Annotated in this window: 37 protein-coding genes (1 of these 37 running past the window's edge); 17 read left to right on the top strand and 20 right to left on the bottom strand. The window is 62.5% G+C overall.

Translation table 11 applies throughout. The annotated features are described in order from the left end of the window. From WMW70_RS15890 to WMW70_RS15905, 4 genes are all read right to left on the bottom strand, one after another. Window positions 1–1,243: the 5' portion of a polynucleotide adenylyltransferase PcnB gene (locus WMW70_RS15890; RefSeq protein WP_341438432.1), read on the bottom strand. Its footprint begins 164 nt before the window's first position; 1,243 of the gene's 1,407 nt are visible here — the first part of the coding sequence; it begins with the start codon at window positions 1,241–1,243; its stop codon lies off the left edge, out of view. A 713-nt stretch (window positions 1,244–1,956) separates the two neighbouring features. Next, on the bottom strand, window positions 1,957–3,384 hold the full coding sequence (locus tag WMW70_RS15895; RefSeq protein WP_341438433.1) for a sigma-54-dependent transcriptional regulator: 1,428 nt from the start codon (window positions 3,382–3,384) through the stop codon (window positions 1,957–1,959). A 76-nt stretch (window positions 3,385–3,460) separates the two neighbouring features. Continuing rightward, window positions 3,461–6,415: a sensor histidine kinase gene (locus WMW70_RS15900; RefSeq protein ID WP_341438434.1), complete on the bottom strand. Its 2,955-nt coding sequence runs from the start codon at window positions 6,413–6,415 to the stop codon at window positions 3,461–3,463. A gap of 48 nt (window positions 6,416–6,463) precedes the next feature. Next, window positions 6,464–6,640 (bottom strand): hypothetical protein, encoded by a 177-nt coding sequence (locus WMW70_RS15905; protein WP_003244646.1) that lies wholly within the window; start codon window positions 6,638–6,640, stop codon window positions 6,464–6,466. Between the two features lie 502 nt (window positions 6,641–7,142). Between WMW70_RS15905 and WMW70_RS15910 the strand changes: the two genes are divergently transcribed. The 3 genes from WMW70_RS15910 to WMW70_RS15920 all read left to right on the top strand — a co-directional run bounded on the left by WMW70_RS15910 (window position 7,143) and on the right by WMW70_RS15920 (window position 13,896). Further along, complete coding sequence (locus tag WMW70_RS15910) at window positions 7,143–10,433, top strand: transglutaminase family protein (protein WP_341438435.1); 3,291 nt, start codon at window positions 7,143–7,145, stop codon at window positions 10,431–10,433. A gap of 74 nt (window positions 10,434–10,507) precedes the next feature. Continuing rightward, on the top strand, window positions 10,508–13,003 hold the full coding sequence (locus tag WMW70_RS15915; protein WP_341438436.1) for a circularly permuted type 2 ATP-grasp protein: 2,496 nt from the start codon (window positions 10,508–10,510) through the stop codon (window positions 13,001–13,003). Then, entirely contained in the window at window positions 13,000–13,896 is an 897-nt protein-coding gene (locus tag WMW70_RS15920) for a transglutaminase family protein (RefSeq protein WP_341438437.1), read from the top strand. Before WMW70_RS15915 ends, WMW70_RS15920 begins: the two co-directional genes overlap by 4 nt. A gap of 89 nt (window positions 13,897–13,985) precedes the next feature. On the opposite strand, the gene WMW70_RS15925 is transcribed toward WMW70_RS15920, so the two are convergent. The 7 genes from WMW70_RS15925 to WMW70_RS15955 all read right to left on the bottom strand — a co-directional run bounded on the left by WMW70_RS15925 (window position 13,986) and on the right by WMW70_RS15955 (window position 20,030). Then, entirely contained in the window at window positions 13,986–14,927 is a 942-nt protein-coding gene (locus WMW70_RS15925; RefSeq protein ID WP_341438438.1) for a DUF808 domain-containing protein, read from the bottom strand. A gap of 826 nt (window positions 14,928–15,753) precedes the next feature. Then, on the bottom strand, window positions 15,754–16,665 hold the full coding sequence (locus WMW70_RS15930; protein WP_341438439.1) for a glycerophosphodiester phosphodiesterase: 912 nt from the start codon (window positions 16,663–16,665) through the stop codon (window positions 15,754–15,756). A gap of 186 nt (window positions 16,666–16,851) precedes the next feature. Further along, window positions 16,852–17,424 carry a HupE/UreJ family protein gene (locus WMW70_RS15935; protein ID WP_341438440.1) on the bottom strand — a complete coding sequence of 191 codons (573 nt, stop codon included), beginning with the start codon at window positions 17,422–17,424 and terminating at the stop codon, window positions 16,852–16,854. A 32-nt stretch (window positions 17,425–17,456) separates the two neighbouring features. After that, window positions 17,457–18,071, bottom strand: a complete 615-nt coding sequence (gene ureG / locus WMW70_RS15940) for an urease accessory protein UreG (RefSeq protein ID WP_296222197.1) — start codon at window positions 18,069–18,071, stop codon at window positions 17,457–17,459. Window positions 18,072–18,090: 19 nt separating this feature from the next. Next, window positions 18,091–18,765, bottom strand: a complete 675-nt coding sequence (locus WMW70_RS15945) for an urease accessory protein UreF (RefSeq protein WP_341438441.1) — start codon at window positions 18,763–18,765, stop codon at window positions 18,091–18,093. Next, complete coding sequence (gene ureE, locus WMW70_RS15950) at window positions 18,762–19,262, bottom strand: urease accessory protein UreE (protein WP_341438442.1); 501 nt, start codon at window positions 19,260–19,262, stop codon at window positions 18,762–18,764. The genes WMW70_RS15945 and ureE overlap by 4 nt, the downstream gene beginning before the upstream one ends. Before the next feature lie 177 nt (window positions 19,263–19,439). Beyond that, window positions 19,440–20,030: a TetR family transcriptional regulator gene (locus WMW70_RS15955; RefSeq protein ID WP_341438476.1), complete on the bottom strand. Its 591-nt coding sequence runs from the start codon at window positions 20,028–20,030 to the stop codon at window positions 19,440–19,442. Window positions 20,031–20,242: 212 nt separating this feature from the next. Here WMW70_RS15955 and WMW70_RS15960 point away from each other — a divergent pair, with 212 nt between their 5' ends. Both WMW70_RS15960 and WMW70_RS15965 read left to right on the top strand, forming a co-directional pair. Continuing rightward, window positions 20,243–21,358, top strand: coding sequence for a ferredoxin reductase (locus WMW70_RS15960; protein WP_341438443.1), 1,116 nt, complete (start codon window positions 20,243–20,245; stop codon window positions 21,356–21,358). A 16-nt stretch (window positions 21,359–21,374) separates the two neighbouring features. Beyond that, window positions 21,375–22,463 (top strand): fatty acid desaturase family protein, encoded by a 1,089-nt coding sequence (locus WMW70_RS15965; RefSeq protein ID WP_341438444.1) that lies wholly within the window; start codon window positions 21,375–21,377, stop codon window positions 22,461–22,463. Here the strand turns inward: WMW70_RS15965 and WMW70_RS15970 are convergent. Next, on the bottom strand, window positions 22,444–23,181 hold the full coding sequence (locus tag WMW70_RS15970; RefSeq protein WP_341438445.1) for a class I SAM-dependent methyltransferase: 738 nt from the start codon (window positions 23,179–23,181) through the stop codon (window positions 22,444–22,446). The two genes, WMW70_RS15965 and WMW70_RS15970, sit on opposite strands and share 20 nt — an antisense overlap. Before the next feature lie 121 nt (window positions 23,182–23,302). Between WMW70_RS15970 and WMW70_RS15975 the strand changes: the two genes are divergently transcribed. Beyond that, window positions 23,303–24,193 carry an esterase/lipase family protein gene (locus WMW70_RS15975; protein ID WP_341438446.1) on the top strand — a complete coding sequence of 297 codons (891 nt, stop codon included), beginning with the start codon at window positions 23,303–23,305 and terminating at the stop codon, window positions 24,191–24,193. Between the two features lie 139 nt (window positions 24,194–24,332). Here WMW70_RS15975 and WMW70_RS15980 read toward each other — a convergent pair whose 3' ends face one another. Then, window positions 24,333–24,659, bottom strand: coding sequence for a Rieske (2Fe-2S) protein (locus WMW70_RS15980; protein WP_341438447.1), 327 nt, complete (start codon window positions 24,657–24,659; stop codon window positions 24,333–24,335). 197 nt (window positions 24,660–24,856) lie between these two features. Between WMW70_RS15980 and WMW70_RS15985 the strand changes: the two genes are divergently transcribed. From WMW70_RS15985 to WMW70_RS16000, 4 genes are all read left to right on the top strand, one after another. Then, the gene (locus WMW70_RS15985; RefSeq protein WP_341438448.1) at window positions 24,857–25,894 is read left to right on the top strand and encodes a FecCD family ABC transporter permease; all 1,038 of its coding nucleotides are present in this window, start codon (window positions 24,857–24,859) and stop codon (window positions 25,892–25,894) included. Beyond that, window positions 25,894–26,661: a heme ABC transporter ATP-binding protein gene (locus WMW70_RS15990; RefSeq protein ID WP_341438449.1), complete on the top strand. Its 768-nt coding sequence runs from the start codon at window positions 25,894–25,896 to the stop codon at window positions 26,659–26,661. The genes WMW70_RS15985 and WMW70_RS15990 overlap by 1 nt, the downstream gene beginning before the upstream one ends. Window positions 26,662–26,671: 10 nt before the next feature. Further along, complete coding sequence (locus WMW70_RS15995) at window positions 26,672–27,553, top strand: ChaN family lipoprotein (protein WP_341438450.1); 882 nt, start codon at window positions 26,672–26,674, stop codon at window positions 27,551–27,553. A 150-nt stretch (window positions 27,554–27,703) separates the two neighbouring features. Continuing rightward, entirely contained in the window at window positions 27,704–28,018 is a 315-nt protein-coding gene (locus WMW70_RS16000; protein ID WP_341438451.1) for a cytosolic protein, read from the top strand. A gap of 278 nt (window positions 28,019–28,296) precedes the next feature. Here the strand turns inward: WMW70_RS16000 and WMW70_RS16005 are convergent, their stop codons facing one another. The 5 genes from WMW70_RS16005 to WMW70_RS16025 all read right to left on the bottom strand — a co-directional run bounded on the left by WMW70_RS16005 (window position 28,297) and on the right by WMW70_RS16025 (window position 32,262). Further along, a complete protein-coding gene (locus WMW70_RS16005; protein ID WP_341438452.1) occupies window positions 28,297–29,097 on the bottom strand; it encodes a cyclic nucleotide-binding domain-containing protein in 801 nt (266 codons plus the stop codon). A gap of 106 nt (window positions 29,098–29,203) precedes the next feature. Then, a complete protein-coding gene (locus tag WMW70_RS16010) occupies window positions 29,204–29,476 on the bottom strand; it encodes a TfoX/Sxy family protein (RefSeq protein ID WP_341438453.1) in 273 nt (90 codons plus the stop codon). Between the two features lie 37 nt (window positions 29,477–29,513). After that, window positions 29,514–30,263, bottom strand: coding sequence for a class I SAM-dependent methyltransferase (locus tag WMW70_RS16015; RefSeq protein ID WP_341438454.1), 750 nt, complete (start codon window positions 30,261–30,263; stop codon window positions 29,514–29,516). Continuing rightward, the gene (locus tag WMW70_RS16020) at window positions 30,260–30,610 is read right to left on the bottom strand and encodes a pentapeptide repeat-containing protein (RefSeq protein WP_341438455.1); all 351 of its coding nucleotides are present in this window, start codon (window positions 30,608–30,610) and stop codon (window positions 30,260–30,262) included. The genes WMW70_RS16015 and WMW70_RS16020 overlap by 4 nt, the downstream gene beginning before the upstream one ends. Window positions 30,611–30,699: 89 nt before the next feature. Beyond that, entirely contained in the window at window positions 30,700–32,262 is a 1,563-nt protein-coding gene (locus tag WMW70_RS16025) for a bifunctional aminoglycoside phosphotransferase/ATP-binding protein (RefSeq protein ID WP_341438456.1), read from the bottom strand. Window positions 32,263–32,379: 117 nt separating this feature from the next. Between WMW70_RS16025 and mrcB the strand changes: the two genes are divergently transcribed. From mrcB to WMW70_RS16040, 3 genes are read left to right on the top strand one after another with little or no spacing between them, the layout of a single operon-like run. Then, the gene (gene mrcB, locus WMW70_RS16030) at window positions 32,380–34,698 is read left to right on the top strand and encodes a penicillin-binding protein 1B (RefSeq protein ID WP_341438457.1); all 2,319 of its coding nucleotides are present in this window, start codon (window positions 32,380–32,382) and stop codon (window positions 34,696–34,698) included. Window positions 34,699–34,713: 15 nt separating this feature from the next. Then, entirely contained in the window at window positions 34,714–35,406 is a 693-nt protein-coding gene (locus tag WMW70_RS16035; protein WP_341438458.1) for a tetratricopeptide repeat protein, read from the top strand. Beyond that, complete coding sequence (locus WMW70_RS16040) at window positions 35,406–35,738, top strand: YqcC family protein (protein WP_341438459.1); 333 nt, start codon at window positions 35,406–35,408, stop codon at window positions 35,736–35,738. Before WMW70_RS16035 ends, WMW70_RS16040 begins: the two co-directional genes overlap by 1 nt. Before the next feature lie 17 nt (window positions 35,739–35,755). Here WMW70_RS16040 and WMW70_RS16045 read toward each other — a convergent pair whose 3' ends face one another. After that, a complete protein-coding gene (locus WMW70_RS16045) occupies window positions 35,756–36,202 on the bottom strand; it encodes a DUF4124 domain-containing protein (protein ID WP_341438460.1) in 447 nt (148 codons plus the stop codon). Window positions 36,203–36,624: 422 nt separating this feature from the next. Here WMW70_RS16045 and WMW70_RS16050 point away from each other — a divergent pair, with 422 nt between their 5' ends. Together WMW70_RS16050 and ilvN are read left to right on the top strand one after the other, a co-directional pair. Next, window positions 36,625–38,349, top strand: a complete 1,725-nt coding sequence (locus WMW70_RS16050; protein ID WP_341438461.1) for an acetolactate synthase 3 large subunit — start codon at window positions 36,625–36,627, stop codon at window positions 38,347–38,349. A gap of 2 nt (window positions 38,350–38,351) precedes the next feature. Next, window positions 38,352–38,843, top strand: a complete 492-nt coding sequence (gene ilvN / locus WMW70_RS16055; protein ID WP_298116935.1) for an acetolactate synthase small subunit — start codon at window positions 38,352–38,354, stop codon at window positions 38,841–38,843. A gap of 107 nt (window positions 38,844–38,950) precedes the next feature. On the opposite strand, the gene ilvY is transcribed toward ilvN, so the two are convergent. Next, the gene (ilvY, locus tag WMW70_RS16060; RefSeq protein WP_341438462.1) at window positions 38,951–39,832 is read right to left on the bottom strand and encodes an HTH-type transcriptional activator IlvY; all 882 of its coding nucleotides are present in this window, start codon (window positions 39,830–39,832) and stop codon (window positions 38,951–38,953) included. A gap of 125 nt (window positions 39,833–39,957) precedes the next feature. Between ilvY and ilvC the strand changes: the two genes are divergently transcribed. Together ilvC and pssA are read left to right on the top strand one after the other, a co-directional pair. Further along, the gene (gene ilvC, locus WMW70_RS16065) at window positions 39,958–40,974 is read left to right on the top strand and encodes a ketol-acid reductoisomerase (protein WP_325508644.1); all 1,017 of its coding nucleotides are present in this window, start codon (window positions 39,958–39,960) and stop codon (window positions 40,972–40,974) included. Between the two features lie 154 nt (window positions 40,975–41,128). Further along, the gene (gene pssA / locus WMW70_RS16070) at window positions 41,129–41,944 is read left to right on the top strand and encodes a CDP-diacylglycerol--serine O-phosphatidyltransferase (protein ID WP_341438463.1); all 816 of its coding nucleotides are present in this window, start codon (window positions 41,129–41,131) and stop codon (window positions 41,942–41,944) included. Window positions 41,945–42,603: the final 659 nt, after the last annotated feature.

A 42,603-nucleotide genomic window follows, 5' to 3' on the forward strand; every position in this document is an offset into this window, starting at 1 on the left:
ACCAGTCACCGAGGCCATCGGTTTCTTCGCCGGCGCTTTCGCGCAGCAGGAGGAAATCGTAGCCGGCGCGGAAGCGCGGGTTTTCCAGGAGCATATCGGCGCGTTTGCCGCTGCGCCGTGGCAGGCGCTCCTGCATATCCCAGATCTCGCGGATCGGCAGGGTGAAACGTTTGGGCACAGCGATGCGCAGGCACTGTTCGCTGATCAGCTCATGGGCGGCTTCCTGCATCGCCGGGATCGGCGGCATGCCGCGATCCTGCAGTTTGATCACCCGGGCCGGCAGCGCAGGCCAGAGCAGGGCGGCAAAGAGGAAGGCCGGGGTAACGGTCTTGCCTTGCTGAATGCGCAGGTCGGTGTTGCTCAGGGCGTTGCGGATCAGCTGGTCGGTGTAATCCGGGTTGTGCTTGAGGGCCGCGGCGCTGGCCGGGAACAGCTCGCCAAACAGGCCGTAGTCCACCAGCAGTTCATAGGTGTAGACCGCGTAACCGGCGAGGAACAGCTTGAGCACTTCCTCGAACAGGCGTGCGGCGGGAATTTCCCGCAGCATGGGAGCCAGCTTGTAGATGGGCGCGGCGCTGTGTTTCTCGATGTCGAAATCCAGCTTGGCGGCGAAACGCACCGCCCGCAGCATGCGCACCGGGTCTTCCTGGTAGCGCTTGGTTGGATCGCCGATCAGGCGGATCAGGTGGTTGCGGATGTCGTGCACGCCATTGGCGTAATCGAGAATGCGCTCGGTGCTGGGATCGTAATACAGCGCATTGATGGTGAAGTCGCGGCGCTGGGCGTCGTCTTCCAGGCTGCCGTAAATGTTGTCGCGCAGGATGCGGCCGCTTTCGTTGCGCGAGGACAGGTTGCTGTTCTCTTCTTCATCGCCTTCGGGGTGATTGGCGCGGAAGGTGGCGACTTCGATGATCTCGCGGCCGAAGTGCACGTGCACCAGCTTGAAACGGCGGCCGATTACCCGCGCGTTACGGAACTCGGCGCGTACCTGTTCGGGCGTGGCGCTGGTGGCGACGTCGAAATCCTTGGGATCGATATCCAGCAGCAGGTCGCGCACGCAGCCACCGACCAGATAGGCCTGATAGCCGGCCTGTTGCAGACGTTCGACCACGCTGGTGGCATAGCGACTGATTTCCCTGCGCTCGATAGGGTGCTGGCTGCTGCTTAGCACTTCAGGGGTGCTATGCGAGTGTTTGCCGCGGCGCAGAGGTGAACGAAAGGACTTGAACAGCTTTTTCAGCATGGGAGGCACTGTTTGACTAAATGACTGGCCAGAGTATATGCCGGCCGCAGGAATGGCGCGGATTCTAGCATTGAGTCGGGGGAGGGTGTAGGAGAGTCGAGGGATTGCTGCAGGAAAGGCGGTGAGCTTGGCAAAATGCGGAAGCTACTGGGGGAGCCGAAGCTCCCCCCCAAATTGGTGCGTGCTCTGTTTTTATTATTATGGCGGGCTAGTTGTTTTTGTTGGTTTACCCGTTCCATCCAGTCAGTGACTTTTGGAAAACCTCCCAGGCTGGGGGTCAAGAGCAAACGGATTTCTTTGGATGCTGACGCTACCCTGATCACATCGTGACCTAACCAGTTCAGGCACTGCCTTATGACAGTTTTATTGTTCTCGGCCTGGTTATGGGGCAAGCCCCAAAGGCAATTCCTTTCCAAAAGAATCAGTTAGCTGCGCCTCCGCGTTGTTGTTCTTATTGTGCTGGAGTCGGTATGTCTTATTTTTATTAGGGTGGTGCGTGCTTGTTATTGTTCTTGTACCAGCAATAAAGCAGAACCCGTGCCAGTTTTTGAAATCCCTTTAAAAACAAGGAGTTGCGATTTTTGTGTGTGATTGGTGGGGCTAAAAAAGCCGGGTTCTCGTTACCGTAAGACCCGGCTTTTGTTACTAGGTGTTGAGGAGGTAACAGGCTGGGGAACCTCGCGCACAGTGATTTGTCACCCTGCGCGAGCGGTTTAGCCTGCGGCGGCCCCCGAGGCTTTACGCCGGGGGATGCCCAGGCGCTGGCGGCGTTCCCACAGGCACTTGCGGCTGATGCCGAGCTTGCGCGCCAGTTCGGTCTCGGTCATATGGTCCTGGTGTTCGAGGACGAAGTGCTGGAAGTAGTCCTCCAGGGACAGGTCTTCGGTCGGCTCGCTGGGTTCGTGACCCAGGCCGCTGGCCTGGACGGGCAGGCCGGTGAAGTCGTCTTCCAGATCGTCCAGCTCGATATCGATGCCCAGCAGTTCGGCCGAAATGCTGCTGCCCTCGCAGAGAATCACCGCGCGCTCGATGGCATTTTCCAGTTCGCGCACGTTACCCGGCCAGGGGTAGTGACGGATCGCCTGTTCGGCATCGATGGCAAAGCTCAGGTCGTTGCGGCCCTGACGGTTGCACTGACGGATCAGGAAGGCGCGGGCGATCTCGATCACGTCGGCCCCGCGTTCGCGCAGGGGTGGCAGCTTGAGGGCGATCACGTGCAGGCGGTAGTACAGGTCTTCGCGGAACTGGCCGATCTTGGCCAGACTCTTGAGGTCGCGGTGGGTGGCGGCGATCAGGCGCACATCGACCTTCTGCGACTGCACCGAGCCGACCCGGCGAATCTCACCTTCCTGCAGTACGCGCAACAGTCGGGCCTGGGCTTCCAGAGGCAGCTCGCCGATTTCATCGAGGAACAATGTACCGCCGTCGGCAGCTTCCACCAGACCGGCACGGCCGGCGCTGGCCCCGGTAAAGGCTCCTTTCTCATGGCCGAACAGTTCCGACTCGATCAGGGTTTCCGGGATGGCGGCGCAGTTCACCGAGATCAGCGGGGCCTTGGCGCGCCGCGAGAGGTTGTGCAGGGCGCGGGCCACCAGCTCCTTGCCGGTGCCGGACTCGCCCTGGATCAGCACGTTGGAGTCGGTCGGCGCGACCTTGCGGATCTTGCTGTACATCTCCTGCATGGCCGGGCAGGAGCCGATAATGCCGATCTCGCCGTTGCTGTTGTCCACCGCCTTGTCGGCGCTGGCCCGTGGGCTGGCAGCAGGGGCGCTGGGGGCGTTCTTGGCCTGCTGGTGATCGCGCAGGATACGCGCCACGGCCTGGAGCATTTCGTCGTGGTCGAAGGGCTTGGCGATATAGTCCACCGCGCCCATCTTCATCGAGTCGACCGCCGAGCGCAGGCTGGCGTAGCTGGTCATGATCAGTACCGGGGTGCCCTGGCTGAGCTTGATCAGCTCGGTGCCGGGCGCGCCGGGCAGGCGCAGGTCGCTGACGATCAGGTCGAAGCCGGGAATGCTGAAGCGTTCCTGCGCCTCCTGCACCGAACCGGCTTCGCTGACCTGGTATTGGTTTCGTTCCAGCAGGCGACGCAAGGCAGAGCGGATAATGGTTTCGTCTTCGACGATCAAAATATGAGGCATCAATTCGGTCTCTCGACGGTCTCGGAAACCCTCACGGGGTCTTTCGACCTCGCCGGGGGGTTCTCTAGTAGCTGGTTTAGGTCGCTATGGACGTCGTCTCGACATGCCGCGGCAGGCTGACCCGGATACGGGTGCCACGTTGTCGCTCGGGGTCGGCCGGGCTGTCGATTGTTATTTGTCCATAATGCTCTTCCACGATCGAATAGACCAGTGCAAGGCCCAGGCCCGTACCTTCGCCCGGGTCCTTGGTGGTGAAGAAGGGCTCGAACAGACGGTCCATGATGGCCTTGGGAATGCCGCTGCCTTCGTCCTCGACGATCAGGTCGACGGTGTGCTCGAACGCTTCGCTCCTGACCCGGATCGCGCTGCCGGGTGGCGAGGCGTCGCGGGCGTTGGACAGCAGGTTGATCAGCACCTGAGCCAGGCGCTGGGAATCGCCGCAGGCCCAGTGCTCGGGATCGCAGAGATTGAAGAACTGCACCTCGATGCTGCGCTTGTTCAGCGACAGCAGGGCGATGGCGTCGCGCGCCACTTCGGCCAGGCACACTGGCTCTTCACTGTTCTGGTGGCTGCCGGAGTGGGCGAAGCTCATCAGCGACTGGACGATGCGCGACACGCGCTTGGTCTGTTCGATGATCTGCTGGCTGATCTCGGTCAGTTCGCCGTCGCCCTCGCGCTCCTCGCGCAGGTTCTGCGCCAGGCAGGCGATGCCGGTGATCGGGTTGCCGATTTCGTGGGCCACCCCGGCGGCCAGGCGACCGATGCTGGCCAGGCGCTCGGAGTGCACCAGCTTGTCTTCCAGCAGCTGGGTTTCGGTGAGGTCCTCGACCAGCAGCACCAGGCCGCTGTTGCCCTGCGCCAGGGGTTCGGCGATGGCCGCCTTGTGCAGGTTGAGCCAGCGGGTCTGGCCGTCGAGGGCCAGGCGCTGTTTGTGCAGGTGCTCGTCCGGCAGTTCGATAAAGCTCTGCAGCAGCTCGCGCCAGGGCTCGCCCAGGGTGCTCAGGCGCGAGCCGACCACGCGCTGGGCGGGGATTTCGGTGAGTTCTTCCATGGCCTTGTTCCACATCAGGATCTCCTGGTCCTTGGCCAGGGAGCAGACGCCCATGGGCAGTTCCTGCAGGGTCTGACGGTGGTAGCGGCGCAGGGTGTCGAGTTCGGCGGCCAGGCCCGTGAGGCGTGAGTGGTAATCCTCCAGGCGGCTCTCGATAAAGTGGATGTCTTCGGTGACATAGGTTTCGCTGCCGGCCTTATAAGGCAGAAAGGTTTCCACTATGTCCTGGGCCACGCTGGGGCCCATCAGTCCGGACAGGTTGGCCTCGAGGCGGTCGCGCAGGCGGCGCAGGGCATAGGGGCGGCCCTCATCGAAGGGCAGGTGCAAATCGCGCAGGGCCTGTTCCACTTCCCGCTGGGCGGTCTTCGCGCCCAGGGGCTTGGCCAGCTGGGCGGCGAATTCCTGCGGCGAGGCGGCCAGCAGCTCGCGCCGTTGCGGGCGGCGCACGTTGTCCACCGCGCAGGCTTCGGCGGCGCTCTTTTCTTCGTCGCTGGCTTCGCTGAACAGCGACACCAGGGTGAACACCAGCACGTTGGCCGCCAGCGAGGCGATGGCCGCCAGGTGCCAGCTGCTGTCGTCCAGTACATAGATGACGTTGAACCAGGGCAGGTAGAAACCCTGCAGGTTGCCGAGCATCGGCAGCAGCATGCTCACCACCCACACGCCGATGCCAGCCAGCAGCCCGGCGATAAAGCCGCGGCGGTTGGCGGTGGGCCAGTACAGCACCGAGAGCACGCCGGGGAGGAACTGCAGGGTGGCGACGAAGGCGACGATGCCGAGGTTGGCCAGGTCCTGCTCGGCCCCCAGTAATAGATAGAAGCCGTAGCCGGCCATGATGATCATCAGGATCAGCGCGCGGCGGGTCCACTTCAGCCAGCGGTAGATATTGCCTTCTGCCGGCGGCTGATACAGCGGCAGCACCACATGGTTGAGGACCATGCCCGAGAGCGCCAGGGTGGTGACGATGATCAGCCCGCTGGAGGCCGACAGGCCGCCGACATAGGCGATCAGCGCCAGGGTCTGGCTGTTGACCGCGATGCCCACGCCGAGGGTGAAGTATTCCGGGTTGGTGGTGGCCCCCAGCTTGAGACCGGCCCAGAGGATCAAGGGCACCGCCAGGCTCATCAGCAGCAGGAACAGCGGCAGGCCCCAGCTGGCGCTGACCATGGCGCGCGGGTTGAGGTTCTCGGTAAAGGTCATGTGGTACATGTGCGGCATGACGATGGCCGAGGCGAAGAACACCAGCAGCAGGGTGCGCCAGGGGCCTTCCTGCAACGGGGTATGCATGCTGGTCAGCGAAGCCTGGTTCTGCACCAGCCAGGACTGCAGGTCCTGGGGACCGTCGAATACGCCATACAGGGCATACAGGCCGATGATGCTGATGGCGGTGAGCTTGACCACCGACTCGAAGGCGATGGCGAACACCAGGCCTTCGTGTTTCTCGCGGGTGGCGATATGGCGGGCACCGAACAGAATGGTAAACAGGATGATCAGCCCGCAATAGGCCATGGCCACGCGTTCCTGCACCGGCTCGCGGGTGAGGATGCCGATGGAATCGGCCACCGCCTGGATCTGCAGGGCCAGCAGCGGCAGCACGCCGATCAGCATAAACACCGTGGTCAGCGCCCCGGCCCAGGTGCTGCGAAAACGGAAGGCGAACAGGTCGGCCAGGGATGACAGCTGGTAGGTGCGGGTGATACGCAGAATCGGATAGAGCAGCACCGGGGCCAGCAGAAAGGCACCCGACACCCCCAGGTAGCTGGCGAGAAAGCCATAGCCGTACTGGTAGGCCAGGCCCACCGTGCCGTAGAAGGCCCAGGCGCTGGCATAGACGCCGAGGGAGAGGATATAGGTCAGCGGGTGGCGGATGATCCAGCGCGGGATCAGACCGTGTTCGCTGACCCAGGCCACGCCGAACAGGACCAGCAGATAGGCGGCGCTGATCAGGATCAGCTGGCTCAGGCTAAAGCTCGTCAGCATCGGGTCGGCTCTGCGAATAAAGGTGAAGTGCGGTCACGCCGCAGCAGTTCAGAGTTCATCGGCATCGCGTTGGCTCTGAAGAATAAAGGTCACGACTATCAGAATCAGCCACAGCAGATAGGGCCGGTACCAGGCTCCATTGGGGTCGATCCACCAGTCCATGATGGCCGGGGAAAACAGGTAGATCCCCACCACCAGGATCAGCACCAATCGGTAGATATACATGCTGCATCTCGTCTCGGAAGTGCGCCGATGGTAACGGATGCGCGCGCCTCTGCGTAGGCGGCCGATGGTTTGGTGGCGGGCGAGTCTTGGTTTTCATATCTAGTTGGTGCTGTGGTTCCACTTTAGTAAGAAGAAAGCGGAGGCCTTCCTACAACGCGATTGCTGAGTCACCACCGACTATATGGCTTGGCTTGGCTTGGGGCTTGTGGGGTGGGCTCTGGCATCCTGCTTCGCGCTACCCCTGCATCCATGCAGTCGTAGCTGCGACCGCCATTCGCCGCCAAAGCGGGTCGCCGCCCGGCACCTCCCATGGTTTTGCAGATGCCATGGGGGCAATGTGCGACCTTTTTTCGTGCGCCGCAGCAGGCATGGGGCATGCCTGGCCCTGTTATGGTGCACCTGCGTGACACCGGGGCGCGGCAAGCCCCGCAGCCGCTGGCCTGAGCCACTGGCATAAGTCTTGCGCTGCCTGGTTATCGCCCAGGCTCGCAGGAGGCCCGCTGTGTCGATTCATATCGCCTTGCACCATGTCAGCCACTACCGCTACGACCGCGCGGTCAACCTCGGCCCGCAGGTCGTGCGCCTGCGCCCTGCACCGCACAGCCGTACCCGGGTGCTGTCCTACGCCTTGAAGGTCGAGCCGGGCGAGCACTTTATCAACTGGCAGCAGGACCCCCAGGGCAATTACCTGGCGCGCCTGGTGTTCCCGGAAAAGACCCGCGAGCTGAAGATCGAGGTCGATCTGGTCGCCGAAATGGCGGTGTTCAACCCCTTCGATTTCTTCCTCGAACCCTACGCCGAGAAAATCCCCTTCGCCTATACCGAGGGCGAGCAGCTGGAGCTGGCTCCCTATCTGGTCAAGCTGCCGGCAGGCAAGCTATTTGCCGAGTACCTGGCCAGCATCGAGCTGACGCCACTGCCCAGCGTGGATTTTCTGGTGGCGCTGAATCAGCGTCTGTCCACCGATATCAGCTACCTGATCCGCCTGGAACCGGGTGTGCAAACCCCGGAAGAAAGTCTGGAGAAAGGCTCCGGTTCCTGCCGCGACTCGGCCTGGCTGCTGGTGCAGCTGTTCCGTCACCTGGGCCTGGCGGCGCGCTTTGTCTCCGGTTACCTGATCCAGTTGAAAGCCGATGTGAAATCCCTCGACGGCCCATCGGGCACCGAGGTGGATTTCACCGACCTGCACGCCTGGTGCGAGGTCTATCTGCCCGGTGCCGGCTGGATCGGCCTGGACCCCACCAGTGGGCTGTTTGCCGGTGAAGGCCATATTCCGCTGGCCTGCAGCCCGGAACCGTCCTCTGCCGCACCGATCAGCGGCGGCGTGGATGAATGCGAGTGCGAGTTCAGTCACGAAATGTGGGTCGAGCGTATCTGGGAAGCGCCGCGGGTTAGCAAACCCTACAGCGAGGCGCAGTGGCAGGCGATTGTCGGCCTCGGGCAGCAGATCGACGAAGACCTGCAAGAGCAGGACGTGCGCCTGACCATGGGCGGCGAGCCGACCTTTGTCGCCCTCGACTACCCCGACGATGCGGAGTGGAATACCGCCGCCCTGGGGCCGAACAAGCGCCGCCTGGCCACCGATCTGTTTCAGCGCCTGCGCGAACACTACGCGCCGAGCGCGCTGGTGCATTTCGGCCAGGGCAAGTGGTACCCCGGCGAGCAACTGCCGCGCTGGTCGCTGAATGCCTACTGGCGGCGGGACGGCGAGCCGATCTGGCAGAACCCGGCGCTGTATGCCGACGAGCAGCAGGACTACGGCGTCGATGCGGCCAAGGCCGCCGATTTTCTGCGTCTGCTGGCCGAGCGCCTGGGCGTGGATAGTCAATACTGCGTGCCGGCCTACGAGGACCGCTTCTATTACCTGTGGCGCGAACGCAAGCTGCCGATCAACGTCACCGCCGAAGACCCGCGCCTGGCCGACCCGCTGGAGCGCGAGCGCCTGCGCAAGGTGTTCGAGCAGGGCCTGGACAAGGTGGTCGGGCATATCCTGCCGCTGGCCCGGCATGCCAAGCAGCTGGGCTGGCAGAGCGGCAGCTGGTTCTTGCGTGACCAGCATTGCCGCTTGATTCCGGGCGATTCGGCGATGGGTTACCGGCTGCCGCTGGACTCGCAGCCCTGGGTCAGCGAAGCCGATTACCCCTACGTCACCCCGGAAGACCCGAGCCAGGTGTTCGCCCCGCTGCCCGCTGCGGCGCAGATCAAGCCGCAGTTGCGCGGCGTCTGGCCGGGCAGCCAGAACGGCGCGGGCAAGCGCCCGCTGCTCGGCCAGTCGGCCGCCGCGGTGGTGCGCACCGCCCTGTGCGCCGAGCCGCGCGACGGCAAGCTCTACCTGTTTATGCCGCCGCTGGTGCGCCTGGAGGATTATCTGGAGCTGGTGGCCGCCATCGAAGCCACCGCCGCCGAGCTGAAATGCCCGGTGCTGCTGGAAGGTTATGAGCCGCCGCTGGACCCGCGTCTGCAGTTCTTTCGGGTGACCCCGGACCCCGGCGTGATCGAGGTCAATATCCACCCGGCCGCCAGTTGGGATGAGCTGGTCGAACGCACCGAGTTTCTCTACGAGCAGGCCCGTGAGTGCCGCCTGAGTAGCGAGAAATTTATGATCGACGGCCGCCATACCGGTACGGGCGGCGGTAACCACTTCGTCCTCGGCGGCGCGACGCCGGCGGATTCGCCGTTTCTGCGTCGCCCGGATCTGCTGCGTAGCCTGATCAGTTACTGGCACAACCATCCGTCGCTGTCCTACCTGTTCAGCGGCCTGTTTATCGGCCCGACGTCCCAGGCACCGCGTATCGATGAGGCGCGCAACGATGCCCTGTACGAGCTGGAAATCGCCTTCGCACAGATGCCTGAAGTGGGTCGCGACTGTCAGCCCTGGCTGGTCGACCGCCTGCTGCGCAACCTGCTGGTGGACGTGACCGGTAACACCCATCGCGCCGAGTTCTGTATCGACAAGCTGTATTCGCCGGACTCGGCCTCCGGGCGTCTCGGCCTGCTGGAGCTGCGCGCCTTCGAGATGCCGCCCCATGCGCAGATGAGCCTGGCCCAGCAGCTGTTGATCCGCGCGCTGATCGCACGCTTCTGGCGCGAACCCTACAAACCGGCGCGGCTGGTGCGCTGGGGTACCGAACTGCATGACCGTTACCTGCTGCCGCACTTTATCGAGCAGGATTTTGCCGACGTGCTGCAGGAGCTCGACGGCTGCGGCTACCGCCTGCACAGCGAGTGGTTTGCCCCGCACTTCGAGTTCCGCTTCCCCAAGTCCGGCGATTTCAACGTCAAGGGCATCGAACTGGAGCTGCGTCAGGCCCTGGAGCCCTGGCATGTGCTGGGCGAGGAGGGCGGCGGTGGCGGCACGGTGCGTTATGTGGATTCTTCCCTGGAGCGCATGCAGGTCAAGCTCAGTGGCCTGCCGAGTGACCGCTATGTGCTGACCTGCAACGGCGTGCCGGTTCCGCTGCGGCCGACCGGCAAGGTTGGTGAGTTTGTCGGCGGCGTGCGCTTCCGCGCCTGGCAGCCGGCCAACTGCCTGCATCCGACCATTGAGGTGCATGCGCCGCTGGTCTTCGACCTGGTAGACAGCTGGATGAGTCGCTCTCTGGGCGGTTGCCAGTATCATGTCGCCCATCCCGGCGGGCGCAATTACGACAGCCTGCCGGTAAACGCCTATGAGGCCGAGAGTCGGCGTCTGGCGCGCTTCTTCCGTCTGGGCCACAGTCCGGGCAAGCGCCCGGCGCTGGCCCCGATCAATAATAATGAAATGCCCATGACCCTGGATCTGCGCCTGACCTAACCTGGGTCTAGTGCAGGAGCCGGCGAGTTGGCTCCTGCATCTGCGCAACACCAGAATCTTTTATCGAGCCTGCCATGCCCGACCTGCTTGCCGACTACCCCCTGACGTCCGGGGCTTATCACGAACTGCTCGACGCCGAGGGGCAGGTGCGTCCGCACTGGCGGCTGCTGCTGGAGCGTCTGCAGCGCAGCAGCCCGACGCAGCTGGCTCAGCGCCAGGCCCTGCTGGCGCGGCAGATCCAGGAAAACGGCGTGACCTACAACGTCTATGCCGACCCCGACGGTGCCGACCGGCCCTGGGAGCTGGACCTGCTACCCAACCTGATTCCGGCCGAAGAATGGCAGCAGATCGCCGCCGGCGTGGCCCAGCGTGCCGGTTTACTGAATGCCGTGCTGGCCGACCTGTATGGCCCGCAGCAGCTGTTGGCCGAGGGTCTGCTGCCGGCCGAACTGGTGTTTGGCCACAACAACTACCTGTGGCCCTGCCAGGGCGTGCAGACGCCCGGCGGCACCTGGCTGCATCTGTATGCGGTGGACCTGGCCCGCGCCCCGGATGGCCGCTGGTGGGTCACCGCCGACCGCACTCAGGCCCCGTCCGGTGCAGGCTATGCCCTGGAAAACCGGCAGATCCTCTCCCGCGCCTTTCCCGAGCTGTACCGCGACCTGCGCGTGCAATACCTGGCCGGCTTCTTCCGCACCCTGCAGGACACCCTGGCGCGCCAGGCCCCGGCCGGCGGCGAGACGCCGCTGGTGGTGCTGCTGACCCCGGGGCGCTTCAACGAGAGCTATTTCGAACACCTGTACCTGGCACGCCAGCTCGGTTACCCGCTGGTGGAGGGCAGCGACCTGACCGTGCGCGACGCCAAGGTCTACCTCAAGACCCTGGCCGGACTGCGTCCGGTGCATGTCGTACTGCGCCGTCTGGATGATGATTTCTGCGACCCGCTGGAGCTGCGCACCGACTCGGCCCTCGGCGTGCCCGGCCTGCTCGAGGCGGTGCGCCAGGGCAATGTGCTGGTGGCCAATGCCCTCGGCAGCGGCGTGCTGGAGTCCCCAGGCCTGCCGGGCTTTCTCCCGGCCATTGCGGAAAAACTATTGGGTGAGGAACTGCTGCTGCCGAGCATCGCCAGCTGGTGGTGCGGCGAGCCGCCGGTGCTGGACGAGGCCCTGGATAAGCTCGACGAACTGCTGGTGCGCGCCAGCTTTCCCTCGCAGAGCTTTACCCCGGTATTCGGCCGCGAGCTGGACGATGAACAGCGCGCCGCCCTGGCCGAACGGCTCAAGGCGCGGCCCTACGCCTATGTCGCCCAGGCCCTGGCGCAGCTGTCCCAGGCACCGGTCTGGCAGCCCGAAGCAGGCCAGCTGGCCCCACGCGCCATCGGCATGCGGGTATTTGCCGTGGCCAGCGCCGACGGCGGCTACCGGGTGATGCCCGGCGGCCTGACCCGGGTGGCCGGCGAGGCCGATGCCGAAGTGGTGTCGATGCAGCGCGGCGGCGCGAGCAAGGACACCTGGGTGCTCGGCGAGCGCCACGGCGGCGGCGAGCCCTGGCAATGGCTGCGCCCGCTGGGGGTGGCCGATCTGGTGCGCAGCGATCCTTATCTGCCGTCGCGGGTGGTGGAGAACCTGTTCTGGTTCGGCCGCTACAGCGAGCGCTGCGAAGACAACGCGCGGCTGCTGCGCATCATGCTGGCGCGCTATGTCGATGACGACGATGATCCCCAGGCGCTGCAGACCGCGCTGGAGCTGGGCGAGAGTCTGGGCCTGCTACCGGATGCCGACAGCGGCGAACTGCAGCAGCGCCTGCTCGAAGCGCTGCTCGGCGAAGACTGGCCGGACAGTCTGCGCGGCAACCTGCAGCGCCTGCAGTGGGTGGCCGGCAGCGTGCGCGGCAAGCTGTCCCAGGCCAACTGGCAGGCCCTGCTCGAACTGCAGCGCGAAGCCCAGAACCTCAACGCCGAACAGGCCGACTTCGGCGAGCTGCTGGACTTTCTCGAGCGCCTGCTGATGTCGCTGGCGGCGCTGTCGGGTTTCGCCCTGGACGATATGACCCGTGACGATGGCTGGCGCTTTCTGATGATTGGCCGCTGCATCGAGCGCCTGCAGTTTCTCTGCGACAGCCTGGCGAATTTCCTCCGCAGCAGCGCCGCTAATGATCAATCCGCGCTGGAATGGCTGCTGGAGCTGGGCAACAGCAGCATCACCTACCGCACCCGCTACCTGGCCTCGGCGCAGCTGATCCCGGTGCTCGACCTGTTGCTGCTGGACGAACAGAACCCCCACGCCGTGCTGTTCCAGATTCGCACCCTGCTGCGCTCCCTGGAGCGCCTGGGCGAGCGTTTCGAGCTGCCCAGCGAGCGCCGCCTGCAGCATCTGCAGGGGCAACTGGCGCGCTTTAGCCTGGCCAGCCTGGAGAATCCGCTGTTCGGCGCGGCCAGTGTGCAGGACGTGCTGGAGGGCCTGGCGGACCTGCTGACGAGCATCAGCGCGGCCGCGGCCGACGTTTCCGACCGTCTCGGCCTGCGCTTTTTCGTGCATGTCGACGCCAGCCAGCGGACCCAATCCTCATGAGCAGCGCCCGCTATCAGATTCTTCACGACACCCATTACCGCTACGCCAGCGCGGTATCCCTGGCCCAGCAGCTGGCCCATCTGTGGCCACGGGCTTGCCCCTGGCAGCGCAATCACGCGCAGCAGCTGCTGGTCAGCCCGCAGCCCTGCCAGCGCCTGGACGGTCTGGATGTATTTGGCAACCCGCTGACCCGCCTAGTGTTCGAGCGGCCGCATAACGAACTCAAGGTCAGTGCGCGGCTGAAAGTCGAGGTGCTGGCGCGGCCGGCGCTGGACTTGCAGGCGTCGCCGGCCTGGGAGCAGGCCCGCGCCGCCCTTAGCTACAGCGGTCAGGCCATGAGTGCCGACCTGCTGCAGGCGGCGCGCTTTCGCTTCGAGTCGCCCTATGTGCGCCTCAAACAGGCATTCGTCGACTACGCCGCGGAGTGTTTCAGCCCAGGCCGGCCGCTACTGGCAGCGGTGGATGGATTGATGCAGAAGATCTTTGCCGAGTTCAGCTTCGATGCCGCCGCCACCCAGGTAGCCACGCCGCTGCTGCAGGTACTGGAAGAGCGCCGCGGCGTGTGCCAGGACTTCGCCCACCTGATGCTCGCCTGTCTGCGTTCGATGGGCCTGTCGGCGCGCTATGTCAGCGGCTACCTGCTGACCCAGCCGCCGCCCGGCCAGCCCCGGCTGATCGGTGCCGATGCTTCCCATGCCTGGATCTCGGTGTACTGCCCAGAGCAGGGCTGGGTGGATTTCGATCCGACCAACAATATCCGCCCGGCGCTGGAACACATCACCCTGGCCTGGGGCCGCGACTTTGCCGATGTCTCACCGTTGCGTGGGGTGATTCTCGGCGGCGGCAGCCATGACCCCGAGGTGCAGGTCACGGTGTTGCCGTTGGCGGGTTAGTCGCCTGTTGTTAAAGGCCGATTGGCGATGCCCACCCGTAGGGTGCGCCGTGCGCACCAACAACCTCGGGGTTAGGCGGGTGCGGGCGGTTAGCCTTTGATGGCTTTCCAGGCTCGGGTTGCCAGGCTGACCAGCAGCAGGGCCACGGCCCCGGCGATGATTCCGGCGATGGCGTTGAGCAGGGTCGGCAGCAAGGCCGCGAGCAGGCCGCTGCTGGCCGCCACGCTCTGCGCCAACTGGTCGATCCATTCCTGGGCGGCATGTACGCCGTGGGTAAGGATGCCGCCACCGACCATAAACATCGCCGCGGTGCCGAGAATCGACAGGCCCTTCATCATATAGGGCGCGGTAAACAGGATGCCGCGGCCAAAGCTGCGTTGCAGGCGGCCGCCCAGGCCTTCGCCGCCGCGCTGGCTGAGGTACAGGCCGGCGTCGTCGAGCTTGACGATACCCGCCACCAGGCCATAGACCCCGGCCGTCATCAGCAGGGCGATGCCCGAGAGCACCACGACCTGCTTGCCGAAGCTGGCCAGGGCCACGGTGCCGAGGGTGATGGCGATGATTTCCGCCGAGAGAATAAAGTCGGTGCGGATCGCGCCTTTGATCTTGTCTTTCTCGAACGCCAGCAGATCCACCTCGGGGTCGGCCACGGCGTGCAGCAACTCCTTGTGTTGGGCGTGGTCCTCGGCCTTGCTGTGGAGGAACTTGTGCGCGAGCTTCTCGAAGCCCTCATAGCAGAGGAAGGCTCCGCCAAACATCAGCAGTGGCGTTACCGCCCAGGGCGCGAAAGCGCTGATCAGCAGGGCGGCGGGCACCAGGATCAGCTTGTTCTTCAGCGAGCCCATGGCCACCGCCCAGACCACCGGCAGTTCGCGCTCGGCCCTTACGCCGCTGACCTGCTGGGCATTCAGCGCCAGGTCGTCACCCAGTACTCCGGCGGTTTTCTTGGCAGCGACTTTGGTCATCAGCGCCACGTCGTCAAGGACGGCGGCGATGTCGTCGAGCAGGGCTAACAGGCTGGCACCGGCCATGCAGAGCTTCCTTTCTATGAGCTGTAAACAGGGGCGCGCCGCTGCGCAGGACAGTGGCGCTTGGCGCAGATTTATACGTGAGTCGGCCTGTAACAGCCATAGCTGGCGGGCCCCGTCTGGCAGTGCACCTGGTAAAGACCGCGGTTCAGTCGCTACTGCTGCCACTGGCTCCACTGGCATAGGCGGCGAGCAGGCTGCGTAACAGTTCATTGAATGGCATGGCAGATCTCCTCGGTTGATGCAGCGAGGTTATGCCTGAACGCGGCCGCTGGCCGGTTGATTGTCTCGATAAGCGCCATAGCCAGGTACTTATGCACAACCCATGTCACGGCGCACGACGAGTTGTGCACAAAGACTGTGGAGCGAACTGTGGATAAGGTGGGTGCAGGCGTTTGCAGCCTTAGTCCTGCGGCTTTCTGGATGATCTGTACGTTTTTTGAACAGTGTGTTTTTTCTTGTTTAAACAGCAAGTTAGACTGGTCATTCAGGCGCAGACAGGGTAGCGATCAAGTTGTCCACGACTACTGTGGGTAGAGCTGTTGATAACTCTGGTATGCCTGGCCGCAGGCCCTGTAATACCTGGCTTTGACGAACTTGATGGATTTTTGATCAACGTGCTGGGTAGCTTCTTGGCGGCATGTTGCCTTCTTTAGGTCAAGAAATAATCAAGGTATTTCAAGGGTTTGCCCACAGGTGTCGGGGCGCGGGAAATACTTATCCCGGTTTGCTGTGGAGCGATCTGTGGATAAGCTGCGCACGCTTGCGTTCAGGCCACAGCTGGTGCGGCCTGAACGCGGTAGGTTGTTTTTTATACAGGACTGGGTGTTTAGTCTTTCAGGGCGCTGAGCTGGGTCGAGCGCCCCAGCGCCTGCAGGGCACGGTCCGGGTAGTCGGTAATCAGGGCATGGGCACCCAGGTCGAGCAGGCGGTGCATGGCCGGTTGCTCGTTGATGGTCCACAGCTGCACATTGAGGCCGCGCTGCGCGGCGGTCTTGAGCATGCGCGGGCTGGCGATAAGCAGGCCGTCGTGTTGCTCGGGAATCTGCAGTGCCTGGTAGCTGGGCGATAGCAGGCTGCCCAAGCCCAGCCAGTTGAGCGCCACCAGCAGGCGTACCGAGCCGGGCCCGGCCGAGGTGGCCACTCCGGGGCACTGCTCGCGGAACAGCTGCAGGCTGCGGTCATAGAAGCTGCCGACGATCACCAGGTCGCGTTGCTGGTGCGCTTCAAGAGCATCACACAGCAGCGCTTCCATGCCGACATCCGCCACCTTGATTTCAATCACCTTGGGGGTATCGGGAAAGCCTTCGAGTACCTCGGCAAAGCTTGGGATGCGAATGCCCTGGCCACGGTAGGGATAGCTCTGGCCGCCATCGGCGCTCCAGCGGTAACCGGCGTCCAGCGCTTGCAGTTGCGTCAGGTTGAGCGCGGCAACCGGGCCCTCGCCATCGGTGGTGCGTTCCAGGGTGCGGTCGTGGATCACCACCAACTCGCCATCGCTGGACAGGTGCAAGTCCATCTCCAACATATCCACACCCAGGGCACTGGCGCGCTGGAAGGCAAACAGGCTGTTCTCCGGCCACAGGCCCTTGCCGCCGCGGTGGGCGATCACCAGCGGTTGGTCGCCCAAGGCCGCGAGCACGGACGGTTGGCTGGCCGGACGACTGGTCTGGGCCAGGGCAATCAGGGCGACGGCAATCAGTAGCAAGGGGACCAGCAGGAAACGGGCAGCGCGCAGCATGGTCAGGGTTCCAGAACGGCAAGACAGAGATGGTTTATACCCAGACTATGACAAAGCAGGCTGCGCTGAGCGAGAGGTGAAATGCGACAGGCGGGAGACGATTGCGGCCAAACCGGTCGCACAGTCTGAGGCGGGCGGCTAGCGGACATGCCGTGGTGGCCTGTCCGCTCTTGTGTGGCTTGCCGCTCAGGCGGCCAGTAACCAGGCACCAGTGAGCGCCGAGGCGGCACCGAGTACGCGCACCACCGGTGCAGCGGCCTGGGGCAGCAGACGCACCAGGGCATAGCCGCTGGCGTGCAGGGCGGCAGTGGCCACCACAAAACCTGCGGCATAACCCCATGGGCTGGCCAGTGCTGGAAGTTCCAGACCGTGGGCAACGCCGTGAGTCAGGGCGAACAGCGCGGTCAGGGCAATGGCGATAACCATTGGTAGGCGAATGGCCACGGCCACCAGCAGGCCGAAAGCCAATACCGAGGCGGCGATGCCGGTTTCCATCAGCGCAATCTGCAGGCCGTTAAAGCCCAGCACGCCGCCGATCAGCATGCTGCCGACAAAGGTCAGCGGCAGCGCCCAGCGCAGTCGGCCTGCTTGCTGCGCGGCCCACAGGCCAACGGCGAGCATCGCCAGCAGGTGGTCGAGGCCGAATACCGGATGCGCCAGGCCGGCCAGCACGCCTGCGTGGTCGTGGCCAGCGTGGGCGAAGGCTACGGCCGGGCTGAGAAACAGGGCAATGGCGAACAGGGTTTTACGCAGGTTCATAGGGTGTCTCCTTGACTGAATGTGGTGCGTATTCAGGCGGCTGTGAGCATGCCGTGGCGTTCGATAAAGGCGATGATCTGCTCAAGACCCTGGCCGATCTTCTGGTTGCTGAACACAAACGGCTTGTCGCCGCGCATCTTCAGGGTGTCGCGCTCCATTACTTCAAGCGATGCGCCGACCAATGGGGCCAGATCGACCTTGTTGATCACCAGCAGGTCGGACTTGCAGATGCCCGGACCGCCCTTGCGCGGCAGCTTGTCGCCGGCCGACACGTCGATCACATAGATGGTCAGGTCCGACAGCTCCGGGCTGAAGGTGGCCGAGAGGTTGTCGCCGCCGGATTCGACGATGATCAGGTCCAGCCCCGGAAAACGCCGGTTGAGCTGATCGACCGCTTCCAGATTGATCGAGGCGTCCTCGCGGATCGCCGTGTGCGGGCAGCCGCCGGTTTCCACGCCGATGATCCGCTCCGGGGCCAGGGCTTCGTTGCGCACCAGAAACTGCGCGTCTTCCTGGGTGTAGATATCGTTGGTCACCACCGCCAGGTTGTAGCGCTCGCGCAGGGCCAGGCACAGGGCCAGGGTCAGGGCTGTCTTGCCGGAGCCGACCGGGCCACCGATGCCAATGCGCAGGGGTTGGCTGTTCATGGTTGAGTCTTCCTTATCATCAAGAACGGAATAAACGGCTGTACTGGCGCTCGTGCGCCATGCTCGCCAGGGCCAGGCCGAAGGCGGCGCTGCCCCAGTGTTGTGGTTCTATCTCGCTAGCCTGACGCTGCGCCTTATCCAGCAGCGGCAGCAGGTGCGAGGTCAGGCGCTGGGCGGCTTGCTGGCCCAGCGGCAGGGTTTTCATCAGCACGGCCAGCTGGTTTTCCAGCCAGCCCCATAGCCAGGCGGCGAGGGCATCCGCAGGCTCGATCTGCCAGGCGCGCGCAGCCAGCGCCCAGCCGAGGGCCAGACCGGGTTCATCTAGCTCATCGAATAGCTGCTGCGCCGATTGATCCAGCTCCGGCAGGCCGCTTAGCAGTTGCTGCAGGGAATACCCCATCTGCCGGCTTTCCAAGCGCAGCTCGCGGGTCTCACGGCTGGCGCGCTGTTGTTCGGCGAGGTGGCGCAGTTGTGCCCAGTCTTCGCTTGCTGCGGCCTGGCAATGGGCGAGCAGCAGCGGCGCTTCGAAGCGCGCCAGGTTGAGTAGCAGTTGATCGGCAATCCAGCGCTGTGCGCTTTCAGCGTTATCGACCAGGCCCTGCTCGACAGCCATTTCCAGGCCCTGGGAATAGCTGTAGCCACCAATCGGCAGTTGCGGGCTGGCCAGCCTTAAAAGTTGCCACGCCTTATTCACTTGCGCGCACCGAATTGATGCAGGCGCGGGGCATAGCTGAATTCGGCATCACCGGCATGGGAGTGGTGATGGCCGCCGCCATAGGCGCCCTGTTCGGGCTGGTAGGGCGCGTCGATCAACTCCACCGTTGCACCGAGCTGTTCGAGCATGGCCTTGAGTACGTAGTCATCCGGTAGGCGCAGCCAGCCGTCACCCAGCTGCAGGGCGACGTGGCGATTGCCCAGGTGATAGGCCGCACGCATCAGTTCAAAGGGATTGGCGCAGGTGACGTGGAGCAGCGGCTCGGCGCGGGCGATGACCCGCACGATACGACCATCTTCTGCCTGCAGGCATTCGCCATCTTGTAGGGCAGGTTGGCCGCGTTCGAGAAACAGTCCGACGTCCTCGCCCGTGCGGCTGAAACAGCGCAAGCGGCTTTTGCTTCGGGCTTCGAAGCTCAGTTCGAGTTCGGCATCCCAGCGCGGCTGGGCGGCAATACGGCGGTGGATCACCAACATGGGGCAGCTTCCGGCTGGGCATTGCCGGTTATAGAGCAAGTGCCTTGCCAAACTGCCTTTGCGCCACGCAGGGCGTGCCGCTTGGGGTGGGTGTGGCTGAAATTGGAGCGGGGATGGGTTCGGTTTGGTGCGTGCGCCGGGATTGTGCGCATTTTTGGTGCGGTCTGTGGGCGATGATCAGTCGCGGGTTTGCCCGAGGCCTTGCCAGTGCTTGGCACCGACAAAGATAAAGCGCAGCTGCTCGATCATCTTGATCTCGGGCGAGGCGTGCATCGGCAGGGGCGCTGCGGGTGGGTCGATCAGTTCGGGCAGGGTGGCGAATACGGTTTTTACCACCAGGTCGGCGATCACATTCTGCGCCGGGGCGTCGAAGTGCTGTAGCTTCGGCATGGCCGCAAGATCCGCCACCAGGTCGGCGGTGATGCGTTCGCGCAGTGCGCCCACGGCCTGGCGCACCAGTAGCGAGCCGCCGTACTGCTCGCGGGCGAGAAACAGAAACTGCGAACGGTTGGCTGCTACGGCGTCGAGGAAGATGCGCACCGAGGCGTCGATCACACCGCCCACTTCGAACTCGTGGTGGCGTACCTGACGGATGGTTTCGCGAAAGGTTTCTCCGACTTCGGCCACCAGCGCCAGGCCCAGGGCATCCATATCGGCGAAGTGCCGGTAAAAGCCGGTCGGCACGATGCCCGCGCAGCGCGCCACCTCGCGCAGGCTCAGGCTGCCGAAGCCGCGACCGCTGTCCATCAGGCTGCGCGCCGCGTCCATCAAGGCGTGGCGGGTTTGCAGTTTTTGTTCGGCGCGCGGTTGTAGTGGTTTCAAGCTTCCTGGCTCTGCATAAATCAATCAGCGCCGCACTCTAGCAAATGCGCTTCGCTTGCGTCGAACCGCGCTTGCTCAGCTGACTTTGAGTGCACGACTGTTGACTGAATAAATATGCTCTGCCAGTCTAGTGAACAATTGTTCACTGGAGTCTTGCCATGGCCCTTATTCCTTTTGCCTGGGTACGCGGGCTCGCAAGCCTGCTGTATCCGTTGCGCGTGCTGGTCGCCCGTGGCTGGTTGCGGGAAAGCGATGTCGATGCCGGGCTGGCGCTGCTGCATCCGGCGCTGCGGCTGAATCGGGTGTTCGCCCGGGTTACCCAGCGTCAGTGGGTCGCCGATGACATGCTCGAATTGACCCTGCAGGCCAACGGCAACTGGTGCGGCGCGCAGCCGGGGCAGCATCTGCAGCTGTATCTCGAGCGTGATGGCGTACGCCTGAGCCGCAGTTACAGTCTGACTGCGGTGCAAGCGCAAGGCCGCCTGCAGATTGCGATCAAGCATCAGACGGGTGGGCGCGTTTCGCCCTACCTGCTGGATCATCTGGCGGTCGGCGATGTGCTGGAGCTGGGCCCAGCGTATGGCGAGCTGAGCTGGCCCGAGGCGCAACAGGGCGTGCTACTGCTCGCCGCTGGCAGTGGCATCACGCCGCTGCTGGGCATGCTGCGCGCCGCTCTTGCGCAGGGTTTCAGTGCGCCGATCACGCTGCTGCATTACGTGCGTGAGCAGGGCCAGCGCGGTTTTGTCGCCGAGTTGCAGGCCCTGCAGGCGCAGCACAGCAATCTGCAGGTGTGTTGGTCACTGACCGCCGCTGGTGCTGAACCAGAAGGGTTAGTTGGGCGTTTTACGGATGAGCATCTGGCCGAAGTGACTCAGCTTGATCAGCGTCGCGTGCTGGCCTGCGGCCCGGCGGGGTTTGTCGCCCAGGTGCAGCAGTGGTGGCAGGCCGCCAAATTGCCTGGCGCGCTGCAGGTCGAGGCCTTCACTGCGCCCGTGCTGCGCGCCGACGTCAGCCTGCGCCAGGTGCGTTTGGGGTTTGCTCGCAGCCATCAACAGGCGACCGTTAATAATCAGCACAGCCTGCTGGAGCAGGCCGAGGCCCATGGCCTGCAGCCGGCCCATGGCTGTCGCCAGGGCATCTGCGCCAGCTGCACCTGCACCTTACTTAGCGGCACGGTGCGCGATTTGCGCAGCGGCCTGTTGTTTAGCGAGCCGGGTCAGCCGATCCGCTTGTGTGTCAGCGCGCCGCACAGCGACGTAGAAATTGATCTTTAACTTGCGAGGAATCCCCATGCGTCGTGATCGCGAACTCTCCCTGGATGAAATGAACGCCTTCGGCAACGAGCTGGACGCCCTGCGTCAGCGCACCCTGGCCGATCTGGGCGAGGTGGATGCACGCTATATCCGCCGCATTCGCACGGCGGTGCGCTGCTGTTGCTGGGGCGGGCGCGGCCTGCTGATGCTTGGCTGGTTTCCGCCGACCTGGCTGCTCGGCACGCTGCTGCTGGGCCTGGGCAAGATTCTGGAGAATATGGAGCTGGGCCATAACGTGATGCACGGCCAATACGATTGGATGAACGATCCCGAATTTGCCGGGCGCAGCTATGAATGGGATATCGCCGGGCCCAGTGACTTCTGGCGGCACACCCACAATCATGTGCACCACACCTGGACCAATGTGCTGGGCATGGACGATGACGTGGGTTATGGCGTGGTGCGGCTGTTTCCTGAGCAGCGCTGGAAACCGTTCTACCGTTGGCAGCCGCTGTGGGTGACGATCCAGGCGCTGCTGTTCCAGTACTCGGTGGCGATTCAGCATCTGCGCCTGGACAAGGTCTACAAGGGCAAGCTGAGCAAGGCTGAAGTACGCCCGCTGATCAGGCAGTTCAACGCCAAGGTTCTGCGGCAGTGGGGCAAGGATTACCTGTTCTTCCCGCTGCTGGCGCTGCTGCTCGGGGCCAATGCCCTGGCGGTGCTGGCCGGTAATGTGCTGGCCAACCTGATCCGCAATCTGTGGACGTTCACGGTGATCTTCTGCGGTCACTTTACCGAGCAGGCGGCGGTGTTCAGCAAGGAATCGGTGGTCGGCGAGAGCCGTGGTCACTGGTACCTGCGTCAGCTACGTGGTTCCAGCAACCTGAATGGCGGGCCGCTGTTCCATATTCTGACGGGCAACTTGAGCCACCAGATTGAACACCACCTGTTCCCCGATCTGCCGGCGCGGCGCTATGCGGCGCTGGCGGTGGAGGTGCGCGAGATCGCAGAGCGTTACGGCCAGGTCTATAACAACGGCAGTCTGTGGCAGCAGTTCGCCACGGTGCTTAGGCGGATCTGGATCTACCGCCGGCGTCCTGCCGAGGCTATGCCGGCTGGCGTGTAAATACGCAGGTCAGGTAACGGTTGCTGAAGCCATAGCGCAGCATCGAGTACAGCCGGCTGAACAGATACAGCGGGCGCTTGCGGTAATACAGCAGTACAGCATTGCCGACCCCTTCTGAGCGGTGCTGTTTCTGTTGATCGACCTGCTTCGAGAATAAACCTTTGAACTGCCACCACTGAATCTGTTCCAAGTGCTGGCTGGCATGTAGCCCCTGCTGGCGGAACAGTGCATAAAAGCTGCGTTTGCTGAAGTCATGCAGGTGGTGGGGGTTGCCGTCCAGGGTCGGAGTGATGGGCACTGAAGCGATGACCTTGCCACCCTCGGCCAGTAAACGGGCATAGTTGGCCAGCAGCACGTGTGGGCGTGGCAGATGCTCGATGGTTTCCAGACTGACGATGCATTCAAAACCCTGGTCGCTGCTGAACTGTTCGGCATCGGCGCATTCGTAACGCAGATTGGGCAGTTGGTAGTGCGCGCGGGCGTAGGCGATGGCCGCCGGGTCAATGTCCACGCCGGTGACCTGCTTGTCCGGGTTGCGCTCGGCCAGTAGCGCCGTGCCGTAGCCGCAGCCGCAGGCCATATCCAGCACGCGCTGGCCGCTGAGGTGCAGGGCGGCGAACTCATAGCGCTGCATATGAATCTGCAGGCTGGCCTGGTCGTCCGGGTTAAGCGGGTTGAGATCCTTCGGGTAAATCCGTTCGATGGTATGCATGGCCATGGCAGCGCAAAGAGGAGCCAGGACTATATGTCAGGCGGCCCAGTTTTCCCACGAGCGGCATTGGCATGCTTGGTGGTTCAGCACTTTCTTTCTCGGCGGTATGACACAAGGATGGTTTGCTATGTCGACATCTTCTGCACCCCGTTATCCCCTGGTCCTGGTGCCAGGTTTGCTCGGCTTTATCAGCCTGCTCGGTTACCCCTACTGGTACGGCATCGTCACGGCGCTGCGCCGCATCGGTGCAAAAGTCTTTCCGGTGCTGGTGTCTTCGGTGCATTCCACCGAGGTGCGCGGCGAGCAACTGCTGCTGCGCATCGCCGATGTGTTAAAGGAGACCGGCGCAGAAAAGGTCCATCTGATCGGTCATAGCCAGGGCGCGCTGACGGCGCGCTATGCGGCTGCGCTAAAGCCCGAGTGGGTGGCGTCCGTCACCTCGGTGGCCGGGCCTAATCATGGCTCGGAACTGGCGGATTTTCTCAAACGCAAAGCCCCGCACGGCAGCTGGCGCGAGCGTTTATTGTCGAGTCTGCTGCGTGGCGTGGCCCGTTGCATGGCCTGGCTGGAGCGCGGTTATAAGGGCGAACCACTGCCGATGGATGTGGCTGCGGCGCAGCAATCGCTGACCAGCGACGGCGTGGCGGCCTTCAATGCGCAGTATCCGCAGGGCTTGCCTGAGGTCTGGGGCGGTGAGGGCGCGGCCGAGGTCAATGGTGTGCGCTATTACTCCTGGTCCGGCACTATCCAGCCGGGTATCACCGATAAAGGCGGCAACCGTTTCGACGGGCCGAATGTTGCCTGCCGGATGTTTGCCAAAACCTTTCAGCGTGAGGTTGGGCAGTGCGATGGCATGGTCGGGCGCTATAGCTCACACCTGGGTACGGTGATCGGCGATCAGTACCCGATGGATCACTTCGACATCATCAATCAGACCTTCGGCCTGGTCGGCAAAGGTGCCGAGCCGGTCAAGCTGTTTGTCGAGCATGCACAGCGCCTGCAGGCCGCAGGCCTTTAGAACCTATTTACGATCTGCTGCGCGTCGGCCCTACTGCGTTAAAAATAGGCTCGGAATGCTCATTTACACCAGTAAACTCCGCTTCCTCGCCTGTTTTTGCCTTGTATGGCTCTAGCTCGCGAGATCGTAATACAGGTTCTTAAATGCCGTTTAGCTCGACCCAGATGCCCTGACCATCCTCGCGGATGGCAAGCTCCTGCAGCGATTGCCCGGCGCAGGGGCCGGCGACGCATTCGCCGGACTCGATCAGAAACAGCGCGCCGTGGGTGGCACACTGGATCAGGCTGGCGCTGTGATCGAGAAACTGGTCGGGCAGCCATTCCAGTGGGATGCCACGGTGCGGGCAGCGATTGCGATAGGCATACAGCTGGCCGTCCTTGCGCACGGCAAACAGTTTCTCTTCCGCTATCTCAAAGCCCCGGCTCTGGCCTTCGGCCAACTCATCCGGTGCACATAAACGCAACATAGGAACCTCCCCCGACAGGCCGGCATTATGCCGCCCTGGCGTGGAAGTGGAAGGGCGGCTCTATCAGTGGTTGCCGTTTTGCTTGGGCGCGGATTGTCGGCAGGTGGCTGATCCCGTCTGTGCGTTGGGCTGGCGGCCTGGTCCGCAGCCTTTTATCCTGCCAGCCAATCCCTGGTCGCCGAAGCCAAGCCCACGCCATGAATCCTGTTATTCGTCCGCGCTCACTGTTTATCGCACTGAGCCTGTTGCTGGCGCTCGCGCTCTGGTTATCCCTGGCCCTGGGGCCGGTCAGTCTGCCGTTGCTCGATACTCTCAAGGCGGCGCTACGCTTGCTGGGCCTCGCGCAACCTGGTGATGATCTGGCCCAGGCCGAACTGATACTCGGGCAGATACGCCTGCCGCGCACCTTGCTCGGGTTGCTGGTCGGCGCGGTGCTGGCGCTGTGTGGGGTGGCGATGCAGGGGTTGTTTCGCAACCCGCTGGCCGACCCTGGCCTGATCGGTGTCTCCAGCGGAGCGGCCCTCGGCGCGGCGGTGGCGATTGTCGGCGGCGCGGCCCTTGGCGGTTTGCCGGAAGCTTTTGCCCCTTATCTGTTGTCGTTGTTTGCCTTTCTCGGCGGCCTGGGGGTGACGGCGCTGGTCTATCGCCTGGGCCGGCGTGACGGCGAAACCCATGTGGCGACCATGCTGCTGGCCGGTATCGCCCTGACGGCACTGGCCGGTGCGGCCATCGGACTGTTCACCTACCTGGCCGATGATGCCACCTTGCGCACTCTGACGTTCTGGAACCTGGGTAGCCTGAATGGGGCCAGTTACAGCCGCTTGTGGCCGCTGTTGCTGGTGACGGCGGCGGTGGCGCTGTGGTTGCCGCGCCGGGCCAAGGCCTTGAATGCCTTGCTGTTGGGCGAGTCAGAGGCACGCCATCTGGGCTTTGCCGTGGAGCGGGTCAAGGCCGAACTGGTGTTCTGCACCGCCCTGGGTGTGGGGGCAGCCGTGGCGGCGGCGGGGATGATCGGCTTTATCGGTCTGGTGGTGCCGCATCTGGTGCGGCTGCTGGTGGGGCCGGATCATCGCGTGCTGTTGCCGGCCTCTGCCCTGGCGGGTGCCAGCCTGCTGCTGCTGGCAGATCTGGCCGCACGGCTGGTGCTTGCGCCGGCGGAATTGCCGATTGGTATCGTCACGGCGCTGATTGGCGCGCCGTTCTTCCTTTATCTGTTGCTGCGGGGGCGTACCTGATGCTGCGCGCGGAAAATCTGGCGGTACAGCGCGGCCCGTGCACGGTGTTGGCGGATATCAACCTTGAGCTGCGTCCGGGCGAAGTGCTCGGCGTGCTGGGGCCCAATGGGGCTGGCAAGAGCACCTTGCTGGGCGCTTTGTGTGGCGAGCTGCAGCCGAGCCACGGCGCTGTCTGGCTGGATCAGCGGCGCTTGCAGGACTGGCCCGGCAGCGAGCGCGCGCAACGCCTGGCGGTATTGCCGCAGACCTCGACGCTGAACTTCGCCTTTCGTGTGGAAGAAGTGGTCGGCATGGGCCGCTTACCTCATGCCAGCGGCCGCCTGCGTGATGAGCAGATCATCAAGCAGGCGCTGGAGGCGGCCGATGCGTTGCACCTGGCCGGGCGCAGCTACCTGGCGTTGTCCGGCGGCGAGCGTCAGCGCGTGCACCTGGCGCGGGTGCTGGCGCAGCTCTGGCCGGGCGGTGAGGGGCAGATGTTGTTGCTCGATGAGCCCACTTCGATGCTCGACCCGCTGCATCAGCACACCACGCTGCAGGCTACCCGCGCCTTCGTCGAGGAGGGCGCAGCGGTGCTGGTAATCCTCCACGACCTCAATCTGGCCGCGCGTTACTGCGACCGCCTGTTGTTACTGGATCGCGGCCGGCCCCATGCCCTCGGCAGCCCTGAGCAAGTGTTACGCGCCGAGCCGTTGCAGGCCGTGTTCGGTCTGGAGGTGCTGATACAAAAGCACCCGGAGCGGGGTCATCCATTAATCGTTGCTCGCTGAGGTTTTGTTTATGCGGATTGCTTTGTTGCTGGTGGCCGCGCTGTTGAGCGCCTGTCAGGCCTCGTTACCGGCTTTGCCCGCCTGGCAAAGCCCGCAAGGTTTTCAGCACCCCGAGCTGGGGCAGATTGTCGAGTTGCGTACTGGCGCGCGGCTGAGGCCTGAGCAACTGCTGGAGCGCCTGGCCGCTGCGCCCAAGGTGCTGGTGGGCGAGCGGCACGACAATCCCGATCATCACGGGCTGCAACTCTGGCTGCTGCGGGCCCTGGCGGCGCAGCGGCCGCAGGGCAGCCTGCTGCTGGAAATGCTGACGCCGGATCAGCAGATCAAGGTCGATCAGGCGCGCGCGTCTATCGCGGTCGGGCAACCGCCGCAGGACATGCTCAGCGCCCTGGCCTGGCAGCCGGGCTGGGCCTGGTCGCTGTACGGGCCGCTGGTGCAGCATGCCCTGCGCCAGCCTTATCCGCTGCTGGCGGCCAACCTCGAACGTCGCGAGATCATGCAGCTCTACGCCCAAGTGCCGCAGCTGCAAGGCCAGGCCTCCACGGCGCAGCCGGTGCGTGAGGCGTTGTTGGAGCAGATTCGCCAGTCGCACTGCAACTTGCTGCCGGAAAGCCAGTTGCCGGCCATGCTCGCCGTGCAGCAGCAGCGTGACCGGCGTATGGCCGAAGCGCTTCTGACTGCGCCTGAGCCAAGCTTGCTGTTTGCCGGTGCCTTCCATGTGCGCCGTGACTTCGGCGTGCCGTTGCATCTGCAGGATCTGCGCGCTGGCGAGGGTGTGCAGGTGCTGATCCTGGCCGAGGTCGGCAGCCAGGTTGCCGCCGAGTCCGCCGATTACGTCTGGTTTACACCGGCGCAGCCCGAGCAGGATCACTGCGCAACACTGCGACCCTAGCCCGGCTTGCGCCCGTCGGGCGGGTTAGGCTGCGCGCTTTCCCTTCCGGAGAGCGCCAATGCCCATCGCCGCCCATGAACTGATTAGCCGCTACTGCAGCGCTCTTAACGAGCGCGACAGCCGCCCTGCCTGGCTCTGCTCAGCGCCGATGTGCTGCTGGATATCAACCAGGGGCCGCGCGAGCAGGGCGTACAAGCCTTTGCCGATTACCCGGAGCGCACCCAGCGCTGCTACCGCGAAAGTATCGATAACCTGCAGATCCTCACAGCGCCGAGCGGGCAGCGCGCCGCCTGTGAGTACAGCCTGAGCGGCGAGTACCTGAGCACCGACGACGGCCTGCCGGACGCCTGTGGCCGGAGCTATCAGCTGACGGCGGCGAGTTTCTTCGCGATTCACGATGGCAAGATCTGTCGGGTGAGCCAGCCTTTCAACCTGCCGGAGTGGTTGGCGCAGGTCGATTACTGAGTTGTCTGCTGTTTCTGGGGCTTTTCCACAGGTAAAAAAAGACCCGGCAAGAGCCGGGTCAATAACCGTGATTAGCCTGATGAGGAGATAATCTGAAGAGGCCGACTGTGGTCTCTTGAGCTTATCGACTGATCTCGCGACCAGTTGTGATAATAATAGCAATTCTCATTTACATGTCAATGGTCTTTTCAGACTTTTTACTCGCGTTGGAAAAATACCCACCGTCCGGATAAAACAAACCCGACACTGGGTCGGGTTGTTGTATTGCCGAGGGGTTGTCAGATGGCGCTGGTGGGCAGGCGCAGCTGGGTGACTTCCTTGTTCAGCAGGTCGATACGCTTGGCCATGCTCTCGATCAGGCTGTGGGCAATCCGCGGATTGCTCTGCATCAGGCTGAGGAACTGTTCCTTGGGGATCACCATCACCGTGCAGGGCTCGCTGGCCAGTACGGTGGCGCTACGGCGCTCGCGGGTGAATACGGCCATGGCCCCGAATATCTCGTCTTTCTGTACGTCCCCGACCTTGTGGCCATCGACATAGGCTTCGGCGTGGCCTTCGATGATGATAAATACGTGATCGGCGGTGTCGCCCTGATGGATCAGTTCTTCTCCGGCGGCAAAGTGCTGAAAGCCGGTCGAGGGCCGGATATCGGGCTGCTTGAGGCGTGCCAGGGCATCGGAGAGCAGGGCGGTATGGCCGATCAGGTACTGGATAAACAGTTCCTGACGCTGCTCGCTGGCATAGATGTGCTTGAACACATCGCTGCGCGAATAGGGAATCAGGTTCAGTTGCTCTTCGCTGCTGTAGCGGCAGCTGGGCATGTCCAGGCCCTGGCGCAGGCCGACCAGGTCGCCTTCCTGCAGGTAGAACAGCGGGCGCTCATCGACCGCGGCATGCAGCAGGCCGTTTTCGATGATGAACAGCTGGTTGCCCGGCAGTATGGCCGCCAGATCTTCGACCCGTTCCAGCTGCAGGGGCGAGCCAATGGGGTCGAGCCCTTCGAGCAGCTTGCTGGGGATGCTTTGCAGTCGGTTGATCAGCTGATCGGCGTAAGCCGGTTGCTCCCCGAGTAGATACATGAGCGAATTTCCTTGAACTGGCCGGGCATACTAAAGCCCACGAACGTCCCTAAAACAATAGGCGGCTGCGCTGCTCAGGTAAATCATTGTCGCTGGAGGTTGTGAGCTAGCTCTTGTTGCGTGGCGTCGATTCATCGAGCTGACCATTCAACTCGGCTTTATGGGCCGGCGGCAGATCATTCCAGTGCACATCCAGCAGCGCCCCTTCAATGGCGTAGAGCAAGACCTTGGAGGCCCTGAAGCCGCGGGCGCGCACGGCCCGATAGGCACTGACGGCTCCTAGCCGGCGTAGATCGTTGGCGCTGTGGATACCGACGGCATGCAGCCACTGCGCCGAGGTCTTGCCGAGGTTTTTCAAATGTTGCAGTTCGTCGTTCATCAGGCCTCCGTGCGCGGCTGAGGGGGCTGTAGTGGCGTCAATTGGCGATACCTGCGAGGAAGTGTAGCGGCCAGCGCACAAAACGTGGCTGATTGGCATCACCCCAGGCCTGGCGCAGGGCCGGTTCCAGTCGCTGTAGCGGGTCGAAGCCATTGTGCTGTTCATAGCGCTGGGTGGCTGACCAGGTGCGCAGGTAGCCCAGCAGCTGTTCCAGCCGCCAGTGCGCCTCGATGGCAGCTGGCGGTGGGCTGAGTGGGCTAAAGGGGTGGTGGATATCGCGGTAGCCGGCATCGACACTGGCGCGGCCCTGTGGCCAGTAGCCCTGCAACGTGTTCCAGTAGAGGTCTTCGATCAACTCATCCAGCCGCGGATCGATGCTCATCAGGCTATAGCACCAGGCGCAGAACAGGCCTCCTGGTTTCAGCAGGCGGCGCACTTCGTGGAAAAACGCCGGGGTGGCGAACCAGTGCAGGGCCTGGGCGACCTGGATCAGATCGAGGCTGTGGCTGGCCAGGGGCTGGGCCTGGGCGTCGGCGGCAAACAGCGCGAGGCCCTGCGGGTCGGGGCAGGCTCGTAGTTGCTCGACGCTGGCATCGCAGGCCAGCACTTGGGCGAAGTGCTGGCGCAAGGGTTGGCTGGCCTGACCGTTGCCGCAGGCAATATCCAGCGCGCGCTGGCGTTGCCGGCATTGCGCCGCGAGCCAGGCGAACAGGCTGTCCGGGTAGTGCGGGCGAAAACTTGCGTAGTCCTGGGCTCGCGCGCCAAAGAGGGCGGTGACCTCATTCATGGTGCGCGGGTTCTGTAGCGCAGGCGGGTGCCGAAGTTGAGTGACATCAGGATTTCGTCGGCGCTCAGTTCCGCCGGGAAGTAAGCGCCGGAAATCTGCGCATGCGCCAGGCTCGCGCCTTCAAGCTGGGTGTCGCGCAGGTCAAGGCCGCGCAGGTCTGCACCGCGAAAGTAGGCATTAGTGAAGTTGATACCCTGGGCGTCCAGGGCGCGCAGATCGAGGCCGCGAAAGTCGCCGTCACTCAGATCGACTTCGCCGACTGGGGGCTTCTGGCTGTTGAATGCAGCGATGTTTTCGCTGTGTATCAGGCGGTAGAGCGGGCTATCGAGTTGTCGGGGCTGGCTCATACAGGGTTATCCAATGGGGAGGATAACGCCAGTATAGAAGCCGCGGCGGGTATTGCCCGCGGCTTGGTCCGAGAGCCCTTGGCAGCCTGTTACAGGCCAGGCAGGCGTTGGCGAATACGCGTAATCAGGCTGTCCAGGCTGGCGCTTTCGTTGGTGTTCACGCGATTGCTGTGAATCAGTTCGGCTTCGTTCAGGGGCTCGCGGTTGGCCTGTTGGGCGCGTACCACGTCCATATTGGCGTCTGAGGGATCGCTGCCGGCGGCCTGGCGCTGTTCCAGCCAGCTGGCAATGACCTCGTCGGGGGCGGCGCAGTCGAGAATCAGAAAGGGTACACCGCTGGCTTCGGCAACCGCACAGGCCGCCTGGCGCTGGGCCTGCTTGAGGTAGGTGGCGTCGATCACCACCGGGAAGCCGGCATGCAAGGCTGCATCCGCCAACTGGTGCAGGTGGGCGTAAGTGGCGCTGCTGGCATCCTGGCTGTAGATACCGGCACTGAGTTTGCCCAGGTCGGCCTCTTGCTGTTCACCGAACAGACGCTTGCGCTCGACATCCGAACGCAGGCGAATGGCCCCCAGGGCTTCGACCAGGCGCATGGCCACATGGCTTTTGCCGACGGCGGAAACGCCATGGGTGATTGCCAGGAGGCGCGAGGGGATGGCGCTGTAGCTTTCCGCCAGGTTGGCGTAGTTGCGGTATTGGCGCAGGGTCACGGCTTTCTGCACGGCGTCGGCCTGGTGAGCCAGGCTGAACAGCGCGACCTTGGCCCGCACCAGGGCGCGGTAGGCCTTGTAGAAATTCAGCAGCTCCAGCGCCGAGTAATCGCCGCTGTGTTCCAGCCAGGCATTGACGAAGCGCCGGGCGTGGGCCTTGAGGCCTCGGTCTTCGAGGTCCATGGCGAGGAAGGCGGCGTCCGAGGCAATATCGATCAGACGGAACGGCTCGTTGAATTCGATGCAATCGAACAGCACGACCTGGCCGTCGATCAGGGTGGCATTGCCCAGGTGGATGTCGCCGTGACATTCGCGGATCGAACCACTGCCGGCGCGCGCGGCCAGCAGCGGCTCCAGGCGGGTAAAGCTGGCTTCGGTCCAGGCTTCGAGGGCGTCGAGTTGCTGCAGGTCGGCTTTGTCGCTCAGGAGCGGGCGGATCTGCTCGAAGTTCTGCCGCATCGGCGCGACGATGGCGGCGGGGGAGCACAGTTCATGGTCGCTCGGCACGGCCGGGGTCTGGGCGTGAAAATCGGCGATCTGCTTGGCCAGTGCATCGATATGCGCCTCGCTCAATTCGCCGCGGGCTTGGACGTCGCTGAGCAGTTGGCTTTGCGGGAACTGGCGCATTTTCAGCGCGTACTCGATGGCCGGGCCGCTGCCGCCGAGCTGTGGGGCCTCGACGCTGCCGCCGATTGGCAGTACTTCGAGATACAGGTCCTTGGTCAGGCGCTGGTTGAGGCGCAGCTCTTCCCGGCAGAAGTGCTCGCGGGCGCTCAGCTCGGTGAAGTTGAGAAAGCCGAAATCAACGGCTTTCTTGATCTTGTAAGCGTAAGGGCCGGTGAGTATCACCCAGGAAATATGCGTTTCGATGACCTGAAACCCGTCCACCGGATGAGGGTAGAGGGCCGGGTTCTGCAATGCGGCGATCAGGGCTTGGCTCACGGGCGATCCTTGGCTTTTGTACTAAAAATAAGAGCGCCATTATGGCCGCTTGGGGTCCGTCTGCAAACCGCTGCGCGGGCCTGCTGGGCGCAGACAAAGTGCGTATAATGCCGCGCCATGACTCGTACCCGATCTTCTCGTCCCCGTTCAAAGCGCCCCTCAGGCGCTGCACGCCCCTGGTTGGGCTGGATCCTCAAACTTGGCCTGGTAGGCCTGGTGGTTCTGGCCGTTTTCGCGGTTTACCTCGATGCTGTCGTGCAGGAGAAGTTCTCCGGCAAGCGCTGGACAGTGCCGGCCAAGGTCTACGCCAGGCCCCTGGAGCTGTTTGTCGGGCAGAAACTGGCCAAGGACGATTTCCTCAAGGAGCTCGATGCCCTGGGCTATCGCCGCGAAAGTACGGTGGCAGGCCCCGGCGGCGTATCGGTTGCCGGCAATAATATCGAGCTGCATTCGCGCGGTTTCCAGTTCTATGAAAGCGCTGAGCCCTCGCAGCGGGTGCGCGTGCGCTTCTCCGGTGACTATGTAGCGGGTCTGACTCAGGCCGGTGGCGGCAATCTGGCGGTGGCGCGGCTCGAACCGTTGCTGATCGGCGGGCTTTACCCGGCTCATCAGGAAGACCGGGTGCTGATCAAGCTGGAACAGGTGCCGCCTTATCTGGTGGAAACCCTGGTGGCGATCGAGGACCGCGAGTTCTTCAATCACTTCGGCGTGTCACCCAAGGGCATTGCCCGCGCGGTATGGATCAACGCCACCGCCGGCCAACTGCGTCAGGGCGGCAGTACCCTGACCCAGCAATTGGTGAAGAACTTCTATCTGACCAACGAGCGCAGCCTGTCGCGCAAGGCCACCGAAGCCATGATGGCGGTATTGCTGGAGCTGCATTACGAGAAGACGGATATTCTCGAGGCCTACCTCAACGAGGTGTTCCTCGGTCAGGACGGTCAGCGTGCGGTGCACGGTTTCGGCCTGGCCAGTCAGTACTTCTTCAGTCAGCCGCTGTCCGAGTTGCAGATCGATCAGGTGGCGCTGCTGGTCGGCATGGTCAAGGGGCCAACCTTCTATAACCCGCGGCGTAATCCCGAGCGCGCCCTGGAGCGGCGCAACCTGGTCCTCGATGTGCTGGCCGAGCAAGGTGTGGCCAGCCCCGAGATCGTTGCGGCGGCCAAGCAGAAGCCCCTGGGCGTGACCCAGCGCGGCAGCATGGCCGACAGCTCGTTTCCGGCCTTTCTCGATCTGGTCAAGCGCCAGCTGCGCGAGGACTATCAGGAGCAGGATCTGACCGAAGAGGGGCTGCGTATCTTCACCAGCTTCGACCCGATTCTCCAGCTCAAGGCGGAAACTGCCCTGACCGACTCGCTCAAGCGCCTGTCCGGGCGCAAGGGCGTGGATGAGGTCGAGGCCGGCATGGTCGTCACCAATCCGGAAAGCGGCGAAGTGCAGGCGCTGATCGGCAGTCGTCAGCCGCGGTTTGCCGGTTTTAACCGGGCGCTGGATGCGGTGCGGCCGATTGGGTCACTGATCAAGCCGGCGATCTACCTGGCCGCTCTGGAGCGCCCAAGCCAGTACACCCTGACTAGTCTGCTTGAGGATAAGCCTTTCTCCATCAAGGGCCAGGATGGACAGGTGTGGAGCCCGCAGAACTACGATCGCAAGGCCCACGGCACGATTTATCTGTACCAGGGGCTGGTCAATTCCTACAACCTGTCCACGGCCAAGCTAGGGTTGGAGGTCGGCGTGCCCACCGTGCTGCAGACCCTCGAACGCCTGGGGGTCGAACACAAGTGGCCGGCTTATCCATCGATGCTGCTCGGTGCTGGCGGGCTGAGCCCGATAAACGTGGCAAATATGTATCAGACCCTGGCCAATGGAGGGTTCAATACTCCGCTGCGGGGTATTCGCAACGTTCTGACCGCGGATGGCGAGCCGCTCAAACGCTACCCGTATCAGATTCAGCAGCGCTTCGACAGCGGTGCCATCTACCTGCTGCAGAACGCCATGCAGCGCACGATGTCTGAAGGCACCGGCCGCTCGGTCTACAACCAGCTGCCGCGCTCCCTGGCACTGGCCGGCAAGACCGGTACCAGCAACGATTCGCGCGACAGCTGGTTTGCCGGCTTTAGCCAGGATCTGTTGGCGGTGGTCTGGCTCGGCCGCGACGACAATGGTCCAACACCCTTGACCGGTGCGAGCGGTGCTCTGCAGGTGTGGACCGAGTTTATGCGCAAGGCCGACCCGCTGCCGCTGGATATGCCCTTGCCCGATAACGTCGTGCAGGCCTGGGTCGATGCCAATACCGGGATGGGCTCCGATCCGAGTTGTCCGAATGTGGTACAGATGCCTTATATTCGCGGCAGTCAGCCGGCGGCCGGTCCTGCCTGTGGTATCAGGGCACCGGTCAATGAAGTGATGGATTGGGTACGCGGCTGGTTGGATTAAGTGAGAGGGTGTGCAGTGAATAAGTGGTTGATTCCAGTGTTAACGGTTTCGGTTGTGCTTGGCGGCTGCGCCAGCGTGCCCCAGGGCTCGATTCCCGTGGTGGATTCCGGTTCTTCGGCTTCGCCGCAGTCGGGCGGTTACAACCTGCCGCCGGCGCAGCCGCAGAGCCTGCCGGAAGATTCCGGCGTGGTGGTGATGGTGCCGGGTGCCGGTGCCAGCAGTGCACCTATCCAGGCCTTTCCAGCCGGTAGTGCGCCCATCGAAAGCACTATCAGCAGCCAGCCCTGGAGCAGCAATGCGCCAGCTACCGTGGCCTCCGGAAGCCCCGTGCTCGGTGCGCCCAGTGGTATTCCGAGCGGTGGCGGCCTGTCTGTCGACGAACAGCTCGATGGGCCGGTGCTGGCATTGCTGACGGCGGCCCAGCAGCAGCAGGGGGGCGGTGATCTGAACGGTGCGGCTTCCAGCCTTGAGCGTGCCCAGCGCATTGCGCCGCGTGAGCCGCAGGTGCTCTATCGTCTCGCCGAGGTGCGTTTGGCCCAGGGTGACGCGGCCCAGGCCGAGCAGTTCGCCCGGCGCGGTCTCAGCTATGCCAGTGGCCGTCCCGCGCTGCAGGCCAGTCTGTGGAACCTGATCGCCGAAGCTCGCGAGCGTCAGGGTGATCCGGCGGGTGCCGCTCAGGCGCGCGAACGTGCCCGGGTAAGCCTCTGATGGATCCACGGCTGGTTACGGTGGCCGAGCAGTTGTTGCTGATCGAGCGCGAGTTGCGTGTGCAGGGCTGGTGGGAAATGCAGCCCCCCAGCGTCGAGGCGCTGGCCAGCCAGGAGCCTTTCTGCGTGGATACCCTGGCGTTCGAGCAGTGGTTGCAGTGGATCTTTCTGCCGCGCATGAAACAGCTGCTTGAGGCCGGTGCCGCGCTACCGAGTGTTTCAGGTATTCAGCCCATGGCCGAGCAGGTCTATGGGGGCGGGCAGGCCCTGAAGGCCAGGGGGCTGATCCGCCTGCTGGGGGAGTTCGATCGTCTGATCGTGGGCGCGACCTGAATCGCGCCTAGGGCCGATTACTGACAGTTGTCGGCGATTGCCTTCTGTGCGGCGCTGATGCGCTCCTGGCGCTCTTCTTCGTCAATACGGCGCACTTCACCGTCGACCTCCATGCGCAGGCGCGGATTGTTCTGCAGCTGTGCCAGGTTGGTGCGAACGTCTTCGCAGTACTTCTTGCGCTCGGCTTCCTTGGCTGCAACCTCTTGCTTGACCTTCTTGTCGATGGCCGCCTGTTCGGGATCGGAAATGCTTTCGAAGGTCGGTGTGGCGTCTGGTTCTGCCGCCTCGACAGGTTTCGCAGGGGGCGGCGTGGCAGTATTGATGCTGGTGGCTTGCTGGCCTTGCGGCGGCTGTGAACTGAAATGGGTGACGCCTTGGGCGTCGACCCACTTGTACACCTGGCTGGCCATGGCGGTTGCGCTCAGGGCGAGCAGCAAGCTGCTGGTAATGATCATACGGCGCATGCTGATTCCTTTTTTTAGGCTGCCAAATTATGAGCTGCAAAACCTGCCAGTTACTATAACCAAAACCGCCGAATCGTCATCCTGCACGGTGTTGGCGCAGAAGATTGCAGAATCCATCACGGATTACTTGACTTGCCCGCGTCGAATCCGAACAATTCCACGCTCGCTGTAGTGGAGTCCGCCGCAAGCAGGCTTTAGCTCAGCAGACATGAGGCGCATATCCGCGCCGACCTGTTTCACCCGCAACGCGTTACCTCGCGCTGGGTGGGAAAGTCCCGCAACACTCTGGGACGTTCCCAATACTTGCTCAGTTGTAGCTGACGTAGTCGGCGACCACCGTCGCTCATGCTCTGCTGACAGTAAACCTATCTTAGGCCGTCCCCAATGTTGGGCGGTTTTCTGGCGTTTTAGAGGTGAACAACGTGGAGCTTTTATCCGGCGCTGAAATGGTCGTCCGCTTTTTGCGTGACGAAGGCGTTAAAAACATCTATGGGTACCCCGGTGGTGCTCTGCTGCATATCTACGATGCCCTGTTCAAGGAACCGGAAGTCAATCACATTCTGGTTCGCCACGAGCAAGCGGCTACCCATATGGCTGACGGCTATGCTCGCGCCACCGGCAAGGCCGGTGTGGTGCTGGTAACCTCCGGCCCAGGCGCCACCAATGCCATTACCGGTATTGCCACCGCCTACATGGACTCCATCCCGATGGTGGTGCTGTCCGGCCAGGTGCCGAGCAACATGGTCGGCACCGATGCCTTCCAGGAAACCGACATGATCGGTATCTCGCGGCCTATCGTGAAGCATAGCTTTATGATCAAGCACGCCTCGGAAATCCCGGAAGTCCTGAAGAAAGCCTTCTATCTGGCGCAGTCCGGCCGTCCCGGCCCGGTGGTTGTGGATATCCCCAAGGATATGACCAACCCGGCCGAGAAATTCGAGTACGTCTATCCTAAGAAGGTCAAGCTGCGCTCCTACAGCCCAGCCTTGCGTGGCCACTCCGGGCAGATTCGCAAGGCGGCCGAGCTGCTGCTGAGTGCCAAGCGCCCCATCGTCTACTCCGGTGGCGGTGTGATCATGGGCGGTGCTGCAGCGCCGCTGACCGAACTGGCGCAAATGCTCAACCTGCCGGTGACCAATACCCTGATGGGCCTGGGCGGCTTTCCCGGCACCGACCGCCAGTTCCTCGGCATGCTCGGCATGCACGGCAGCTACACCGCCAACCTGGCGATGCACCACGCAGATGTGATTCTCGCTGTCGGCGCGCGTTTCGACGATCGCGTGATCAACGGTGCGAGCAAGTTCTGTCCGAACGCCAAGATCATTCATATCGATATCGATCCAGCCTCCATTTCCAAGACTATCAAGGCCGATATTCCTATCGTCGGGCCGGTCGAGAGCGTGATGACCGAGATGGTCGCGATCCTCAAGGAGATCGGTGAGAACCTCAACAAAGAGGCGCTGTCTAGCTGGTGGAAGCAGATCGAGGAGTGGCGCGGTGGTCGCATCATGTTCCCTTACGACAAGGGCGACGGCAGCATCATCAAGCCGCAGACCGTGATCGAAACCCTGTCCGAAGTCACCGGCGGCGACGCGTTCGTGACCTCCGACGTGGGTCAGCACCAGATGTTCGCGGCTCAGTACTACCGTTTCAACAAGCCTAACCGTTGGATCAACTCCGGCGGCCTGGGCACCATGGGCTTCGGTTTTCCGGCGGCCATGGGCGTCAAACTGAGCTTCCCGGATGCCGACGTGGCGTGCGTGACCGGTGAGGGCAGCATCCAGATGAATATCCAGGAGCTGTCGACCTGCCTGCAGTACGACCTGCCGGTGAAAATCGTCAACCTGAATAATGGTGCCCTGGGTATGGTGCGCCAGTGGCAGGACATGAACTACGGTAGCCGTCACTCGCACTCCTATATGGAGTCGTTGCCGGACTTCGTCAAACTGGCCGAGGCCTATGGCCATGTCGGCATGCGCATCACCGACCTGAAAGACCTGAAGCCGAAGCTGGAAGAGGCGTTCGCCATGAAGGATCGCCTGGTGTTCCTCGATATCCAGGTCGATACCAGCGAGCACGTCTACCCGATGCAGATCAAAGACGGTGCGATGCGCGACATGTGGCTAAGCAAGACGGAGCGGACCTAATCATGCGACACATTATTTCCCTGCTGCTGGAAAACGAGCCTGGCGCATTGTCCCGCGTGGTTGGTCTGTTCTCGCAACGCAACTACAACATCGAAAGTCTCACCGTGGCTCCGACCGAAGACCCGACCCTGTCGCGTCTGACCCTGACCACTGTGGGCCATGATGAAGTAATCGAGCAGATCACCAAGAACCTCAACAAGCTGGTCGAGGTGGTCAAGCTGGTTGACCTGTCGGAAAGTGCTCACGTCGAGCGCGAGCTGATGCTGGTCAAGGTCAAGGCAACCGGTGCCCAGCGCGCCGAGGTCAAGCGAACCACCGACATCTTCCGTGGGCAGATCGTCGACGTGAATACCAGCGTCTACACCATCCAGCTGGCCGGCACGAGCGACAAGCTGGACAGCTTTATCCAGGCCATCGGCACCGCGTCGATCCTGGAAACCGTACGCAGTGGCGTTACTGGCATTGCCCGCGGCGACAAGGTGCTGAGTATCTGATTGCGTCGTGCTGATAAAACGAAAAGCCCTCGGGGGAAATATCTCCTGAGGGCTTTTTGCTTTTCGGGCTAAGCACCTCGTACGCGGCGGAGCGTTGCTGCCGTCATTTAGCGTTGGCGACTCCAGAAGGCGTTGATCAGCGGATCCTTAAGGCGTTTTTCCAGCGCGAACAGGCCAATGTCGTAGGCGGCTAACGGTGGCTGAATATCGTAAATGCGGATACGTGCGGTCAGTGGGCTGTTGTCGAGTACGATCTGTGGAACCACACCAATACCAAAGCCCAGGCTCACCATGCTGACGATGGCTTCGTTGCCACTTACCTGTGCATAAATGCGCGGTTTGATGTTGTGGCTTTTCAGCCACAGGTCGGTTCGGGTGCGGGCGAGGCCTTCTTCCGAGAGGATCATCGGCACGTCCCGCCAGCTCTCCGCCGTGGGATGCCTAAGCTGTTCTTCGCTCAATAGCTGAGGTGACTGCGGGCCGATAAAGCACAGCTCTGAACGGGCTATCGGCTGAAATTCGATGCCGGCCGGCAAGCTGTCGGGGCGGGCACCGATGGCAAGGTCTTCCAGTCCTTCTTGCACGCGCTCAACGGCTTTGGCTGGGTCGCCGGTGTGCAGTTTCATTTCAATGCGCGGATAATCCTGGCGAAAACTGCTCAGGATGTCGTAGAGGAAGCTGTAGCTGGCCGTTACCGAGCAGTATAGGGAGAGCTCGCCGTGGAGGATCAGCTGATCCTGCTTGAAGGTCTGGCGGATGGCGTGCCAGCCGTTTATGACGTCGCTGGCGTACTCGCGGAACTGATGCCCCTCGCGGGTCAGGCGCACTGAGCGGTTGTCTCGCAGAAACAGCGGTGCACCCAGTTCATCCTCGAGCTGTTTGATGCTGCGGCTGAGCGCGGAGGGGCTGACGTGCTGCTCGCGGCTGGTTTTACCGAAGTGCAGATTGTCGGCCAGGGCAAGAAAAAGCTTGAGGGCGTGACTGTCCATGATTGTTTCAAATATCGGCATGTAGTGTTGCAAATATATCATTTTACGCAACGGGGCGGATCACTTAAGGTGTCCTCGTCGCGGTGCATGCACCCCATCCTTTTCCGATTAAAAGAGCCAAGAACATGAAAGTTTATTACGACAAAGACTGTGACCTCTCGATCATCCAGGGCAAGAAAGTTGCCATCATCGGTTACGGTTCCCAGGGCCACGCCCAAGCGTGCAACCTGAAAGATTCCGGTGTCGACGTCACTGTTGGCCTGCGTAAAGGCTCGGCCACCGTTGCCAAGGCAGAAGCCCATGGCCTGAAAGTGGCTGACGTTGCCACTGCTGTTGCCGGTGCCGACCTGGTCATGATCCTGACCCCGGACGAGTTCCAGTCCCAGCTGTACAAGAACGAAATCGAACCGAATATCAAGAAGGGCGCAACCCTGGCCTTCTCCCACGGCTTCGCCATTCACTACAACCAGGTTGTGCCGCGTAGCGACCTCGACGTGATCATGATCGCGCCCAAGGCTCCAGGTCACACCGTGCGTTCCGAGTTCGTCAAGGGCGGCGGTATCCCTGATCTGATCGCTATCTATCAGGACGCTTCTGGCAATGCCAAGAACGTTGCCCTGTCCTACGCTTCGGGCGTTGGCGGTGGCCGTACCGGCATCATCGAAACCACCTTCAAGGACGAAACCGAAACCGACCTGTTCGGCGAGCAGGCTGTTCTCTGTGGCGGTTGCGTTGAGCTGGTCAAAGCTGGCTTCGAAACCCTGGTCGACGCAGGTTACGCGCCGGAAATGGCTTACTTCGAGTGCTTGCACGAGCTGAAGCTGATCGTTGACCTCATGTACGAAGGCGGTATCGCCAACATGAACTACTCGATCTCCAACAACGCCGAATACGGCGAGTACGTGACTGGCCCTGAGGTCATCAACGCCGAATCCCGTGCTGCCATGCGCAACGCCCTGAAGCGTATTCAGGACGGCGAATACGCCAAGATGTTTATCCAGGAAGGTGCGGCCAACTATCCATCGATGACTGCCTACCGTCGCAACAACGCGGCTCACGGTATCGAAGTTGTAGGTGAGCAGCTGCGCTCCATGATGCCGTGGATCTCGGCGAACAAAATCGTCGACAAAGCCAAGAACTAAGGCTTATTGATGTGAAAGAACGCGGCCATGGCCGCGTTTTTTCATGGTGCGCCAAGGGTTCTGGTATAAAGCCTGGGTACTGAATGGGTGGTGTCGACGAACCCTTGTCGATACGGCCTGTCGAAATTTCCAAATCCGTTGCAAGGTATTGTTCATGAACGAACGTCCAGATGAGCCCCAGTCGCCCCCCGAAACAGAAAGCTTGTTGCCCATTGACGAGCATATAGAAGAGGGGCACGACGACGAGGGTCGCAAGGTTCGTCATCGCGGCATTTATCTGCTGCCAAACTTGTTTACCACGGCCAATCTGTTTGCTGGCTTCTACGCCATCATCAATGCCATGAACGGCAACTTCTATGTGGCAGCGGCGGCTGTGTTCGTCGCTATGGTGCTTGATGGTCTGGATGGTCGTGTTGCACGCCTGACCAATACCCAGAGCGCCTTCGGTGCCGAATATGACTCGTTGTCCGATATGGTCGCCTTTGGTGTAGCCCCGGCCCTGCTGGCGTTCGAGTGGGCGCTCGGTAGCATGGGCAAGGTAGGCTGGATGGTGGCCTTCATCTATGTCGCCGGTGCGGCCTTGCGTCTGGCGCGCTTCAATACGCAGATCGGCAGTGTCGATAAGCGCTACTTTATCGGCCTGGCCAGTCCCGCAGCTGCCGGCGTGGTGGCGGGTACGGTCTGGGCCTTTAGCGATTTCGGCATCAAGGGCTCGAATATGGCTTTTGCCGTGGCGATCCTAGTGGCGGCCGCGGGTGTGCTGATGGTCAGCAACATCAAGTACTACAGCTTCAAGGATCTCGACCTGAAAGGTCGTGTACCTTTTGTGGCCATTCTGGCGGTGGTGCTGGTTTTCGCTGTAGTGTTCAGTGATCCGCCGCGTATCTTGCTGATCATCTTCCTGGCATATGCCGCATCAGGGCCTATCCAGTATTTGCTGCAGTTGCGACGTCGTAAAACGACTGAGTAACGGGTCTGCCGCCGAAGCCGTTGATGTTCGCATCAACGGCTTCGGCGTTTCTGTGGTGTTAGTTTTCTTGCATTGAGTCGCTGTTCCCAGGAAGTTGTTCCTTTGCTCTCGTGGGCGTGGCTGGGTGATGCGGGAAGCCGGTTGCCGTAAAAGCGTAATAATGCCTTGACCTGGCTCAGCTTGCCCCTATAATGCGCACCTCTTCCGGCGCAGGTCTCTCGGAAAACTTATTTTAAAACAATAAGTTAGCTTTAAAAGAGAGGTTGCAAAGCAGCGAAAGCTGTGTAGAATGCGCCGGGCTGACAGGGTGGTGGTTTGATCCTGTTGGTGGCTTCGATCAGGTAGATCGGTAGCGGTTGAAGAGGTGGTTGACAGCGGTTTGAAACGCTGTAGAATTCGCCTCCCGCTAACGAGAAGCTGGATGTTGGTCGGGGATGCAAGTAGTTGAGTAGAAAGAACTTCTTCGGAAAGAACTTCGAAAAACAGCTTGACGCAAGATGAGGCTGCTGTAGAATGCGCGCCTCGGTTGAGGCGAAAGACTTAACCAACCGCTCTTTAACAACTGAATCAAGCAATTCGTGTGGGTGCTTGTGAGGTAAGACTGCTAGTCGCAAGATTATCAGCATCACAAGTAACACTCGTTAATTTGAGAGTTTTTT

The organism is Pseudomonas sp. XK-1 (assembly GCF_038069885.1).
Taxonomy (GTDB): domain Bacteria; phylum Pseudomonadota; class Gammaproteobacteria; order Pseudomonadales; family Pseudomonadaceae; genus Aquipseudomonas.

Excerpts from the sequence above, each read along its gene's own strand:
- WMW70_RS15895 (WP_341438433.1), bottom strand. The coding sequence starts at position 3,384 with ATGCCTCATATTTTGATCGTCGAAGACGAAACCATTATCCGCTCTGCC.
- WMW70_RS15900 (WP_341438434.1), bottom strand. The coding sequence starts at position 6,415 with ATGCTGACGAGCTTTAGCCTGAGCCAGCTGATCCTGATCAGCGCCGCC.
- WMW70_RS15905 (WP_003244646.1), bottom strand. The coding sequence starts at position 6,640 with ATGTATATCTACCGATTGGTGCTGATCCTGGTGGTGGGGATCTACCTG.
- WMW70_RS15915 (WP_341438436.1), top strand. The coding sequence starts at position 10,508 with ATGCCCGACCTGCTTGCCGACTACCCCCTGACGTCCGGGGCTTATCAC.
- WMW70_RS15920 (WP_341438437.1), top strand. The coding sequence starts at position 13,000 with ATGAGCAGCGCCCGCTATCAGATTCTTCACGACACCCATTACCGCTAC.
- WMW70_RS15925 (WP_341438438.1), bottom strand. The coding sequence starts at position 14,927 with ATGGCCGGTGCCAGCCTGTTAGCCCTGCTCGACGACATCGCCGCCGTC.
- WMW70_RS15930 (WP_341438439.1), bottom strand. The coding sequence starts at position 16,665 with ATGCTGCGCGCTGCCCGTTTCCTGCTGGTCCCCTTGCTACTGATTGCC.
- WMW70_RS15935 (WP_341438440.1), bottom strand. The coding sequence starts at position 17,424 with ATGAACCTGCGTAAAACCCTGTTCGCCATTGCCCTGTTTCTCAGCCCG.
- ureG (WP_296222197.1), bottom strand. The coding sequence starts at position 18,071 with ATGAACAGCCAACCCCTGCGCATTGGCATCGGTGGCCCGGTCGGCTCC.
- ureE (WP_341438442.1), bottom strand. The coding sequence starts at position 19,262 with ATGTTGGTGATCCACCGCCGTATTGCCGCCCAGCCGCGCTGGGATGCC.
- WMW70_RS15955 (WP_341438476.1), bottom strand. The coding sequence starts at position 20,030 with ATGGACGCGGCGCGCAGCCTGATGGACAGCGGTCGCGGCTTCGGCAGC.
- WMW70_RS15960 (WP_341438443.1), top strand. The coding sequence starts at position 20,243 with ATGGCCCTTATTCCTTTTGCCTGGGTACGCGGGCTCGCAAGCCTGCTG.
- WMW70_RS15965 (WP_341438444.1), top strand. The coding sequence starts at position 21,375 with ATGCGTCGTGATCGCGAACTCTCCCTGGATGAAATGAACGCCTTCGGC.
- WMW70_RS15970 (WP_341438445.1), bottom strand. The coding sequence starts at position 23,181 with ATGGCCATGCATACCATCGAACGGATTTACCCGAAGGATCTCAACCCG.
- WMW70_RS15975 (WP_341438446.1), top strand. The coding sequence starts at position 23,303 with ATGTCGACATCTTCTGCACCCCGTTATCCCCTGGTCCTGGTGCCAGGT.
- WMW70_RS15980 (WP_341438447.1), bottom strand. The coding sequence starts at position 24,659 with ATGTTGCGTTTATGTGCACCGGATGAGTTGGCCGAAGGCCAGAGCCGG.
- WMW70_RS15985 (WP_341438448.1), top strand. The coding sequence starts at position 24,857 with ATGAATCCTGTTATTCGTCCGCGCTCACTGTTTATCGCACTGAGCCTG.
- WMW70_RS15990 (WP_341438449.1), top strand. The coding sequence starts at position 25,894 with ATGCTGCGCGCGGAAAATCTGGCGGTACAGCGCGGCCCGTGCACGGTG.
- WMW70_RS15995 (WP_341438450.1), top strand. The coding sequence starts at position 26,672 with ATGCGGATTGCTTTGTTGCTGGTGGCCGCGCTGTTGAGCGCCTGTCAG.
- WMW70_RS16005 (WP_341438452.1), bottom strand. The coding sequence starts at position 29,097 with ATGTATCTACTCGGGGAGCAACCGGCTTACGCCGATCAGCTGATCAAC.
- WMW70_RS16010 (WP_341438453.1), bottom strand. The coding sequence starts at position 29,476 with ATGAACGACGAACTGCAACATTTGAAAAACCTCGGCAAGACCTCGGCG.
- WMW70_RS16015 (WP_341438454.1), bottom strand. The coding sequence starts at position 30,263 with ATGAATGAGGTCACCGCCCTCTTTGGCGCGCGAGCCCAGGACTACGCA.
- WMW70_RS16020 (WP_341438455.1), bottom strand. The coding sequence starts at position 30,610 with ATGAGCCAGCCCCGACAACTCGATAGCCCGCTCTACCGCCTGATACAC.
- mrcB (WP_341438457.1), top strand. The coding sequence starts at position 32,380 with ATGACTCGTACCCGATCTTCTCGTCCCCGTTCAAAGCGCCCCTCAGGC.
- WMW70_RS16040 (WP_341438459.1), top strand. The coding sequence starts at position 35,406 with ATGGATCCACGGCTGGTTACGGTGGCCGAGCAGTTGTTGCTGATCGAG.
- WMW70_RS16045 (WP_341438460.1), bottom strand. The coding sequence starts at position 36,202 with ATGCGCCGTATGATCATTACCAGCAGCTTGCTGCTCGCCCTGAGCGCA.
- ilvN (WP_298116935.1), top strand. The coding sequence starts at position 38,352 with ATGCGACACATTATTTCCCTGCTGCTGGAAAACGAGCCTGGCGCATTG.
- ilvY (WP_341438462.1), bottom strand. The coding sequence starts at position 39,832 with ATGGACAGTCACGCCCTCAAGCTTTTTCTTGCCCTGGCCGACAATCTG.
- ilvC (WP_325508644.1), top strand. The coding sequence starts at position 39,958 with ATGAAAGTTTATTACGACAAAGACTGTGACCTCTCGATCATCCAGGGC.
- pssA (WP_341438463.1), top strand. The coding sequence starts at position 41,129 with ATGAACGAACGTCCAGATGAGCCCCAGTCGCCCCCCGAAACAGAAAGC.